Genomic DNA, 55,458 nt, shown 5'->3' with positions numbered 1-55,458 from the left:
CTGACCCGGCTGGTGGCCGCGGAGGCCGCGCCCGTGGGCGTCGAGGTGTTCTCGGTCCAGCCGCTGCGCGTCGAGTACGCCCCCGAGGTCGCCGCCGCGATGCACCGCCGCCGGATCGCCGCGCTGGACGCCCAGCACCGGTCGAGCGTGCTGACGTCGGTCGTGGACTCGGTGGAGGACACGGTGACCCGGCTGACCATGCGGGGCCTGGTGGAGCTGGACGACTACGAACGCAAGGCGCTGGTGAAGGACTTGACGGTGGCGTTCTGCTCGGGGCGTGGAGAGGCGGGTTCGTGACTGGTATGGACATGCTCAAGTAACGGTAATAATCTGAGACTTGGTCTAGACCTGCAAGCTCACTGAACCTCCCCACGTTTCCAGGAGCGGCAGTATGCGCAGAAGGGCCAAGTGGTACGCCACCGCACTCGGACTCACGACCGCGGGCACTCTCGTCCTCTCCACCGGAGGTGCCAGCGGCCACGGGTACACCGACCTCCCCATCAGCAGGCAGAAGCTCTGCCAGAACGGCACCGTGACGAACTGCGGCGACATCCAGTGGGAGCCGCAGAGCGTCGAGGGCCCCAAGGGCTTCCCGGCCGCAGGACCGGCCGACGGCCAGATATGCAACGGCGGCGTGAGCCGCTTCAGCCAGCTCAGCGCACCGAGGACACCGGCGGGCACCGCCTGGCCGGCCACGAAGGTGACGGGCGGTCAGAGCTACACGTTCCGCTGGCAGTTCACCGCCATGCACGCCACGACCGACTTCAAGTACTACGTCACCAAGGCGGGCTGGAACCAGAACCACAACCTGGCCCGTTCCGACCTCAACCTCACCCCGTTCCTGACCGTCCCCTACAACGGTCAGCGACCCCCCTCCACCCTCTCCCACAGCGGCACCCTGCCGTCCGGGCTCAGCGGACGGCACGTCATCGTCGCGGTGTGGACGGTGGCCGACACGACGAACGCGTTCTACGCCTGCTCGGACGTCACGTTCTGAGCATCGCTTGAGACAGTCCAGGCGTCCCCCGGGGTAGGTTCCCCACACGATCAGCACCTGACCTCGGGGGATGCACCATGGACACCTTCCACTTCCTCTTCTACCTCGCTCCCGGCCTGATCATCGCCATGGCCCTGTGGATGGCCTTCACCGTGCTGCGACGCTGGTCCCGGCTGCGTGGCGCCTGGAACAGCGGACTGACCGCCGAGGCGCGCTGTCTGCGCACCTACACGACGACCCGCGGCGGCGGTGGCGACAGCGCGGTGAGCACGACCCTGCACCACGTCTACGAGTTCACCACCCGCGACGGCCAGGTCGTCCGCTTCGAGGAGTCCGGCGGCCCCGGAACCGTCATCGAGGGCGACATCGTCACCGTCCACCACACCGCGGGCCCCGATGTCGTCGCCACCGCCCATGTCCCGGGCCGCGCCAGGGACGTGGTGGGCGCGCTGGGTGTGCTCGCCTTCCTCGGCGTCATCGTGGTGTTCTGCGTCGGCTTCATGGTCTCCGTCGCCGAGGTCTCCTCAGCTCTCCACATCTGACGAGCCGTCAACTACCGTGCGCCTCCATGGACTCCAGGAGGCGTACGGTCGCTGAGCTCGTCGTCGGGCGGTGGGGTGACCACCGGCCCGGGCTGTGGTTCGAGGGGAGCACGCTCACCCATCACGAGGTCGCGGCCGGCGCCGCCGCCCGGGCGGCACTGCTCGCCGAGCTGCTGCCACCCGGTGCCCATATCGGCGTCCTCCTCGACAACACCCCTGAATACCCCTTGTGGTTGAGCGCCGCCGCCCTGGCCCGCTCGGCCGTCGCCGGTATCAACCCCACCCGCCGCGGTCCCGAACTCGCTCGCGACATCCTGCACACCGAGTGCCGCCTGCTGATCACCGAACCGTCCCAACTCCCCTTGCTGCGCGGCCTGGACCTCCCCGGCGTCCGCCTCCTGGTGACCGGCACCGAGGAGTACGACACCCTGCTCGCGCCCTACGCCGGTGCCGAACCGGACGCCTCCCGCGCCACCCCGGACGACCGGCTGCTCCTCTACTTCACCTCCGGCTCGACCGGCGCCCCCAAGGCCGCGCTCTGCTCCCAGGGCCGCCTGGCCGCCGCCGGGCGCTCGCTGGCCGATCAGTTCCGGCTCGGCCCGGACGGGGTGCACTACGTCTGCATGCCGATGTTCCACGGCAACGCGGTCATCGCCGACTGGGCGCCCGCGCTGGCGAGCGGGGCGGGAGTCGCACTCCGGCGCAGGTTCTCGGCGTCGGGGTTCCTGACGGACGTACGGGAGTTCGGGGCGACGTACTTCACCTATGTCGGCCGGGCGATCCAGTACGTCCTCGCCACCGAGCCGCGTGAGGACGACCGGGACAACCCGCTGCGGCTCGGCTTCGGCACCGAGGCCGGTGCCGTGGACGCGGCGGCCTTCGAGCGGCGGTTCGGGGTGCGGCTGGTCGAGGGGTACGGCTCCTCCGAGGGCGGCGCGGCGATCCAGTGGGCGCCCGGGACCCCGGAGGGCGCGGTGGGGCGGGCGGGGCCGGGGCTCGTCGTACTGGATCAGGAGACGTGTTCGGAATGCCCGCCGGCCGTGTTCGACGCGGCCGGGCGGCTGCTGAACGGGGACGAGGCGATAGGGGAGCTGGTGAACAAGGCGGCGAACCCCTTCGAGGGGTACTGGCGGAACGCGGAGGCGGAGGCCGAGCGGCTCCGGGACGGCTGGTACTGGACCGGCGACCTCTTCTACCGGGACACCGACGGCTACCTCTACTTCGCCGGCCGCACCGACGACCGGCTCCGCGTGGACAGCGAGAACCTGGCCGCCGCGATGATCGAGAACATCCTCGCGCGGTACGAGGGTGCGGTGGCAGTCGCGGTGTACGCGGTGCCGGATCCGGTGACCGGGGACCAGGTGATGGCGACGATCGCGGGGAGCTTCTCGCCGGAGGGCTTCGCTGAGTTTCTGCGCCGCCAGCCGGATCTGGGGACGAAGATGGCGCCCCGGTTCGTGCGGGTGGTGTCGCGGATGCCGGTCACGGCGACGAACAAGATCCACCGGGCACGGCTCAGGAAGGAGGGCGTGCGGTGTGCCGACCCGGTGTGGTGGCGGGCGCCGGGGGAGTCGACGTATCGCAGACTGCTCCCGGAAGACGCCGAAGGGCCTCTCGCTCCCACGAGAGACCCTTCACCGGTGCGCCGCCAGGGACTCGAACCCCGGACCCGCTGATGCTGTGTCTTCTGGGGGGTAACCCCCAGACCCCCAGCCGCTCTCAGGGGACGCTGGGAAACGCCGAAGGGCCTCTCGCTCCCACGAGAGGCCCTTCACGGGTGCGCCGCCAGGGACTCGAACCCCGGACCCGCTGATGCTGTGTCTTCTGGGGGGTAACCCCCAGACCCCCAGCCGCTCTCACGGGAGGCTGGGAAACGCCGAAGGGCCTCTCGCTCCCACGAGAGGCCCTTCACGGGTGCGCCGCCAGGGACTCGAACCCCGGACCCGCTGATTAAGAGTCAGCTGCTCTAACCAACTGAGCTAGCGGCGCATGACTCTCGCCGTCCGCCTCTCGGCGGCTGGCGACGAGAAAATACTACCTGGTCCGCAGGGGTGCTCGTGACCACCGTGAGCTGGACCCACCCAGGGGCGCGGGGAACTGCGCGACCGGCCCCCACGGACCCGCAGACGACCGACGACCTCCTGCCCTGCCGCCGGCTGCTAGATCGCCAGGGACAAGAGAACGGGGGCTGCTCCCCTGTTCAGGCGGTCCGTCGCCTGGCGCAGCCGATGTGCCTGGTCGATCGGGAGGGACAGGGCCAGGCAGCCCACCGACGACCCCGCCGTGATCGGCACCGCCGCGCACACCGTGCCCACCGCGTACTCCTGGAGGTCGAGGTGCGGGACCGTCGGCGGCTGGGCCTCCAGGCGGGAGAGCAGCAGCTTGTCGTTGGTGATGGTCCGCGAGGTGAGGCGGGTCATGCGGTGCCGGGAGAGGTGGTCCCGGCGGCCGTTGTGGTCGAGCTGGCTGAGCAGGCTCTTGCCGAGGGCGGTGGCATGGGCGGAGGAGCGGAAGTCCACCCACTCGTTGACCGCCGGGGTCGCGGGGCCGTCGGCGTACTGGGCGATGGTGACCTCGCCGTCGACGTACCGGCTGATGTAGACGGCCGCACCGATGGAGTCGCGCAGTTCGTCGAGGGTGCGCTGGAGCTGCTCGCGCAGGGCCTGGTCGCGGCCGTGGGTGGAGCTCAGCCTGGTCAGGGCCTCTCCCGACACATACGCGCCGTCGCCGACCTGCTCGACGTATCCCTCGCGGCGCAGCATCCTCAGGAGTGTGGTCAGCCGCTCGGGGTCGAGGTTGGTGGTGCGGGCGAGTTCGGTGTCGGTGACTCCGGTGGTGTGCCGCGCCACCGTCTCCAGGACGCGCAACGCGTCCTGGGCCGAGTGGTACGGCGCGGTCGGCTCGTGCTTCAGCGCCACGGTCTTCCCCCTGCGGCTCGCTCGGTGCACTACTACTGGGCAGTAATCCGGAAAGCGATCCCTCCCACGATAACCGTCAAAAGGCTGGTAGTGAGCGGCTGTTGACGAGATTCCGTCCCCGGGCCGGGCCTCTCAGCAGGGCCGCTGACACACTGGCATATGCCAGCGGCACCACCCGAGCCGGGGACCTCGTACATTGAACAGCGTTCGCTTCTTGAAGTCAGAGAACCGCGCTCAGAAATTCCCGGGTGCGGTCCTGCTCGGGGTCGCTGAAGATCTTCTCCGGGGCGCCCGACTCGATGATGCGGCCCGAGTCGAACATCAGGACCTGGTCGGAGATGTCCCGGGCGAAGTTCATCTCGTGGGTCACACAGAGCATCGTGATGTCGGTGGTGCGGGCGATGTCCCGCAGCACGTCGAGGACGCCGGCGACCAGCTCGGGGTCGAGCGCCGAGGTCACCTCGTCGAGCAGCAGCACCCGCGGCCGCATCGCCAGCGCCCGCGCGATGGCCACCCGCTGCTGCTGCCCGCCGGACAGCTGCGCCGGCCGGGCGTCGCACTTGTCGGCGAGCCCCACCAGGTCGAGCAGCTCACGCGCGCGTGCCTCCGCCTCGTCCTTGGACAGGCCGAGCACGGTCACGGGCGCCTCGGTGATGTTCCTGAGCACCGACATGTTCGGGAACAGGTTGAACTGCTGGAAGACCATCCCGATCTTCTTGCGCACCTCACGGAGCTGCTTCTCCGGCGCCGGGAACAGCTTCTCCCCGTCGACGGTGACCGTGCCCTCGTCGGGCTTGGTGAGCGTCATCAGCATCCGCAGGATCGTGGTCTTTCCGGACCCGGAGGGACCGATCAGCGTCACGTGCTTGCCGGAGTCCACGGAGAAGTTCAGCCGGTCCAGGACGGTGTTCGACCCGAAGCGCTTGGTCACGTCGTCGAAGCGGATCAGTTCGCTGCCGTCCACCGGCGGGTTGGCGTTGGAGTCGGGTTCTTTCATCAGAGGCGTGTCAGCGGACAAGGCGTCGCTCCAGGGCTCGTACGAGAAGGGAGGCCGGATAGGCGATGAAGATGAAGGCCACCCCGATCACGGTCAGGGGCTCGGTGAACTGGAAGTGCTCCTGCGCGAACAGCCGCGCCTCGCCGAGCATCTCCATGACGGTGATGGTCATCAGGATCGGCGTGTCCTTGAGCATCGCGATGACGTAGTTGCCGAGGGCCGGCACGACCCGGCGGATCGCCTGCGGCAGGATCACCGCGATCCAGGTGCGTCCCAGCGGCAGGTTCAGCGCGGTCGCCGCCTCCCACTGGCCGACCGGCACCGCCTCGATGCCGGCCCGGTAGACCTGCATCGTGTACGTCGAGTAGTGCAGCCCGATCGCCAGCACACCCGTGGTCAGCGCCGAGAAGGTCACGCCCCACTCGGGCAGCACGTAGTAGAAGAAGAACAGCTGCACCAGCAGCGGGGTGTTGCGGATGAACTCCGTGACCACCCCGACCGGCCAGCGCACCCAGCGGGTCGGCGTGCGCATCAGCAGCGCCCACGCCAGGCCCAGTGCGAACGAGATCAGCGATCCGAGGACGAGGATCTGCAGCGTGAGCAGCAGTCCGTCCCAGAAGCGCGGCATGAAGTCGGCGACAGCGCCCCAGTCCCAGGTCATCCGAGAGCACCTCCCGCGCCCACACCGGTCGTTTCAGGCCGGTGCAGTTCCTGGTCGGGGGTGCGCCCGACCTGCTTGCCCGTTCCGGCCTTGAGTTTGCGTTCCAGGCCCCGCATCAGCCGCGTCAGTGCGAAGGCGATCACGAAGTAGATGAGCAGCAGATACGTGTAGATCCCGGCGCTCTCCTGGAGCGCGAGCCGCACCAGGTTGCCGCTGAACGCCAGGTCGCCCATGCCCATCACCGACACCAGCGCGGTGCCCTTGAGCAGTTCGATCAGCAGGTTGGAGAACGGCGGGATCATCTCCGGCACCGCCTGCGGCAGCAGGATCAGCCGCATCCGCTGCCAGGGCGTGAAGCTCAGCGCGATCCCGCCCTCCTGCTGGGCCGGGTCGACCGCCTTGAGCGCCCCGCGCACGATCTCCGAGCCGTACGCCCCGTAGGTCAGCCCGAGCGCGAGCGTGCCCGCCCACATGGGCACCAGCTGCCAGCCGAAGGCCGGGGGCAGCACGAAGAACACCCAGAAGATCATCACCAGGGCGGAGGTCCCGCGGAACACCTCGGTGTAGAAGCCCGCGAGGAAGCGGACGATCCACAGCCGGTGGGTGCGCGCGACACCGACCACGAAGGAGACGGCGGCGGCCAGCAGCGAGCTGAACACCAGCAGCTGGATCGTCGTCCAGACGCCCTTGAGTACCAGTTCCCAGAGTCCTGACGTCATCCGCCGCACAACTCCTTCGCCGTGAGGTCGGTCATCTCGGCCTGGGTGAAGCCGAAGGGCTTGAGGACGCGGAACAGTTCCCCGCTCTTCTTCAGCTTCCGCAGCTCGACGTTGAAGGCGTCCCGCAGGTTCGTCTCGGTGCGGCGGAACGCGAAGGCCCCGCCGTCGACGTGCGGCTTGCCGCCCACGGTCGGGGTGAAGGCCTTGGTCGCCTCCGCCTTGGCCGACTTCTTCACCACCTCACGGGTGGTGAGCGCGGTCCCGGCGAAGACGTCGACACGGCCCGCCTCCACGGCGTTCAGCCCCGCCACCTGGTCCGGCACGATCAGGATGTCGCTCTCCTTGTACCCCGCCTCGACGGCGTACCCGATCTCGGCATAGCCGGTACCGGTGGCGAACTTCGCCTTCTTCTCGACGACGTCCTTGTAGTTGTGAAGACCTTTTGGATTTCCCTTGCGCACGATGAAGGAATCGAGCATCTGATAGTCGGGATCCGCGAAGATCACCTGCTCGCAGCGTTCCGGGGTGACATACATCCCGGCCGCCACGACATCGAACTGCTGGGAATTCAGCCCCGGAATGAGCGACCCGAACTCGGTCGGCACGGGCTGCACGCGCTCCACCCCGAGCCGCTTGAATATGACCCTCGCGAGTTCCGGCGCCTCGCCGGTCAGGTCGCCGTTCTTGTCGATGTATCCGAAGGGGATCTCACCCGCGATTCCCAGCCGTACGACACCTGCCGCCCTGAGCCGGTCGAGCAGTTCACCGCCGCCCGTGGTCGAGGCGGTGGCCACGCGTGAGCAGCCGGCGGCGCCCAGCGCGCCGAGCGCCGCTACCCCCGCGAGCAGCGACCGGCGAGTGGTCCCGGATATGTGTTCGCCATGTTCCAGTGGTGGAGCCATGGCGGCGCAGCTACCCGACCGGATGCGACTTATGCCGATCGATTTGAGCCCCGTTCCGCACGGAGGCCCTCTTGACCGCCGGGGGACCATGGAACGCATGGCTGACCGCTACATCGAAGTCTCGCTGGTCAAGCGCGGGATCACCGCCACGGCAAAGCTCCTCGACGACCGCGCGCCGATCACCTGCGCGGCCGTGTGGGACGCCCTCCCGCTCGCCGGTGACGTCTATCACGCAAAGTACGCACGCAATGAGATCTACGCCCTTTTCCCGCCTTTCGCGGAAACGGAACCACCCCTGGAAAATCCGACAGTCACCCCCATCCCTGGAGATCTCTGCTATTTCTCCTTCGCGGGCGCGGAGCTCGGCACCAAGTCCTACGGCTACGACCGCGAGGTCCGCGCGGGCACGACGCTGGTCGACCTGGCCCTGTTCTACGAGCGCAACAACCTGCTCCTGAACGGCGACGTGGGCTGGGTGCCGGGGATCGTGTGGGGGCAGGTCGTGGAGGGCCTGGACGCGATGGCGGACGCCTGCAACGATCTCTGGCGATCAGGCGCCCTCGGCGAGAGCCTCAGCTTCCGCCGGGCATAGCAACGGCTCGGCTCGGCCGCAACGGGAGCGGTTCCTTGACTCCTCGGCACCAGTTTCCGTGGCGGCGCGGCCGGTCCGGCAATCGGCGACACCAAGGTCGACCTGCTGCGGCTTGAGTTCAGGCGCCGGGGGCCATTGGCCGACGGCGGCCGTGACGACAGCTCGGCGGTGTTCTTCGGCGGCCGGGACGGTCGTACCGTGGTCGGTCTGGGCGGTTCCGCGACCCATGTCATCGGCTCACCCGCCCTCCGGCAACGCACCGCTCCCCTCGCCCTCGCTCCTGCCGGCGCTGGTGGCCGCACTGCGCCGAACCCCGGCCTCGCCGCCCGGGCTCCATCCCGAGGACCGGACGGCGCTCAGCGCGGCCCGCTACGCCGTGGGCCTGTGAAACCAGGGCCTGTCCGGCGGATCATGCGGGCATCGCGGGACCTGGCACGCGCACACCCACTGCCCTGAAGGTGTGGGCGCGCCCTTACGGCGGCCTAGGCGGGGGGCGCGATCCCCGCGGCCCCCGCCTCGTACAGCGCGTGCGCCGCCCGTAGCACCAGGTCGTCCCGGTGCCGGGCCGCCACGATCTGCAACCCCACCGGCAGGCCCCCGCCGTCGGTCCCCACCGGGACGGAAGCGGCGGGCTGCTGGGTCATGTTGAAGGGGTACGTGAAGGGCGTCCAGCCCGTCCAGCGGTGATGCCCCGACCGCCGGGGGACCTCCGCTCCCGCCTCGAACGCGGTGATCGGGAGGGTCGGGGTGACCAGCAGGTCGTACGAGTCGTGGAAACGGCCCATACGGCGGCCGAGTTCCATCCGGACGTCCACCGCGGCGAGGTAGTCCAGCGCGCTCATCCGCGCCCCCAGACCGCAGATCTCCCGCAGCCCGGGGTCCAGCAACTTCCGCTGGTGCGGCCCGAGATGCTGGGTCACCCGGGCCGCCCCGCTGAACCACAGGGTGTGGAAGGCGTCCACCGGGTCGGCGAAGTCGGGATCGGTCTCGGTGACGTACGCGCCGAGTTCGGCGAGGCGTTCCACGGCACGGCGGACCGCGGCCGCGACCCCGGGCTGTACGGCGACCTGGCCGCCGAGGGACGGCGAGTACGCGACCCTGAGGCCCCGCACCCCGCCCGGCAGAGCCGCCGTGTACGGGCCGGCCGCCGGGCCCAGCGCCGACCAGTCGCGGGAGTCCGGCACCCCGATGACGTCGAGCAGCAGTGCCGCGTCGGCCGCGTCCCGGGTCATCGGGCCCACATGGGCCAGCGTGCCGAACGCGCTCGCCGGGTACAGCGGTACCCGGCCGTACGTCGGCTTCAGCGCGAAGATCCCGCAGAACGCGGCCGGGATACGGACACTGCCCCCGCCGTCGGTGCCGAGCGCGAGCGGCCCCGCGCCGAGGGCCACGGCCGCCGCGGCACCGCCGCTGGAGCCGCCCGCGGTGCGCGTCGGGCCGTACGGATTGCGTGTCACGCCCGACAGCGGGGAGTCCGTCACGCCCTTCCAGCCGAACTCGGGCGTGGTCGTCTTGCCGAGGAACACGGCGCCCTGCTCCCGCAGCCGGGCGACGGACGGGGCGTCCTCGTCCCAACTGCCGGTCTCCGAGATCGTCTTGGAGCCCTTGAGGGTCGGGGCGCCGCGCATCAGCAGGATGTCCTTCACCGTCACCGGTACGCCGTCCACCGCTCCGGTCGGCTCCCCGCGTCGCCACCGGTCGGCCGAGGCGCGGGCCTGCGCCAGGGCCTCCTCGCCGGTCAGGCGCACGAACGCGGTCACCTCCGGCTGGATCCGCTCGGCCTGCTCCAGAGCCGCCCGGGTCGCTTCAACGGGGCTGAACTCGCCCTTGCGGTAGCCCTCGACGAGTTGTACGGCGGTCAGTCCGGTGAGGTTGAGGTTGAGGTCCTGCATGTGGCCCCTCCGATCGACGTTCAGTGCCCTGGGACATACCCGCGTTGCTTGTCGACCACGTTCGTCAGCGATCTGCCCGCCGCCCAGCGGTCGTACAGCTCGATGAACTGCGTGCCGAGTTCATCGCGCCAGCCGACCGTGTCGCCGCTCATGTGCGGGGACACGATCAGACCCGGGACCCGCCACAACGGGCTGTCGGGCGGCAGGGGTTCGGTGTCGAAGACGTCCAGGGCGGCCCCTGCGATCCACCGCTTGGACACCGCCTCCACCAGCGCGTCCTCCACCACCAGCTGTCCCCGGCCGATGTTGATGAACCGGGCGGAGGGCTGCATCATCCCGAAGCGGCGGGCGTCGAACATGCCGTGGGTGTCCGCGGTGAGCGGGGCGGCCGCGATCACCCAGTCCGCGCGGGCCATCAGACGGTCGAGGTCGTCCGGTCCGTGGATCCCCGTGCGGGAGCGGCGGCCGACCAGGGCGGTGGTGATGCCGAGTGCCTTGAGGGTGGTGACGATCGCCCGGCCGATGGGCCCGGAACCGACAACGCACGCGCGCGTGCCGGCCACCCGCTGGGACTCCCGGTGCCGCCACACGCCCTCCCGCTGCAGCTCAAGCGTCCGGGGCAGGTCCTTGGCCATCGTCAGGACCAGCGCGGCGACGTACTCGGCGATCGGCTGGTCGAAGACTCCGCGGGCGTTGGTCACCACCGTGTCGGAGACGGCGAGTTCAGGGCACATCAGGTGGTCCACGCCCGCGCTCGCCGTGTGCACCCAGCGCGGCCTCGGACCCTCGCCCGGCCATGCGTCACGGACCGCGGTGGAGGTGAAGTCCCAGACCAGCAGCACGTCGGCGGACGGCAGCCGCTCGGCGAGCGTGGTCTCGTCCGCGTGCTCGATCCGGGCCCGGCCGGTGAGGCTGCCCAGGCGCGGCAAGGGGTCGGCGTCGAGGACGAGGAGGGTGGGGACGGGCGCGGGGGCGGACATCGAGGCACCGTTTCTGCGGAGAACTTCGCGGGTGTGGTTTCTGCTCGTTTCAGCGGGGTGGCCGACCAATTTCTGCCGGATTCCGGGACGCGGCCGAGTGTCTGACGTGGGAGGAAACACCGGCGGGTACTCCGGTGTGACGTGAGCGTGACATGGGCGGATTGACCACGCTCGCACCCGAACCTACCTTCGTCAACACGGGCGTTGCGCACGTTCCGCTGTCCCCCCGTCTCTCACCGTGAGGCCGGTCCCTGCCATGGACGTTTCCTTTCTAGGTGGTCCGCGCCCGCAGCGCGGTGTCGGTGTCGTCGCCCCCTTCGACTTCGCGCTGGATCGTGAGCTGTGGCGCTGGGTCCCCGACGAGATCTCGCTCCATCTGACCCGCACCCCGTACGTCCCCGTCGAGGTCAGCCTCGACCTGGCCCGCCTGGTCAGCGAGCACGAGACCCTGCACGAGGCGGTGCGCACGCTCAACGCGATCGCCCCGGAGGTCGTCGCCTACGCCTGCACCTCCGGCAGCTTCGTCGGCGGGATCGCCGGGGAACGCGCCATGTGCGAGGCCATGACCAGGGCGGGCGCGGTCCCGTCCCTGACCACGTCAGGAGCCCTCCTGGACGCACTCGCCGAACTCGACGTACGCCGGGTGGCGCTGGTGACGCCGTACACGGTGTCGGTGACCAGGTCGCTGGAGGAGTACGTCGCCGAGGCGGGCGTCGCGGTCACCGGGTGCGCCTACATGGGCCTGACCCGGCACATCTGGAAGGTGCCCTACCGTCAGGTCTCCGAGATGGCCCACAAGGCGGTGCGGGGCGACGCCCAGGCGCTGTTCATCAGCTGCACCAACCTGCCGACGTACGACGTCATCCCTCAGCTGGAGGCGGAACTGCGCATCCCGGTGATCTCGGCCAACCAGGTGACGATGTGGGCGGCGTTGCGCCGACTGGGTACCCGAGCCGTGGGACCGTACCAGGCGCTGATCGACCCGGCGGCGAGGACCGGTCCCTTGCGCCCGGAGATTCCGGGACTGCCGGAAGTCCGGGGCCTGCCGGACGAAGAGCAGCAGCAGGAAGGCTGGACATGACCGCTCTCGGATTCCTCTACCCGGGCCACTCCGCCGAGGACGACTATCCGCGCATCGAACAGCTGCTCGGCAGCGACATCCGCCTGGACGTGGTCCACACCGACATCGGCACGGACGCCCACCGCGTGGACGCCCTCCTGGAGATGGGTTCGGCCGCGCGGCTCGCCGCGGGCGTCGAGGAACTGCGCATGTCGGGAGCCGAGTCCGTCGTCTGGGCCTGCACCAGCGGAAGTTTCGTCCACGGCTGGGAGGGCGCCCACGAGCAGGTCCGCACCCTGGCCCGCGCGGCCGGCATGGCCGCCTCCTCGACGTCCTTCGCCTTCGTGCACGCGGCGAGGGAGATCGGGGCCGGGCGGGTGGCCGTCGCGGCGACCTACCCGGACGACGTGGCGGGCCTGTTCGCGGAGTTCCTGCGGGCAGGCGGGGTCGAGGTCCTCCAGGTCCGCGGCGCCGGGATCATCACCGCCGCGGAGGTCGGCACCTGGGGCGAGGAGGAGATCTTCGCGCTGGCCCGGGCGGCCGACACCCCGGACGCCGACGCGGTCCTCCTCCCGGACACGGCCCTCCACACGGCGACCCACATCCCGGCCCTGGAGAAGGACCTCGGCAAGCCGGTCCTCACGGCGAACCAGGTCACGGTCTGGGAGGCGCTCAGGCTGACGGACCGCCGTGTGAACGCACCGGCACTGGGGGCGCTGTTCACGAAGGAGCCGATCGTCCAGGTGTGAGTCCCGGGAATAACCGGGGAGTGCCTCCTGTTGTGCCTCAGCGCACCGGCGTCGTACATACCAGGAGGCACTCACCGTGGCGGCAGACGAGATCCGGGGAACCGCACAGGGCACCGCCCCCGTACCCCTCTCCGTACTGGACCTGGTCACCGTCGGTGCCGGACGCACGGCCACCGACGCCCTGCGCACCAGCGTCGCCATCGCCGAGCTCGCGGAGTCCCGCGGCTACCACCGCTACTGGGTCGCCGAGCACCACTCCATGCCGGGCGTGGCGTCCTCCTCGCCCGCGGTGATCCTCGCCCACCTCGCCGCCCGCACCAGCCGTATCCGGCTCGGCTCGGGCGGTGTCATGCTCCCCAACCACGCCCCGCTGGTGATCGCGGAGCAGTTCGGCACCCTTGAGGCGATGGCTCCGGGCCGTATCGACCTGGGCCTCGGCCGGGCCCCGGGCACGGACGGCGCAACCGCGGCTGCCCTGCGCCGCAGCGACCGGCTGCACGAGGGCGCCGACGACTTCCCCGAGCAGCTCGCCGAGCTCATCCGCTTCCTGGACGACGACTTCCCGGACGGCCACCGATACCGCCGTATCCACGCCGTGCCCGGCCCCATCCAGGCGACCTCGCCCGGTGGCGTCCAGTCCCCGCACCGCCCGCCGGTGTGGCTGCTCGGCTCCTCCGGCTTCAGCGCCCGCCTGGCAGGCTCCCTCGGTCTGCCGTTCGCCTTCGCGCACCACTTCTCGGCGCAGAACACCGTCCCGGCCCTGGACCTCTACCGCGAGTCCTTCCGGCCCTCCGCGGTCCTCGACGAGCCGTACGCCCTCATCGGTGTCTCCGCCCTCGCCACCGACGACGAGAAGGAGGCCCGCCGCCAGGTCCGCGCCGCAGCGCTCGCCATGATCCGGCTGCGCACCGGCCGCCCCGGACTGGTCCCCACCCCCGAGGAGGCCGAGGCGTACGAGTTCAGCCCCATGGAGGAGGAGTTCGCCACCTCCTGGAACGCCAACGTCGTCCACGGCACCCCGGACGAGGTCCGCTCCGGCCTCGACGACCTCCACAAGCGCACCGGCGCCGACGAACTGATGCTCACGGGCAACGCCCACGGCGGCGACGTGCGTCTGCGCTCGTACGAACTCGTCGCGGACGCCTACGGGTTGCCCACCGCGTAGGTCGGGGTCTCCATCAGCCCGGAGATACGATCCGGCGACACCGGCCGTGAGTACAGCCACCCCTGGCCGGTGTCGCAGCCGATGCGGCGCAACCGGGTGGCCTGGGCCGAGGTCTCCACGCACTCCGCGGTGACGGTGAGGCCGAGGCGGTGGGCGAGCTGGATCATCGCCTCGACGACGACCTCGTCGGCCGGGTTGGGCGCGACGCCCTCACCCTCGTACTGGAAACCCCGTACGAAGGACCCGTCCAGTTTCAGGACGGACACCGGCAGGCGGCTCAGGTAGGCGAGGTTCGAGTAACCCGTGCCGAAGTCGTCGATCGCGATCCCGACGCCCATGTCGCTCAGCGCCTGCAGGGCCTGCAGCGGGCGGCCCGCCGAGCCCATCACCGCCGACTCGGTGAGTTCGAGCTGGAGCAGGTGCGGGGCCAGGCCGGTCTCCGCGAGGGTCTTGGCCACGTCCGCGACCAGGTCGGAGTCCCAGACCTGGCGGACCGCCACATTGACGCTGACGAAGATCGGCGGCTCGTCGGGGTGGTCCAGCTGCCACTGACGGGCCTGCCGGCAGGCGGTGGCGAGAATCCAGCGGCCGAGCGGAACGATCGAGCCGTCCTCCTCGGCCAGTGCGATGAACCGATTCGGCGTCAGCATTCCGAACTGCGGGTGGTTCCATCGCACCAGCGCCTCGACCCCGCGCAGCCGGCCGTCCTCCATGCCCACCAGCGGCTGGTACTCCAGCTGGAACTCGCCGCGCTCGATGGCCGGGCGGAGCGTGGAGGCGAGGGCCTGGCGGGTCACGCGATGGGCGTTGCGCTCGGGGTCGAAGAGGGTCCAGCGGTCCCGGCCGTCGGCCTTGGCCCAGTACAGCGTGGTGTCGGCGGCCTGCATCAGACCCGTGGCCGAGGTGCCCTCCGCCTGCCGTTCCACGACCCCGATCGACGCGGAGACCGACAGCCGCCGGGCGGAGATGTCGAAGGGCGCCTGGAGCGCCTTCAGCAGCGACTCGGCGAGGTCGGCGAGCTGTTCGGTGCCCGTGGAGTCCTCGACGAGCAGGGCGAACTCGTCGCCGCCCAGCCGCGCCACCAGGGGAGCGGTCGCCCGGCTGCGGCCCGCCTCGTCCGCGCAGTGCGTCAGTCGCTCGGCGACGGCGGCGAGCAGCCGGTCGCCGACCCGGTGGCCGAGGGTGTCGTTGACGGCCTGGAAGCCGTCCAGGTCCAGATAGCACAGGCCGATCCGGCCCGTGCCACCCTGCAGGTACGACTCCGGCTCCAGCGCGGCCGTCAGCCGCTCGAAGAACAGGGTGCGATTGGGCAGCCGGGTCACCGGGTCGTGCATCTGCAAGTGCCGCAGCCGCTCCTGGAGTTCATGCCGGGCGGTGATGTCGGCGACGGACAGCAGCACTGCCGGCGTCCCGTCGGCCAGCGGCGTGATCGTGATCTGCGCCCACATGGAGTGCCCGTCGGCATGCTTGAGCCGACGCTTGCAACGCAGCTTCGCCTGCCGGCCGCGCAGCACCTCGCGATAGGTGTGCCAGATGCGGGCGTCCGAGGTCAGATCCACCAGCTCGGCGGCGACGGCCCCGGCCAACTCCTCCGGTGCGGCGCCGAGCAGCTCGCCGAAGGCGGGGTTGGCGTCGACGACCGTGCCCTCGCGGTCCACCACCGCCATGGCCAGCGGCGCCGCCGCGAACGCGGCACGGTGCGCCGGAGCCTCCGTACGAGCAGGTGTCGTGATGTCACTCTCTGTTACGGCCGACCCGTCGAGGTCTGCCGCGGGCGCCGGCCCTTCGGGCGTTCCGTTCACCGCTAGCTCCCGCAGTGCACTCGATCGCTGTCCGCGCAGGAAAGTGTGCCGATCATAGAGGCTGCCCGCCAGCCCTTCCAGCCATTGCCCAGTCTCGTGGACCGGCAACCCCATCTGGCAGATCGTTTCTGCCCGCAGCTGGACGGGTTCTTCGGGCCCAGGACCGCTTGTGACGTTCCGTGAGTGATTCGGGGGTGTCGGCCGGTTTGGCAGGTCACGCCAACTCACTCGTCCGGTGCAGATAAACAGGGCGTATCCCCGCAAACTCACACAGGCTGGGTGCGGTGTCCCGTGAACCGCTCCCGGAGGTCCCGTTGTCGCGCACGTTTCCGCGCACTCTTCCGCGCTCCAGACTGCGCAGCACCGCGGCCGTGTTCACCATCATGGCGGCCCTCGCCGCCACCTCCCTCGTCACCGGCCCCTCGGTCGCCGAACCCTTCTCCTCGGCGCCCTGCACCCTGGAGCGCACCGAGGCCCACCACTCGGAGGGTGTCGACACCTGGAACGCCGCCTATCCGCGCCCGGCCCGCTCCCTCGACGCGGTCATGGTCTTCCTGTCCTTCCCGGACACCCCGCCGATGACCACCCCCGCCCAGCTGACCGCCGATCACTTCCCGGCCACCACCCGCTTCTTCGAGCGCGCGTCCTACGGCCGCTTCGCCCTGCGCCCGCATCCGCTGCGGCACTGGATCCGGATGCCGCGCGCGTCGACGTCGTACGCCATACAGCGCGACTGGAAGCCCGCGAACCGGGCCGCCTACCTGCGCGACGCGCTCGCCGCGGCCGACGGGCAGGTGGACTTCTCGCGCTATGACGTCGTCTACTTCGTCGCCGACCCGGACGCGCCCGGCGTGGACTCGGACGCCACGAAGGTCGTCAACCTGGACGTGCCGCTGCGGGCCGACGGCACGGACATCCGGCGGGTCGTCACCGTCTTCGAGAAGCACCCGCCGGACCGCCTCGTCCTGGCCCACGAGACGGGGCATGTCTTCGACCTGCCGGACCTCTACCACCGGCCCATGGACGGCAAGGGCGACTGGGACACGTATGTCGGTGACTGGGACCTGATGGGCAGCCAGTTCGGGCTCGCCCCCGACCTGTTCGCCTGGCACAAGTGGAAGCTGGGCTGGCTGGAGCGGCGGCAGGTGGCGTGCGTGCGGGGGCGGGGGGTGACGCGGCTGACACTGGATCCGCTGGAGGCCGGTCCTGGCAACGCCGGGATCTTCGGGCTCGGGCGCGGCACCAGGCTCGCGGTCGTGCGCACCGGGGACGACAGCGCGCTCGCCTTCGAGGCGCGCGGGGCCCTGGGTGACGACGCGGGAGTGTGCCGACAGGGTGTGCTCGTCTACTGCGTCCACAGCGGAGCCACGTCCGGCGGTGGCCCCGTCCAGGTCATCGACGCCCACCCGCACACCGAGGCCTGCTGGGAGAACTCGGTCTACCCGCCCCTCGCGGACGCCCCCGTCGACATCGGCGAGAGCTTCACGGTGCCGGGGGAGAACGTACGGGTGAAGGTGACGGGCCGGACGACCTCGGGGGCATGGAACGTGGAGATCGCGGTCGGGTGACTTCCTGGCCGACGGCTCGGTGGCCGAGGGGGTGTGGGTGGCGAAGCCCCCACAACGCGCGCCGCAGCCGCGCAGAAACGACGATGGCGAGACCGGCTCGCGCTTTCCGCGAACACGCCTCGCCATCGACATCGTGCGCAAGCCGGGGACTCGAACCCCGGACCCGCTGATGCCGCACCTCCCGGGGCGATGACATCAGCGGCTCCGCCCCGGGCCCCCGGCCGCTTTGGAGTGCCGGCAACAGCGAAGGCCCCTCGCGCTTGCGAGAGGCCTTCCGTGTCTGTGCGCCGCCAGGGACTCGAACCCCGGACCCGCTGATTAAGAGTCAGCTGCTCTAACCAACTGAGCTAGCGGCGCTTGCTGACGTCGTAGACCTTAGCATCCTGATCGGCCGGGGGAAAAATCGAAATCCGTACGGTGGTCCGGGCCGCCCGTACGGCCGCCCACACCAGGATTTCCGGGGTCGGCAGCCAGGGGTGACGGGTGTCGGGGGCGACCAGCCAGCGGGATGCCCCTCCGGAGCTCGCCGCGCTCAGCGGGGCCGGGACGGTCACCGCGTCGCCGGTGCCGTGGCACAGCAGCGGGGGGATCGCGCCCGTGCGGCCGAACTCCTCCCACCGCAGCAGGGACGGCAGCCGCTGGGCCGTGCCCGGCGCCGCGAACAGCAGCATCCGGCCCCGGAGCGTCGCCACCGGCCCCGAGCCCGGCCCCTCGTCCCACAGTCGGTCGAGCATCCGGCGCCCGAAGATCGCGGGGGCGCTGACCACGTCGAAGGCGGTGCCGCAGGGCAGCACGACCGGGGCGGCGGGCCGCTCCTCCCAGAACGACAGGGTGCTACGCGGATATGTTCCTGCCGAGGCGAGCCAGGCCGCTCCGTCCGTGGTGACACCCGAGACGTCGAAGCGGTCGGAGAACGGTTCCTCGCGTGTGCTCATGTCACTTACATTTACCGGGTGTGAGCAGTTGATTCCTGAGGGTTGCGGGAAACCGGGACAAGGGGGAGGTGGGAGGGGTATCTTGCCCGCCTGGCATATGCCAATGATTTTTTACGACGGGTTACGACGGCTGCAGCTCACACCGGGTCGGCGTGCCCCACTCCACCCTCCGCGCCGCGCAGCAGGTCCCGGCCGAACTCGACCATCTTCTTCGCGTAGTCCTCGGTCCACTCGGCGCGCTCGGCGATGTCCGCCGTCGTGAGCCGGTCGAAGCGCCGGGGGTCGGCCAGCTGGGCCGCCGCCATCGCCTGGAACTCCACGGCACGGTCCGCCGCCGCGCGGAACGCGAGCGCCAGCTCGGTGGACCGGGCCAGCAGCGCGCGGGGGTCGTCGATCGACTCCAGGTCGAAGAAGTGCTCCGGGTCGTCGGCCACCTGGGTGGGTTCGAACAGCAGGGGCGCGGGGCGTAGCCGCGGTTCGTGCCGACGCGGCGTGGGCTCCGCCATGTCTTCATCCTCCTCGTACGTCGTCCGTACCGGCGGCCCGTCGATGCATGGGCCACCGTCCATTGTCCCGCGCCCGTGCAAGAGGGCCGGGCGCCTCCGGCGGTACCAAGGTCTACGGCCCCCGGGATGTTCCCGCTCACGCCTTTCCGGCGACGCGTCGGCGAACCTCGGTCAGGGTCGCCACGGCACCCGGTGTTCGGCCGGGCGGGCCAGTACCGCGTGGTTCGCCTCCCAGCCGTCCGGGCTGTTTCCGTCGGCCGTCTCCGGCGGCGTGCCGGACTCCGTCCGGCGAGGGGGGCGGTGCTGGGCCGGATGCCTGCCGACCAGTGCATGGTGCGTTGATCACGGTCGCCACGGCACCCGGTGTTCGGCCAGGCGGGCCAGTACCGCGTGGTTCGCCTCCCAGCCGTCCGGGAACTTCACCAACGTCCCCAGCTGGACCGGTTCCGTCGACGGGTAGTCGTCCAGGAGGTCGGTCACTCCGGCCCGGCACACCACGATGCACGCGTGGCGGTGGCGGGAGGCCAGGACGCACAGGCGGCCCGTCTCCAGGTGGAAGGCGGTGGCGTCGGGGCGGCCGGAGAGGGGGTGCAGGACGACCGTGACGTCGTACTCGCGGCCCTGGAGACGGTTCGCGGTGTCGACGGTGACGTCCGTGACGCCGAGGTCGGCCAGCGCCGCGCGGACCGCCGCCGCCTGGTCCCGGTGGGCCGTGCCGACGGCGATCCTGTCGGCGGTCAGCGGTGCGGGATCCGGTGAGCGCTCCGACGTGGCCGCCCCGCCCCGGTCCAGCAGCCGCCGTACGACGGTCGCCACCGCCCGTACCGCCTCCGGGTCCGTGCGCGGAGTGTGCCGCGCGGGCAGTTCCAGCAGGCCCCAGCCGGACTCCGCCGCCGCGTCGATGACCCGGTCGGGCCCGGAGCCGTCCGAGGGGACCGCGAAGGCGAGCCGACGGTCCTCGTGGCCGGTGCCGCTGCGGAAGGGTGTGTACGGGTAGAAGGCGTCCGAGATCAGCGGCGCGGCGGAGGCGGGCAGGCGCCAGGACACCGGCAGGCGGTGTTGCGGCAGGTCGGGGTTGTGCGCGAGCAGGGTTGTCACCGCCGAGGCCGAGGGGTCGTACGACAGTCCCGCCCACTGTTCGCTGCCCACGATCGCGAACGGGTCCAGCTGCCCCGGGTCGCCCACGAACAGCGCCCGCTCGAAAAGGCCGGCCACGGCCAGCAGCGAGTCCGAGCGCATCTGGTACGCCTCGTCCACGATCGCGTGCGTCCACGGTTCGTCGGCCTTCACATGCCCCCACTTGGCGGCCGTGGAGATCACCACGGGCAGCCCGGTCAGGTCGCCGGCCTTCGCCGACTTACGGACCTGGGGCAGGTCGTCCAGCGCCTTGTCGTACGGGTCCGCGTCACTGCTGTGCAGCCGCCCGACAGGCAGCTCGGGGTTCTTCTCGGCGAGCCTGACGACGAGGTCGTCGACCTGGGCGTTGGTCTGCGCGACGACCATCAACGGGCGCCCGGCGTCGGCCAGTTCCAGCGCCGCCCGGACGACGAGCGTGGACTTGCCGGCCCCGGGCGGGGAGTCCACGACGACACCGCGATGGGTGCCGTGCAGGGTGTCCCGGAGGATCGCGTCGGTGGCCCGCGCGGCCTCGGCACCGGGGTCGAAGGCCTCGCGGGCCTTGGTCGTCACAGCACGTCCTCCGCGGTCAGGGGATCGGCGGCCTCCTGCACGGCCTCACCGGGCGGCCCGCCGTGCGTCCACGGTGTGGCCTCCGGGTCGGGCAGCTTCACGCCGCCCCGCTGCTCGTGCTCGAAGAGCGTGAAGCAGATCCGGTCGCCCTTCTCGGGGACGGACCCGGCCTCGGGCTCCTTGCCGCGGCCCATCTTGTCGAGGACCTTGAGCACGATCAGCGCGCCGTCCTCCTCGGACCCCACGAACTCGGCCGACTGCGGCTTCCCGCCCAGTGAGCGGTACACCTTGGCCCGCTCACCCAGATGCGGCCGGTCGTCGGTCCGCACGGTGACCAGCGGGCGCGGGCTCGGCCGCTTGCCCTCGCTGTACGTCATGACGACGTCCGTGACCTCCCCGGCGAACGCCTCCCCGGCCAGCCGCCGCCCGGCCATCACCAGCGGGTCGTCGAGCGCTTCCTGCGCCTCAAGGCGGGCCTGTTCGCGCTCGCGCGAGGCGAGCTTGTTGGCCGCGGTGACCGCGTCGTCGCGGCGCGGCTGCGGGGGCTCGCCGGCGGTGATCCGGTCGCGGTGGCTCGTGAACGACCAGCGGTCGCGCGTCCACCGCTCCTCCGCGTGGGCGCCTTCCGGCAGTGCCCGCAGCAGGTCGAGGCCCCGCCACACCGCGTCCCAGGTGGGGCGGGTGTGGCCGGCGACCAGAGCGCGGATCTCCCGCTCGGCGGCGGTGAGCACACCGAGCCGGTCGTCGGCCTCCAGCCCGTCCTCGGCCGCGGCGAGAGCGGTACGCGCGCGGTCGTAGCGCTCCAAGGCGGGGGCGAGCACCTTGTTGTCGAACGCCGGGTCGGTGGCGGGACCGGCGGGCGGATGCAGCAGCTGGCCGCGGTCGTCCCTGGCGAGCTCGGCCTCCCGTGCGGCCTCGGCGCCGGAGCGGCCCTGCGGGGGGTCGATCCACGCCAGCAGCGCGCCCAGGTGCTGGTCCTCCAGAGTGGACTGGCCGGTGGACCAGTGCCGGGCCAGCACGTCCGTCATCGCCAGCAGCAGCGAGGAGCCCGGCACCCTGGCCCGCTCCCCGAAGTGGGTCAGCCACCGGCCCAGCAGCGGCACCCGGGGCGGGGCGGGATACGGGGTTTCCGGGTCCTGCTCCGCCGTACGCCGGAAGCGCATGGAGCGCCCCAGCAGCCGTACGAAGTCGACACCCGCGCGACTCGGCACGATCAGCTGTGGGGCGTCCGCGCACAGTTCGACCTCGACCTTGACCCGCTTGCCGGTCTCCGGATCGGTTTCGTTGCGCTCGGCCGCCTCCACGGCCTCGGCGTATCCGTCGACATACGGCAGGACGACATCTGCAAGCTCGGCCAGGAACGCGAACCTGAGGTCCCGGTCGCGCGGCTGCGGTACGACCAGGAGGTGCGGGGCGTCCCGGTCGGTGCCGACGAGCGCGCCGAGCGGGGCACCGGCCTCGCCCGCGGTGGTGAGCGGCACCAGGACGAGGGGGTGGTCGGAGAAGTGCCGGTGGCGGACGATGGCTGCGGGCTGGGCGCGGCCGGTGCTGACGGCTTCCAGCCGGCCGAGCGTCGTGATCAGTGACACATGGGCTCCAGGGGGCGCGGGACCGGGGCGAGGTCGCGCGGGCACGCGGGGTGGTTCGACGTCGTCGCGGCCGGGGAAAGGGCCGGCGTCACCACGCGGCACCTCCCACGGTCACGCCCGCCGCGGTCGTGGCTCCGTGGCCCTCCAGTGCCTCGGCGCGCAGCCGCGCCGCTCTCCGCAGGGCCGCCACCGCCGGATCGTCCGGGTCCCCGGCCGCTCCGCGGGCCGCTGCCAGGACGTCCTCGACGGTTGTCAGGCCGCCCAACTCCGCGCGGACCGAGCGGCCCAGGGAGGTCACCGCGCCCGCCTCGCGGGAGCGGCTTCGGCAGTGGAAGGCCAGTTCGCAGGCGGAGAGGCACTCGGGGGCGTAGGTCGCCGGGACCGACTCGACCGCCGCGGTCAGTTCGTCGGCGGGCAGGTCGGGGGCGAAACAGGTGCCCTCGGGGAGGGTGTCGGCGATGTCCTGGATACGGGTGAGGCGGGTCAGCTGGCGGGCGGTGACCGCGCGCTGCTTGCGGATGTCGACGGCGGAGGCGGTGGGCAGGTTGGAGAAGTCCTTCGGGCAGACCAGGAGGACCCGGTGGCGGACCTTCGGGACCGACTCCATGCGGGCCGCGACCTCCTCCAGCGCCAGGACGTACACCGCGGCCTGGCGGGCGGCCGCGCCCACCTTCGACGGGTCCGCCGAACCGTCCAGCATCGGGAAGGACTTGATCTCCACGACCGTCCAGCCGCCGTCCGGGTGCACGACCACCGCGTCCGGCTCCAGGAAGGCGGGGGACCCGGCGACGTCGAGCGCGAGCATGGGGTGGTCGAGGAGGGTCCAGGTGCCCGATGCCTCTGTGGCCTCGTGCAACGCCAGGGCCGTACGCGCGGTACGGCCTTCGGGGCCGATCGCGGTGAGGTCGGGGACCCGGGCGTCGGTGGGCGGCTCGGCGGAGCGGTCCAGCCGCTCGTGGACCAGCCGCAGCAGCTCCGCACCGCCGTCCGCCTTGACCTTCGCCTCGAAGGCGTTGCCGCGCGTCAGGGCGAACTGCGACTGTCCGAAGGCGGACGGCGAACCCAGCGCGCTCGCCAGCGTCGTCTTGTTCACCCCCGCGCCGTCGAGGATCGCGCGCCGCTTGCAGCCGGGGTTCGCGGCGAGGGCCGCGAGGGCGCGCGCGTCCAGTGCCTTGGCCGGTACCTCGGGCCCGCGCAGCTCAGCGAGCCGCTGCCGGAGCGCCGTCCCCCGCGTCCGTGGGAGCGGCACTCGGCTCGGCTCCGTCGGGGAACCGTGACTCGCGCTGCCGTGGAATGTGCTCACCCGCGGAAGTCTGGCATCCGCCACTGACAATTGAGGGTTCTGCGTCCCGAGAGGCGACGGAGACGGTGGCCATCCGGGCCCGGACGCCCACCGCGGCCCGCTCCGCGGCCCGGGTGACGTACGGGGCGAGCAGGAACCCGGCCCCCATCACGGCCGCGCCCGCGACCGCGTCGAGGAAGTAGTGGTTGGCGGTGCCCATGACCACGATCGTGGTGATCAGCGGGTAGGCGACGGCAGCGACCTTCGTCGTACGCGTCCTGCCGTACCGCCACAGGAGCACACCGCACCACAGGGCCCAGCCGACGTGCAGGCTCGGCATGGCCGCGTACTGGTTGGTCATGCCGCCCATGCCCCGGGGCGCGCTGGCCTCGCCGCCCCACCAGCCGTACGAGCTGTACTGGGCCATGGTGTCGACGAAGCCGTGGCTCGCCGAGAGGAGGCGGGGCGGGCAGGTGGGCAGCAGGGTGAAGCCGATCAGACCGATGAAGGTGGACGTCATCAGCCAGGTGCGGGCCGCGCGGTACCGCACCGCGTGCGAGCGGAACAGCCAGATCAGGACGGCGGGCGTGACCACGTAGTGCAGCGAGGCGTACCAGAAGTCGGCCGGTACGCCGATCCAGGCCTCGCTGGTGAACAGCCGGTTCAGCGGGTGCTCGGCGTTGATGCGCAGGAACTTCTCGACCTTGAGGAGCGCCAGGCCGTGGTCGACGGCGCCGGAGACATCGCCCCGGGCGAGCAGCCGCCCCGCGCTGTAGCAGGCGTACACCAGCAGGATCAGGGGCAGCTCGGTCCACCAGCGCAGCCGCGTCCGTGGGGCTGCCTCGGTGCCTGGTGTCTCGGTCTGCGGCATCCGATCCTTTCCCCCTTCGTGTTGCGCGGCGTCCGGCGGTCCTTGTCCGGTCGTGCCACTTTACGGCGTTTGCGCGGGCCACTGTGGAGTGCCCCCACGCAGCGCCTTCGGCCCTCAAAGACGTCGAGATCGCCCGCCGGGTTGCCCCTGCACAGCGTGCGCGATGATGGAGGGGTTCTGCCTCCGCTTTTCCCCGGAAAGGTTTTTTCATGGCACCGCGCATCCTGCTGGCCCGGCATGGACAGACCGAGTGGTCGCTGTCCGGCAAGCACACGGGCAGGACCGACGTGCCGCTTCTTGAGGAGGGCCGGCGGGGGGCCAAGCTGCTCGGGGAGCGGCTGCACCGGGCGCCGTACGACGGTCTTCCCGGCCTGGAGATCCGCACGAGCCCGCTGGCACGCGCGCGTGAGACGTGCGGACTCGCCGGGTTCGGGGAGCGGGCGACCAGCTGGGACACGCTCATGGAGTGGGACTACGGCGCGTACGAGGGCATGACCCCGGAGGAGATCCAGACCGTCCGACCCGGGTGGCTGATCTGGCGGGACGGGGTTCCTGAGGGCGAGTCGCTGGCGGAGATCACGTCCCGCGCGGACGAGGTCGTCGCGTGGGCGCGCGCCGCGGACCGGGATGTGCTGGTGTTCGCACACGGGCACATCCTGCGGTCCATCGGGGCGCGGTGGCTGGGGTTGCCGATCGATTTCGCTGCGCGGGTGCGGCTCAATCCGACGTCCTTGTCCGTGCTGGGTTGGGCTTATGGGGAACCGGCGATCGAGAGCTGGAACGACCTGGGGCATCTGGGGTAGTCGGTCGGCTGCGGTCCGGTGGGGGCTTGTCGCGCAGTTCCCCGCGCCTTTCAAGAAGGTGGGTGCAGCCGACCTGGGGGCGCGCACCCGCAGCCGAGCAAACACCCCGTCACGCCGTCCTCGGCATCGACGCATGGCGTTCCAGGAACTCCGACACCCCCGAAGCCCGTCGATGCGGCAGCAACACCCTCGCCGTCCCCGCCAGCATCGACTGGATCCTGGACGACTGGACCTCACCCAACAGCTCCAGCACCCGCAGCCCCGCCGCCGCGCCCTCGTCGGGACAGCCGCCGCGGGCCAGGTCGTCGGCCAGTTCGGTGGTGTACAGCGCGATGTTGCGAGTGAAGTGCGGATCCTGGAGATCCGCCGCGCGGCGCGCGTGCCGGGCGGCCCGGGGCCAGTCGCCCAGCGTCGACCAGCACTGCGCCTCCAGGCCCTCCAGTTCGGCCTCGCCGTAGAAGCTCATCCACTCGGGGTCCGCGTCGCAGGGGCCCCGTTCGAAGAAGGCCTGCGCCCGGGCGAGGGCCCGCTCGCAGCCGGTGCGGTCGGCGAGCCCCGCCCAGCCGCCCGCCTCGCGCAGCGCGAGCAGCGACAGCAGACGGGCCGAGCCCAGGGGCCGCGAGACCCGCTGTGCGGCCTGCGCCGCGCGCACCGCCTCCCGTGGCCGCCCCGCGTCGCGCGCAAGGAAGGCGGTGTTGCAGAAGGCGTGCGCCTCCAGGGCGTCGTCACCGGTCATCCGGGCCGTCGCGAGCGCCTCCGCGTAGTGCGAGCGGGCGTCGTCGAACCGCCCCGAGTCGTGCGCCAGCCAGCCCACCGAGATGGCGAGTTCACCGGCGCCCGAGTGCAGCCGGTCGGCGGTCGTCTGCCGGGTCGCGCCCGCGTCGAGCAGTGCGTAGGCGGCGCGTAGCGGAGCCGCTGCGCGCCGGTACAGTCCGTCCGCGCCGTGCCGGTCGTCGAGCAACCGGATTCTGCGGACGGCCTCTTCCAGAGCACCCGCCTGGCTCGCCCCTGCGCGGGGTACCGGCCTTTGGGCGGCGGTGGCGTCGGCGGCGAGCCCGAGGGGGCCCAGCGAGGCGGCGGCCACCGTGGCGCCCCCGCCGGTCATGAATGCGCGACGCAGCACGTCGCTCTCCTCGTAGTTGTCGTACGTCTCTTCAGGGTCCTGCGTGTCATACGGCTCGTACGTCCCCGGCGTCTCATCCGCGCCGCGCGCCCGGCGTCCGCGGACGGACGAGCGCGGCGCGAAGCCCAGGTCGGTGAGCGTGCGGCCGGGGAACATGTGCAGGAACACCCGTTCGTACGCGTAGTTGGGGCAGCGGATCTCGCCCGCCTCGACGCGGCCCACATACCGTGCGTCGCAGCTGACCCGCTCGCCGATCTCGCGCGCGGCCCGTCGTACCGCCGCGGCGAACTCGGCCGGTGAGCGCTGTCCGCGCAGCCGCCGGAACGCGAGGTTCGGCCGCGGTGGCATGGGGGGCTGGGACGAGGTCACCAATGACGACGCCATGGCGGGTCCTCTCGTGCGAACCGTCGAACCATGCCGGAGGCGGGGCGTGTTGACTGGTTTGTCAGTGTGGCGCCCTGTTTCCGGCGGGCAAGAACGTACCTGCTGTGTCCGGGCCGCCACGCGGGGTTTGGCTACAAACCGGATATCTCATCCGAGATCTGCCATGAACTGCCATCCTTTGCGGCGTACTTCCGCCGTAGCCGTTGACGCGGGCGCGCGTTGAACTTCTCGGAGTCGGACGAGGGTTCCTTGGTGGAGGCCGCGATGGAGATGAGCCAGAGCGTCGATCCCTGTACGCCGGTGTCCTGTGACGTGGTCACGGTGCCGACGCGACACGGCCTGGAGGCCGTCGACATCCTGCGGCGGGGGGTGGGGGAGGGGGTGGGACCTGTGCTGCACGACGACGGTGGTCAGACATTGGGGTTCCTGGTGCCGCCGGGGACAGCGGCCGCGTGGGATGTACCGGGCAGTACATGTACGGAGACGAACGGACGGGGCCTGCGGCTGACCCCGGAGCCGGAGCCGCCGGTCGAGGGCTCGGACTGGCTGCTGCCACCAGGAGACACCGACCTGTCCACGGACCCGGCGGTGCTACGGGCAGCACTGGGCGAGGCCGCAAGACTGATCGAGGCCGCGGACAATTGCGGGTGATGGCACCCACCCCTCTTGGGGGCGCGGGGCTGTATCGACAAGCGGCTCCGCCGCGTGGGCGTGACCAGCCCCCACCGACCCGCAGACGCGCGACTACCCGCTGCCGCGGATAATGGCGAAGTGGGAAAGTCCAGGAAGTCCGCGGAAGCCGTCGTAGTACCAGTCGACGGCGGCCTCGCCGAACTCATCCCCGACCGCGAGCGCACACAGGCGTGGACGCTCCTCATCGACGGCGCCCCCCAGTCCCACGTGGACCTCGACGACCCGCGACACCTCTCCTTCGAGTACCAGCGCCGCCTCGGCCACGTCATCGACCTGGTCGCGCCCCCCAACAAGCCCGTGCACGCCGTGCACCTCGGCGGAGGCGCCCTCACTCTCGCCCGGTATCTCGCCGCCACCCGCCCCCGCTCCACCCAGCAGGTGATCGAGCGGGACGCCGCCCTCGTACAACTGGTCCGGCAGAAGCTCCCGTTGGAGCCCACCGCCCGGATACGCGTCAGGTCCGTCGACGCGCGCGAAGGCCTCGCCAAGGTCGCCGACGGATGGGCGGACCTCGTGATCGCCGACGTGTTCAGCGGTGCCCGCACCCCCGCGCACCTCACCTCCACCGAGTTCCTCGACGAGGTCCGCAGGGCCCTCAAGCCGGGCGGTCTCTACGCCGCCAACCTCGCCGACGGACCGCCGCTGGCCCACCTCCGCGGCCAGATCGCCACCGCAGCCGCCCGCTTCCCCGAACTCGCCCTCGTCGCCGACCCGACGGTCCTGCGCGGCAAACGCTTCGGCAACGCCGTCCTGGTCGCCTCCGACACCCCCCTGCCGGTCGCGGAGCTGACCCGCCGCGCCGCCTCGGACCCGCACCCGGGCCGCCTGGAACACGGCAAGGCGCTGCTCGACTTCACCGGCGGGGCCGTACCCGTGACGGACGCGCGGGCCGTGGCCTCTCCGGCCCCGCCCGCCTCGGTCTTCCGCTAGACGCCAGGTCAGTACGTCCCGATCTCCACGCGCGGCGGACCGTCGTGCCAGGTGCAGAACACCGAGACCCGGTCCGCGCCCGAGGAGAACTCCACCCTGATCCACGACTCCGTCTTCCACACCTGCATCGACCAGCCCGTGCCCGGCGTCGCGGAGACGAGGGTCGCCGAGGTCTCGCCGAGGTCGAAGACCGCGCGGCCGCCATCGGTGTCGTAGCTCTTGACCTGGCCGGAGGCGGTGGGGGACGGGCTCTTCCAGGGGGTCGGTCTCGCGGTCGTGGCGCTCGGCTTCGGTGACGGGGTCCTCGACGGGGCCGCCCGCTTCGTCGGGGTCGGCGAGGCCAGCGGTTTCGACTCCTGCGTGGTCGCGTGGGCCGCCGTGATGGGCAGGGCGCGGGGCGGGTCGTAGGCCGTGCCCGCCATGACCGTGTGGACACCCCACCACGACAGAGTGACCGCCGCGCCCGTGGCGAGCAGCCAGGCCAGTACGTGAACGAGTCCTCTGCGCATCGCGGGCCATACTGCCCCACCCGCCCCACAGCTGTCCCGTCTCCTGTCCACCGGTCTTGTCGGGCAGGGTGCCTGGTCCTTTAGGGGCGGGGGGAGTGCCCGCTCCGGCGTAGCGGGGCGGGAGTGGCCGGGGCGCCGCCGGGGCGATCCGGCGTACCGCCCGAGTCGATAGCGCGGCGTACCACGGAGATCAGCCATGAGTTCAGGGAGCGGTCGTCGGCCGCTGCGGCGGTGACGGCCATCGCGTGTACGTCGTCCGGGAGGCGCAGGTTCACATGCTTGGTCATAGGACCATTTTGGCACTGGCATTAGAGTGGAGCTATTATGGGACCATGAGCCGTTTCCGGATGTACCCGACGTGTGAGCAGGAGCAGCAGATGCTGCTGCACTGCGCGCACGCCCGGTACGTCTGGAACCTCGCCGTCGAGCAGCACGCGCACTGGAACCCGGGCCGCAAGTCCGTTCCCGGGTTCGCCGAGCAGTGCCGCCAGCTCACCGAAGCGCGCGCGGTCAGCGAGTGGCTGAGGGCCGGGAACGCGGACGTGCAGCAGCAGGCCCTCAAGGACTTCGCGAAGGCGAAGAACGCCCGCTTCAACTCCGGGTTCGGCGAGCCGACCTGGCGCAAGAAGTTCACGCACGAGGGTTTCCGTGTCATCGGCACGGACCGTGTGCCCGAGTGCAACGCCGACGGCTCGGCGAAGCTGAACGAGAAGACCGGCAAGCAGGTCATGGGCCGCTTGGTCGTGGTGCAGAAGCTGAACCGCCGCTGGGCGCAGGTGAAGGTGCCCGGCTGCGGATGGGTCCGCTTCCGCCTCAGCGCCAGGGGAAAGGGCGCGGAACTGCCCGACGCGAAGACCTTCCGCGTCACCCTCAAGAACGGCCGGTGGCACGCCGCGTTTGCCGTCATCCCGGACCCGGTCGACGCACCTGGCACGGGCGAGGTCATCGGCATCGACAGGGGCGTGAAGATCACCGCCGCGCTGTCGGACGGCCGCACCCTCAACTGCCCGCAGCTCACCGTCAAGGAACGCGCCAAGGTCCGCAAGCATCAACGCCGGGCAGCGCGTGCCCCCAAAGGCAGCCCAAAGAAGACGGCCGAGTACGCGAAGGCCGCGAAGCTCAAGGCCCGCGAAGCCGACCGACGTAAGGACTGGTGTGAGAAGGCCTCAACGATGCTCGCCTGCACCTACGACCTGGTGCGGTTCGAGAAGCTGAACATCAAGACGATGACCGCCAGGACCAAGGTGAAGCCCGACCCGGACCGGCCCGGCCAGTACCTCACGAACGGCCGGGCGGCCAAGGCCGGACTGAACCGGGCGATCCTCGCCCAAGGGTGGGGACTGCTGCGGCAGCGCACCGAGCACAAAGCCCCCGGCCGGGTCGAGGACGTGCCCGCCCCGTACACCAGTCTGCGGTGCAGCGCCTGCGGATGGATCGACAAGAACTCGCGCAAGAGCCAAGCCGAGTTCTGCTGTTCCTCCTGCGGCTTCACCTGCAACGCGGACGCCAACGCAGCAGTCAACGTCGCGGCAGGACAGGGCGGGATTCCGCGCCCCCGGCGAACAGCCGGTGCCGGAGGGGTGACAACGGCCGCCAGCCGTTCGAGCACCCGTGAACCTCGGCCTGAATGGGTTGGAATCCCCCTCTTTTAAGAGGGGGAGGATGTCAAAGGAACGGAGTTGTCCACAGGCCCGGCCCGTGCTCGCCCGAATCGCGTACGGTGCGGCGCATGGCAAGTGTGCTCGTGGTCGAGGACGACCAGTTCGTTCGCTCGGCGCTCATCCGGCACCTGACCGACGCGGCACATACCGTGCGCAGTGTCGGTACGGCGCTGGAGGCGCTGCGCGAGGTCGCCCATTTCCGTTTCGACGTGGTGATCCTGGACCTCGGTCTGCCCGATCTCGACGGGTCCGAGGCCCTGAAGATGCTGCGCGGGATCACCGACGTCCCGGTGATCATCGCCACCGCGCGGGACGACGAGACGGAAGTCGTCCGCCTGTTGAACGCGGGGGCGGACGACTACCTCACCAAGCCCTTCTCGGTCGAGCACCTCTCGGCCCGGATGGCCGCCGTCCTACGACGGTCGCGGGCCGCCGGAGGTGACGCCCCGCCGGAGACCGTGCTGCGCGTCGGCGGACTGAGCGTCGACCCGCTGCGCCGCCAGGCAGAGCTGGACGGCGCCCGACTCGACCTCACCCGCCGCGAGTTCGACCTCCTCGCCTTCCTGGCCGCCCGGCCCGGTGTGGTCGTCCCCCGCAAGGAGCTCCTGGCCGAGGTCTGGCAGCAGTCCTACGGCGACGACCAGACGATCGACGTCCATCTCTCCTGGCTGCGGCGGAAGTTGGGCGAGACGGCGGCGCAGCCCCGTTATCTGCACACCCTGCGGGGGGTCGGCGTGAAGCTGGAACCACCGGGCGGGGGGCTGCCGCTGTGAGATGGGCCCTGGTCAAGGTCTGCCTGGCGGTCACCACCATGGTCGTGGTCGCCTTCGCCATCCCCCTCGGTCTGGTCGTCAAGGAGATGGCCCGGGACCGCGCGTTCTCCAACGCCGAGCGCGAGGCCGCCGCGGTCGCGCCCGCCCTGTCCATCACCACCGACCGCGACCAGCTGGAGCGGGTCGTCGCCGCGGCGGGCTCCGACTCCGGGATGGCCGTCCACATACCGGTGAGCGGAGGTCAGCGGGCCGTCGACATCGGACGCCTGCGCGCCGCCGCCGAGGACATCGCGACCGTACGCGAACTGGGCCGCGCCTCCACCACCGAGGTGCCCGGCGGCTCCACCCTGCTCCAGCCGGTCGCGCTCAGCTCGGGCGAGATAGCCGTCGTCGAGGTGTACGTCCCCGAGTCCGAGGTGCGCAACGGCGTCGCGACCGCCTGGGCGGTGCTCGCGGGCGTCGGTATCGCGCTCGTCGTCGGGTCGGTCGCGGTCGCCGACCGGCTCGGCGTAAGGATGGTGCAGCCCGCGCAGAAACTCGTCGAGGGCGCCCATGAACTGGGGGAGGGGAAGCTGGGGGCGAGGGTGCCGGAGGAGGGGCCGACCGAACTGCGGCTCGCGGCGGTCGCGTTCAACTCCATGGCCGACCAGGTCGTACAACTGCTCGCGAACGAACGGGAGCTGGCCGCCGATCTGTCCCACCGGCTGCGCACTCCGCTGACCGTGCTGCGGTTGAACGCGGCCTCGCTCGGGGACGGGCCGGCCGCCGAGCAGACCCGGGCCGCGGTGGCGCAGTTGGAGCGCGAGGTCGACACCATCATCCGTACCGCTCGGGAGGCCAAGCCGCAGACCGCGGCGGCCGGACCCGGTGCAGGGTGCGACGCGGCCGAAGTCGTGCGGGAGCGCATGGGGTTCTGGTCGGCGCTCGCCGAGGACGAGGGCCGCAAGTGGCGGGTGGCCGGCACGGAGCGGCCGGTGCGGATACCCGTGGCCCGGGCGGACCTCGCGGCCGCCCTCGACGCCCTGCTCGGCAACGTCTTCCGGCACACCCCCGAGGGCACGGCCTTCGCGGTCGACGTGCACAACGGCGACGACGCGGTGATCATGCTCGTCTCCGACGCGGGGTCCGGGATCCGGGACCCCGAGGCCGCGATGGCGCGTGGCCGGGGGTCGGGCAGCGCCGGGTCGACCGGGCTCGGCCTCGACATCGTGCGGCGGCTCGCGGAGTCGACCGGCGGGGACGTGCGGATCGGGTCGTCGGTGCTGGGCGGCACCGAGGTGCGGATCTGGATCCAGCTCGACGGTCGGGAACCGGAGCGCAGGGGGCACCGGGTGCGCAGACGCCGAACGGGCAAATTGGTCTCGACCTTTAACCGACCCCGATCCCTTCCTTAAGTGCGCCCTAAGGTCCTCAACGGCCGTCCTGATCAGGTCATTTGCCCGATTTCCGGTCGCTAGCGTGCCACGCCATGAGCATTCATCGGCGCAGAGTGAACGGCAGAAACAAGGTGATCGGCGGGCTGGTCGCCGCCGCCGTGGTGGGAACCGGAGCGATCCTGCTGAGCGGTACCGCCCAGGCGGCCGGGATCGGCGCCGCGTACACCAGGACCAGTGACTGGTCGACGGGGTACACCGCGCAGTACGTCGTGACCAACAACAGCGGGGCGGCGGACCGGGCCTGGAAGCTGGAGTTCGACCTGCCGTCGGGCTCGAAGCTGAGCTCCCTGTGGAACGCCGAGTCCGCGGTGAGCGGACAGCACGTCACGGTGACATCGGCGAAGTGGGACTCGGACGGACTGGCGCCCGGCGAGTCGGTCACCGTCGGCTTCGTGGTCAACGGCACCGCCGATCCGACCGGTTGTCTCATCGGCGGCGCCAAGTGCTCCGCGGACGACACCGCGACCCCGGAACCGAGCGGCCGCCCGACGGAGTCCGCGACACCGACCCCCACGCAGACACCCACCAAGACGCCCACCTCCACACCGACCCCCACGCAGGGCACCGGCACCGACGCCACCGCCGGCTTCGCCCCCTACGTCGACACCTCCCTCTACCCCGCCTTCGACCTCCTGGCCGCCGCCGACGCGACCGGCGTCAAGAACTACAACCTCGCCTTCGTCACCGACGGCGGCGGCTGCACCCCCAAGTGGGGCGGGGTGAGCGATCTCGCGAGCGACGCCGTGGCCGCGCAGATCGGCGCGCTGCGGGCGAAGGGCGGCGACGTCCGGGTCTCCTTCGGCGGCGCCTCCGGCTCCGAGCTGGCCACGACCTGCTCCTCGGCGGACACGCTGGCGGCGGCGTACGGGAAGGTCGTGGACGCGTACGGCCTGACCAAGGTCGACTTCGACGTGGAGGGCGGCGCGCTGCCGAACGCGGCCGCGAACACCCGGCGCGCGCAGGCGATCGCGCGGCTCCAGGCGCAGCACCCCGGCCTGGACGTCTCCTACACGCTTCCGGTCATGCCCGAGGGCCTCACCCAGGACGGCGTGAACCTGCTCGCGAACGCCACGTCCAACGGCGTGAAGATCGACACCGTCAACATCATGGCGATGGACTACGGGGCCTCGTACAGCGGTGACATGGGCAGCTATGCCGAGCAGGCGGCCACCGCCACCCAGGCACAGATCAAGGGTGTCCTCGGGCTGTCCGACAGCGCGGCCTGGAATGCGGTCGCCGTCACACCGATGATCGGTGTCAACGACGTGGCCTCGGAGATCTTCAAGGTCGAGGACGCCACGCAGCTGGTCGCTTTCGCCAAGGCGAAGGGCCTCGGGTGGCTGTCGATGTGGTCGGCGACCCGCGACAAGCAGTGCGCGGGCGGGGCGAAGAATTCCGCGGACGCCACCTGCAGCTCGATCGTCCAGGACGACGCCGCCTTCTCGAAGGCGTTCGGCACCTACAACTGAGAAGCACCGAAACTGAGAACGTTCCCAGTGCGGCTCCTGTGTCATCAGGGGGGACAGGGATGTCGGTCACGTTTCGACAAACGGGCTCGAAAGCTATTGACGCATGACCTGACATAAGGCTGTCATTACGCCACCGCGTGTTCGGTCAAGTTGATTTCTGGTTGATTAAGACCGGCTTTCGAACCCTCCAGACCGAACCTTGCCCCTCAGGAGCCGTTCATGCGTGATCCCCTGTCCTCCCTGCCCGCTCCCAGCCGCCGAGGCGTACTCAAAGGCGTCGGTGGCGCCGCCCTGCTCGGTGCGGGCATACCCCTGCTGAGCGCCTGCGGCAGCAGCGGTTCGTCCTCCGACCCGAAGACGGTCACGCTGGGCTCGAACCAGTCCGACGCCGTGCCGAAGAAGGCCTACGGGGAGATCTACACGGCCTTCACGAAGCAGTCCGGGATCACGGTCAAGGTCAACACCAAGGACCACAACACCTTCCAGGAGCAGATCAACTCCTACCTCCAGGGCACGCCGGACGACGTGTTCAACTGGTTCGCCGGCTACCGCATGCAGTTCTTCGCGGCCAAGGGTCTCGCCTCCCCGATCGACGACGTGTGGGACAAGATCGGCGGCAACTTCCCCGACGCCATGAAGAAGCTCAGCAAGGGCGCGGACGGCAAGTACTACTTCGTGCCGCTGGTGACGTACCCGTGGGCGATCTTCTACCGCAAGAGCGTCTTCAAGCAGTACGGCTACGAGGTCCCCACGACGTGGGACGCCTTCGTCGCCCTGTGCAAGCAGATGAAGAAGGACAACCTGGTCCCGATCGCCTTCGGCGACAAGGACGCCTGGCCGGCGATGGGCACCTTCGACCAGCTCAACTTCCGCACCAACGGCTACGACTTCCACGTCGACCTGATGGCGGGCAAGGCCTCCTGGACCGACGCCAAGGTCAAGAACGTCTTCGACCACTGGACCGAGATCCTGCCCTACCACCAGGAAGGCTTCATGGGCCGCACCTGGCAGGACGCCGCCCAGACCCTGGTGTCGAAGAAGGCGGGCATGTACGTGCTGGGCACCTTCGTGGCGCAGCAGTTCACCAACAAGGCCGACCTGGACGACCTCGACTTCTTCGCCTTCCCGGAGATCAACTCCGCCTACGGCCAGGACACCGTCGAGGCGCCCACCGACGGCTTCATGGTCTCCAAGTCGCCGAAGAACAAGGCGGGCGCCGCCAAGCTCATGGAGTACCTGGGAACGCCGGACGCCGAGCAGATCTACCTCAAGGCCGACACCAGCGTGGTGGCCGCCTCCACCAAGGCCGACACCTCCTCGTACACCGCCCTGCAGAAGAAGGCGTTCGAGATGATCTCCGGCGCGAAGAGCCTGACCCAGTTCATGGACCGCGACTCGCGCCCGGACTTCACCTCGACGGTGATGCAGCCGTCGCTGCAGAAGTTCCTCCAGAACCCCAAGGGCGTCGACAGTCTGCTGTCATCGATCGAGCGCCAGAAGAAGACGATCTTCGCGTCCTCCTGAGCTGAGCGGCTGAATGACTACCGACATCAACACGAAGAGCCCGGAGGCGGCCGCCGAGCCGCCTTCGGGCCGTGCGCCCGAGAACAAGCGGGTCTCGCAGGGCCACAAGCGCCTGCTGACCCGCCGTGACCGCATCACGCTCGGCTTCATGGCCGGCGTGCCCACCATCCTGCACGTGGTCCTGGTCTGGGTCACCGCCCTCGCCTCGATCGCCCTGGCCTTCACCAGCTGGGACGGCATCGGCTTCGACTCCATCAAGTGGGTGGGGCTGGACAACTTCAAGCAGTTGTTCACCGACAACCCGCAGTTCTGGCCCGCCGTCGAGCACAACGTCATCTGGTTCGTCGTGCTCATCCTGATCCCGACGCCGTTCGGCCTGTTCCTGGCCGTGCAGCTGGACAAGCAGATCCGCTTCTCCCGCGTCTACCAGACCGCGTTCTTCCTGCCGGTCGTGGTCTCGCTGGCGGTGACGGGCTTCGTCTGGCAGCTGGTCTACAACCCGGACACGGGCCTGATCAACAGCCTCATCGGGGCCAACAAGCCGGGCCACTACATCGACTGGATCGGCGATCCCAAGCTCAACCTGTGGGCCGTGCTGATCGCCGCCTCCTGGCGGCACACCGGCTACATGATGATCCTCTACCTGGCCGGCCTCAAGGGCGTCGACCCGTCCCTGCGCGAGGCCTCCTCGCTGGACGGCGCCAACGAGTGGCAGACGTTCAAGAACGTCATCTTCCCGACCCTGCGCCCGACCAACACGGTCGTCCTGGTCGTCACCATCATCGAGGCGCTGCGCGCCTTCGACCTGGTGTTCGTCTTCAACAAGGGCGCCCAGGGCACCGAGCTGCTGTCGATCCTGATCACCAACAACATCATCGGTGAGTCCAGCCGGATCGGTTACGGATCCGCGATCGCCGTGGTCCTGCTGGTCATCTCCCTCGTGGTCATCATCCCGTACCTGATCGCGACCTTCCGGAAGGAGCGGCGCGCATGAGCACCACCGTCGCCACCGGTGCGCCGGCCAAACAGCGCACGCCCGTCCGCCCGGCCCGCGTCCTGCTGCACGTGTTCCTCGCCGGCACCGCGCTGGCCTGGCTCGCCCCGCTGCTGTGGGCGGTCTTCGCGGCCCTGCGCCCGTACTCGGAGACCAGCACCAAGGGCTATGTCTCCTGGCCGGACACGCTGAACTTCGACAACTTCAAGAACGCGTTCCAGCAGTCCGACATGCTGCACTACTTCGGCAACACACTGATCATCGCGGTTCCCGCCGTGCTGGTCACGCTGCTGCTGTCGTCGATGGTCGCGTTCTACGTCAGCCGCTTCGACTTCCGGCTCAACATCTTCCTGCTCCTGGTGTTCACGGCGGGCAACCTGCTGCCGCAGCAGGTCATCATCACCCCGCTGTACCGGCTGTACCTGCTCATCGACCTGCCCGGCATCACGATGAGCGGCAAGCTGTACGACTCCGCGCTCGGCCTGGTCCTGATCCATGTGGCGTTCCAGTCCGGCTTCTGCGCCTTCGTGCTCAGCAACTACATGCGGATGCTGCCGCACGAGCTCACCGAGGCCGCCCTCGTCGACGGCGCCTCGGTGTGGCGGATGTACTGGCAGATCGTGCTGCCGCTGTGCAAGCCGGCCATGGCGGCCCTGGGGACGTTGCTGTCCATCTGGATCTACAACGACTTCTTCTGGGCCATCGTGCTGATCTCCACCGGCGAGAACATGCCGATCACCTCGGCGCTCAACAACCTCTCCGGCCAGTACTTCACCGACCCCAACCTGGTCGCCGCGGGCGCCCTGCTCACCGCGATCCCCACGCTGATCGTGTACTTCGTGCTCCAGCGCCAGTTCGTCAGCGGACTGACCCTCGGCGCCAACAAGGGCTGACACCCTTTCTTCCGAAAGAGAAGCACCGTGCCCCACCCCTTCACCCCGGTCGCCTCCGTGCCCGTGGACGCACGCACCGCCCGCGTCCACGAGGAGGGCTGGCAGTCCTGGAGCCCCAGCGGCGCCTACGCCCTCGGCGACAAGCCGTACCGCCCGACGAACGACAACTGGGCGACGGTCTGCTACCGGCCGGGCGTCACCGTCCCCGAAGGCACCTTCCAGGGTGAGGGGCTGCTGGCGCTCGACCCGGGCGACGGATCGCCGGTACGGCTGTGGGCGGCGCCGGAACCCACGCGTGAGGTCCCGTCGATCCGCCTGACCGTCGACGGCGGCACCGCCACGGTCACCGCCGACGGCCCGGTGAAGGAGTTCACGGGCCCGGACCTCCAGGCGACGCTCGCCGAGTGGGCCACCGGTCTCGGGGTCGAGGCCCCGCGCCCGGCACCCACCGTCTGGTGCTCCTGGTACGAGTACTTCACCGCCGTCACCGAGGACGACATCCACGAGAACCTCCGTGCGATGGACACCCTCGACCTGCCCGTCGACGTGGTCCAGATCGACGACGGCTACCAGAAGGCCCTCGGCGACTGGCTCACCCTCTCCGGCCGCTTCCGCTCCCGCGCGGGCATCGCCGACGCGATCCGGGCGAGGGGCAGGAGGGCCGGCATCTGGACGGCCCCCTTCCTGGTCGACCCGGCCAGCGACCTCGCCGCCGAGCACCCCGACTGGCTCGTCAAGGACCCTGGCGGGTCGGGGGAAGCAGGGGCACATCCCCACGCCGCCCGGCACGACGGCGGCTTCCTGCACGCCGGCCGCAACTGGGGCCACGACCTGAGCGTCCTGGACACCACCCACCCCGAGGCGGCGGCGTACCTGACCGAGGTCTTCCGGACCCTGCGCGCGGAGGGCTACGACTACTTCAAGGTCGACTTCCTGTACGCGGGCGCCCTGGAAGGCGTACGGCACGGCTCCGTGGACGCGCTCACGGCGTACCGCGCGGGCATCGAGCTGATCCGCGAGGCCATCGGCGAGGACGCCTACCTGCTCGGCTGCGGCGCGCCGATCCTCCCCTCCATCGGCCTGTTCGACGCGATGCGGGTCAGCCCCGACACGGCCCCGCACCGCCGCCCCGAGGCCGACGACTACAGCCAGCCCGGCCAGGACCCGGCCGAGTTCACCGGCGTGGGCCGCCAGTGGCAGCACGGGCGGTTCTGGGTCAACGACCCCGACTGCCTGATGGCCCGCCCGGCCGTGGAGACCCGCGAGCGCTGGGCCGCCCATGTGGAGGCGACCGGCGGCCTGATGGCGTCCAGCGACCGCCTGCTGTCCCTGGACCAGTGGGGCGTGGAGACGACCCGCCGTCTGCTCGGCGGAGGCGCCCGATGATCGCGGAGGGCATCGCCTACGGCGGCGACTACAACCCCGAGCAGTGGCCCGAGGAGGTCTGGGCCGAGGACGTACGCCTCATGCGCGAGGCGGGCGTGAACATGGTCAGCGTCAACATCTTCGCGTGGGCGCTCCTTGAGCCCAGCGAGGGCGAGTACGACTTCGCCCGCCTCGACAGGATCCTCGCGCTGCTCCACGACAACGGCATCGCCGCCGACCTGGCGACCCCCACGGCCGCCCCGCCGGCCTGGTTCTTCCGCAAGCACCCGCAAGCGCTGCCGGTCGACAAGGACGGCCGGGGACTGTCGTACGGCAGCCGCCAGACGTTCTGCCCGTCGAGCCCCGCCTACCGGGAGGCGGCCCTGCGGATCGCCCGGGTGCTCGGAGAGCGGTACGCCGACCACCCGGCGGTCGTGATGTGGCACATCCACAACGAGTACGGCTGCCACAACGCGGAGTGCTACTGCGACGTGAGCGCGGAGGCCTTCCGGGGGTGGCTGCGCGACAAGTACGAGGACCTGGCGGCCCTCAACGACGCCTGGGGCACGACCTTCTGGAGCCAGTGGTACTACGACTGGGACGAGATCATCCCGCCCCGCGCCACCGGCGCCGTCCCCAACCCGGCCCACCAGCTCGACTGGCGCCGCTTCTGCAGTGACGAGTTGCTGTCGCTGTACAAGGCGGAGCGGGAGGCGCTGCGGGAAGCCGCCCCCTCGGTGCCGGCCACCACCAACTTCATGGTGATGTACAACTTCGACGCCCTGGACTACTGGCGCTGGGCACCGGAGTTGGACCTCGTCTCCAACGACCACTACCTGCGCTCCACCGACCCCGAGTCGGAGATCGACATCGCGCTCAGCGGCGACCTCGTGCGCTCGCTGGCCGGCGGCCCGTGGCTGCTGATGGAGCACTCGACGGGCGCGGTGAACTGGCAGCCCGTCAACAGGGCGAAGACGTCCGGTGAGTTGCGCCGCAACGCGCTCGCCCATGTCGCCCGTGGCGCCGACGGCATCGCCTACTTCCAGTGGCGGGCCGCGAAGGCGGGCGCCGAACAGTGGCACTCGGCGATGCTGCCGCACGCGGGCACGGACAGCCGGATCTGGCGTGACGTGGTGGCATTGGGCGCGGACCTGAAGGCGCTCGCGGAGGTACGGGGCAGCACGAGCCCCGCCTCGGTCGCCGTCGTCTGGGACTGGAACGCCCGCTGGGCCCTGGAACTCCCCTCCCAGCCCAGCGAGTCGGTCCGCTACCTGGACGTGGTCCGCTCCTGGTACGAGCCGTTGTGGCGGTCCGGCGTGGCGGTGGACTTCGTCCACCCGTCGGCGGACCTGTCGCAGTACCGCCTCGTCCTCGCTCCCGCCCTCTACCTGGTCGACGACGACGGTGCGGAGAACCTGACGGGCTTCGCTTCGGGCGGCGGCACCCTGGTCGTCGGCTTCCACAGCGGAGCGGTCGACGCCAACTGCCATGTCCGACTGGGCGGTTACCCGGGAGCCTTCCGCGAGGCGCTCGGCGTCAGCACGGACGAACTGTTCCCGCTGCTGCCCGGCGAGACGGTCGCCCTCGACAGCGGCGGTACGGCGTCCCTGTGGACGGAGCGGGTCCGCCTGGCGGGCGCCGAGGCGGTGACGTCGTACACCTCGGGGCCGTTGACCGGGGTCCCCGCGGTGACCCGGCATCCGCACGGCGAGGGCACGGCCTGGTACCTGGCCACCCACCCCGACCCGGAGACCCTCGCCGCACTCCTGGACCGCATCCGCGCGGAGGCGGGCGTGGAGCCGGTACGGGAGACGGCGGAGGGCGTGGAGGCGGTGCTGCGACGGGGCGGGGACGCGGACTACCTCTTCCTGATCAACCACGGTGAGCGGGAGGCGGAGGTACGAGTGACCACGCGCGCGACCGAGTTGCTGAGCGGCAGGGGCATCGACGGCGGCCGGGTGACCGTGGCGCCGGGCGATGTGGTGGTCGTACGCGAAGCACACTGACACACCCTTGATGGCCGTGCGTGCCGCTCCTACCCTGATCGTCCGACCGTCCGGTCGTCGACAGGGGGAGCGGCCATGGCCGGAAGACCGTTGGACGCGGAGATACTTCAGGCGGTCGAGGTGTACGCCGGCCGGCGCGGGGTCGCCGCCCATCTGACCGACCCCGGCGCCGCCGACCTGACCTGGCAGAACCTGCTGGACTTCCACATCGTCCGCTCGGTCGAGACGCGCGGCGAGCGGCCCATGCGGGAGCCGGGCGGCCGGGACGACATCGCGACCCGGCCCACCTACACCGACATCGGCTCCCACCCGGTCCCCCCGCCCTCCGACCCGGAGAAGTCCGACGCATGGCTGCTGGTACGCCGTGGCTCACTCGACGAGGAGCGGTGCGGGGACTGCGACGGCGGTACGACCAAATGCGGGGACTGCGACGGGCGCGGTGTCCGTGACTGCCCCCGCTTCGTCGACTGCCCCGTCTGCCAGGGCGGCCCTGACGCCTGCTGGGAGTGCGAGGGCACCGGACGCCGGCGTGCCGGCAGACCCGCGCACCTGCGCTCCGGCACCCCCTCGGCCCACCGTGCCCTCTGCGCACGCTGCCGGGCCTCGAACGCGGCCTGTCCGAAGTGCACCGGCCGCCGCCAACTCGACTGCCCCGACTGCAAGAAGAAGGGCTATGTGCGGTGCGGGGCCTGCGAGGGCACCAAACGCGTCACCCACCAGGAGTGCCGGGGCACCGGCCGCTTCACGGTGTGGACCGAGGGCTGGATCCACCAGAACCCGCACCGGGAGAAGGAACGCCGGCTCGGCCGACTGGACCTCAGACGCACGACCGGCGGCGCGGGCCAGTGGCACAAGACCGTCCTGCGCAGGGCCACCGACGAACTCCCGGACGACCTGGACGAGGCCGACGAGAGCCTGATCGCGCCCCACCTCGCCCCGCGCAAGGACGAGGTGGCCCGCCTGGCGACCCTGCGCCGCCTCCCCCTGGCCCACGTCCGGGTCCACGCCGACCCGCACCGCGACTACTTCGCCTTCCCCTCCCACACCGGCATCGAGGTGACCTCCCGCCCCACGACGGACCGCGTGCGTTACTTCGCCGCGATCGCCACGGCCTCGGTGGCCCTGGTGGCTCTGGTCGCGGTGCTGGGGGTGGTGGTGCTGCGGTGAGACCCGGAGGGGCGCGGCACCCCCCTCGGCTGCCGCGCCCCGTCCCCCGGTCCCCCTTCTCGGTGATGGCTACTGAATGCTCTGCACCTCCGGAAGCGTGCCCGTGCGTGCCGCCCGGCCGTACCAGAGGGCGCTCGACTTGGGTGTCCGTTCCAGCGTCGTGTAGTCCACGTACACCGCGCCGAATCGCTTCTCGTAGCCGTAGGCCCACTCGAAGTTGTCCAGCAGGGACCACAGGTAATAGCCGCGGACGTCCGCGCCTTCGGTGATCGCACCGCGAACCGCGGCGAGGTGGCCGTGCAGGTAGGCGATCCGCTCGGGGTCGTGGACACGGCCGTCGGGGTCGGGCTTGTCGTCGTAGGCCGCGCCGTTCTCCGTGATGTAGAGCGGCAGACCGGGGGCCTCGCGTGTGTAGCGCATGATCAGGTCGTGCAGGCCCGTCGGGTCGATCGTCCAGCCCATCTCCGTACGCTCGCCCGGTGTCTGGTGGAACGTGACGTCGTCCGCACCCGGCCAGGGGGAGTGGTCGCTGGAGCCGTGGCCGTCCGCCCGCGGCCCGCTGACCTCCGTGTCCGCCGCCGAGACCAGCGCGGGCGTGTAGTAGTTGAGACCCAGCGCGTCCAACGGCTGGTTGATCAGGGCGAGATCGCCGTCCACGACGAACGACCAGTCCGTGATCAGCTCCGTCGCCGTGAACAGCGTCTGCGGATACGCCCCGTGCAGGATCGGCCCGTGGAAGACACCGTTGGCGAGGTCGTCGATCTTCTGCGCCGCCGCCAGATCCGCCGCGTCCTGCGAGAAGGGGCGCACCACCGAGGAGTTGAGGCTGAGCGCCACCGCATTGCGGGCCGGCATCGACGCCCGCAGGGCCGAAGTGCCGAGCCCGTGCGCCAGGTTCAGTGTGTGCGCGGCCTTCAGCGAGGCCGCCGGGTCGGTGCGGCCAGGCGCGTGCACCCCGGAGGCATAGCCCAGGAAGGCGGCGCACCAGGGCTCGTTGAGGGTGATCCACTGCTCCACCCGGTCGCCGAGCGCCTCCCCGACGATCTGCGCGTACTCCGCGAAACGGTACGCCGTGTCGCGCTCCGGCCAGCCGCCCGCGTCCTCCAGCTCCTGGGGCAGGTCCCAGTGGTAGAGCGTCACGGCCGGCTTGATGCCGTGCGCGAGCAGCTCGTCCACCAGCCGGCGGTAGAAGTCCAGACCCCGCTGCACCGCGGGGCCGCGGCCGGTCGGCTGCACCCGGGACCAGGAGACCGAGAAGCGGTACGCCGTCAGGCCCAGGTCGGCCATGAGCGCCACGTCGTCGCGGTAGCGGTGGTAGTGGTCGACAGCGATGTCACCGTGCTCGCCGCCCGCCGTCTTGCCGGGGGTGTGGCTGAAGGTGTCCCAGATGGAGGGCGTACGGCCGTCCTCCCGCACCGCCCCCTCGATCTGGTAGGCGGAGGTCGCGGCTCCCCACAGGAAGGCGGGGGGAAAGGTCACCGGGGTCGCCGGCGATTCGGACTCAGGCATGGAAGCGCTCCCATTGGAGGTCGTAAGACCGACTGATAGGGGGGAGGGGGAGTGACGGGGCCGAAGCGGCGGTGACCCGGCCCCTGGAAAGCCGAGGTCAGCCCTTTACGGCACCCTGCATGATGCCGCCCACGATCTGCTTGCCGAAGATCGCGAAGACGACCAGCAGCGGCAGCGTGCCGAGCAGCGCGCCCGCCATGATCAGGGACTGGTCGGGCGTGTAACCGCGGCCCAGACCCGCGACCGCGACCTGCACGGTCGGGTTGCCGTTCTGCGTCAGCACCAGGAACGGCCACAGGAAGTCGTTCCAGGTCTGCACGAACATCAGCATTCCGAGCACGGCCATCGCGGGACGCGCCGCCGGGAACACCACGTGCCAGATGATCCGCCAGCTGTTCGCGCCGTCCACCCGGGCCGCCTCGATCAGCTCGTCCGGCAGCGCCTGGATCAGGTACTGCCGCATGAAGAACACCCCGAACGCGCTGACCAGCGAGGGCAGGATCACCGCCTGCAACTGGTCGGACCAGTCGAGCTTGGCGACCATCATGTACAGCGGGATCACGCTCAGCTGCGGCGGCACCATCATCGTGCCGATCACGATCAGCATCAGGGCGTTACGGCCCTTGAAGCGCAGCTTGGCGAAGGCGAACCCGGCGATCGTCGACAGGATGACGATGGTGATCGCCGAAACCCCCGCCACGAACGTGGTGTTGATGAACGCCTCGCCCAGGTTGGCGTCGTTCCAGGCGATCTCCAGCTTGTCGAACAGCCCCGAGCCGAACCAGAACGGCGGCGGGGTCTCGGCGAGCCGCTGGTTGTCGCGGGAGGCCGCGATCGCGGTCCACACCAGCGGGAACAGCGAGCCGACGGTGAACAGGATCAGGATGAGGTACGCGATCGGCCCGGCGTGCAGGGTGCCGCCGGCGCGGGCGGCCTTGGGACGCCGGGGGCGCTTCGTCTCCTCGGCGGGCGGCTTCGTCAGTGTCGTCGTCACGGCCGGTTCTCCTAACTGCTGGCGCGCAGCCGGCGCGAGATGACGTAGTTGACGATCCCGACGATGATGAGGATCAGGAACATCGTCCAGGCGATCGCGGAGGCGCGGCCCAGGTGCTGGTTGACCCAGCCCTGCTCGTACAGATACAGGCCGAGCGTCTGGAACTGGTGCTGACTGCCGCCGGAGGCACCCTTGTTCGCGTCGAACAGCAGGGGCTCACCGAAGAGTTGCGAGGCACCGATGGTCGACACGACGACGGTGAACAGGATCGTCGGCCGCAGCGACGGCAGCGTCACATGGAAGAACTGCTGCCACCGGTTGGCCCCGTCGAGGGCCGCCGACTCGTACAGGTCCTGCGGGATCGCCTGCATCGCCGCCAGGTAGATCAGCGCGTTGTAGCCGGTCCAGCGCCAGACGACGATCGAGGAGACCGCGATCTGGGAGGCCCACTTGTCGTTCTGCCAGTCGATGTGGCCGATGCCGACCTGGCCGAGCACCCAGTTGATCATGCCGTAGTCACGGCCGAACAGCAGGACGAAGACCAGCGAGGCGGCGGCGATCGACGTGGCGTACGGGGCGAGCATCGCGACCCGGTAGAACGTCGAGGCACGCAGCTTGTAGTTGAGGATGTGCGCGAGGCCCATCGCCATCAGCAGCTGCGGGACCGTCGAGATGATCCCGATGGTCAGCGTGTTGCGCGCCGCGTTCCAGAAGAACTCGTCGTCGAAGATCCGCGTGTAGTTCCTCATCCCCACCCAGTTCATGTCGGTGGGGGCGGTCAGTTCCACCTGGTGCAGCGAGGCCCACCCGGTGTAGATCAGCGGGAACAGGCCGAACGCGAGGAACAGCAGGAAGAACGGCGAGACGAAGGCGTACGGGCTCCAGCGCACGTCCCGCTGCCAGCGGCGGGAGAGCCGGGTCCGGCGGCGCTGCTCCGCCGCGGGCTCTGCGGGCGGGCGGGCCGGGGCCGCGCCCCCCTCCTTCGCGGGGGGTGCGGCAGCGGTTTCGTGCCCAGTGGTCATACGGGTCACTGGTCCAGTGCGTTGTCGATGGTCTTCTCGGCGTTCTTCCATGCCTCGGCGGCCGACTTGCCCTGGGTCACCAGGACCACGCCATTGTCCGTCAGACCCTGCTGGATGATCTGGTCCTTCGGGCCGATCGTCTGGACGGGGATGTTCTTGGCGGCCTCGGCGAAGATCGGGCCGATCGGCGCGTCACCGGTCATGTCGTTCTTCGCGTTCTTGACCTCGGTCGAGTCGTACGCGGCCGGGGTGGACGGGAAGCTGCCCTGCACGCCGAACAGCTTGGCCTGCTGCGCGGGCGCGGTCAGCCACGCGGCGAGCTTCGCGGCCTCCTCGGTGTTCTTGCCGGACTTGGGCACGGTCAGGAAGGAGCCGCCCCAGTTGCCGGACTTCGGCGCCTGGGCGATGTCCCACTTGCCGGCCGCGTCCGCCTTCGACTTGCCCTTGATGTAGCCGAGCATCCACGGCGGGCAGGACATCGCGGCGAACTTGCTGTTGGCGATGGTCGTGTCCCAGGCGGGCTGGAACTGGGTCTGGTTGCCGATCAGCCCGGCCTCGGCGGCCTCGGAGGTGAGGTCGAACGCGGACTTCACGGCCGGGTTGGTCTTGTAGATGACCTTGCCCGAGGCGTCGTAGAACCGGTCCTTCTCACTGCTGAGGATGGCCTGGAGCAGACCGCCGGGGGAGTCCAGGAAGGTGGTGCTCGTGCCGGCCTTCGCCTTGTACTGCTTGCCGACGTCGACGAACTTGTCCCAGCTGCCGGCCCACAGCTTGCCGACTTCCTCGCGGTCGGTGGGCAGACCGGCCTTCTGGAAGAGGTCCTTGCGGTAGCAGATGGCCATCGGGCCGACGTCGGTGCCGACACCGACGGTCTGGCCGTCCGCCGTGGTGGCCTGCTTCCACTTCCAGTCCAGGTAGTCGCTCTCCTTGCCGTACTTCGACAGATCGAGGAGCTTGGAGGACTGGGTCTGGACGATCTCGGCGATGTTGCCGACCTCGACCATCTGGATGTCCTGGAGGCCGCTGTTGGTGGTGAGATGGTTCAGGAGAGCGGGGTAGTAGTTCTCGTTCCGCTCCACCACCGTCTGCTTGATGGTGATGTCCGGGTGGAGCTTCTCGTACTCCTTGTACAGGCCGGACTCCTGGAAACCGGCGGTGCCGAAGAGCCCGAGCGTGATGGTGGTCTTGCCGCCGCCACCGCCGGACGACGAGCCGGAGTCGTCGTCCTTGCCGTCGTCGGCACAGCCGGCCAGCAGCCCGATCCCGAGCGACGCGACCGCCGCCAGGATCACCGCCTTGCGGGCGGGTCGGGTACGTGCTCGCATTGCGTCCTCCTGTTGCCCTGACGTGCCGACCCCCCGGCCAACTGCGGTGTTGGGCCCGTTCGTTCATGCTGCGGCTCGGGCGGGGAACGTGCGGGATGTTTATGTGTCAGGTACCGTGGGAGCGCTCCCACTTGTGATGTGTTGAAGGTTCGCGGGTTGGAGCGAGGGTGTCAAGGGAGTCGGCGAAGGGAGATGCGTTCAGTTATCAGCCCGTTAACTGGACCCACTGTCCGCCCTTCCGGAGTCCGCGGAGGAGGCGGTGGGGCATGGGGGCGGCAGCCCGCGACAGCCACTGGAAGTGGCGGGACTGTTAAATTCCAGGCCAGCGTCAAGACAACGGCGGGAAGGCGGAGCCCATGGCAAGCCACGGAGCGCGGAGCCGGAGCGGTGGGCGGCCCACCCTCGAAGAGGTCGCCGCGCGCGCCGGCGTCGGCCGGGGGACCGTGTCCCGGGTGATCAACGGCTCGCCCCGGGTCAGCGACGCCACCCGCGCGGCGGTCGAGGCGGCGGTGGCGGAACTCGGGTACGTCCCGAACACGGCCGCGCGCGCCCTGGCCGCCAACCGCACCGACGCCATCGCGCTGGTCGTGCCCGAACCGGAGACGCGGTTCTTCGCGGAGCCGTACTTCTCGGACATGCTCAAGGGCGTCGGCGCGGAGATCTCGGACACCGAGATGCAGCTCCTGCTGATCTTCGCGGGCAGCGACCGCGAACGCCGCCGGCTGGCCCAGTACCTGGCCGCGCACCGGGTCGACGGCGTCCTGCTGGTCTCGGTCCACGCCGACGACCCGCTCCCCGACCTGCTGGCCCAGCTGGAGATCCCGTCGGTGATCAGCGGCCCGCGCTCGGCCGCGGAAACGCTTCCCTCGGTGGACTCCGACAACTACGGCGGCGGCCGCTCGGCCGTGGAGCACCTGCTGGCCGGCGGCCGCCGCACGATCGCCCACATCACCGGCCGCCTCGACGTGTACGGCGCCCAGCGTCGCGTGGACGGCTACCGTGACGCCCTGCTCGACGCGGGCCACGATGTGGACGAGCGCCTGATCGAGCCCGGTGACTTCACGGAGGAGGGCGGCCGCCGCGCGATGACCAAGCTGCTGGCCCGCCGCCCCGACCTGGACGCGGTCTTCGCCGGTTCGGACGTGATGGCGGCCGGCGCCCGCCAGGTCCTGCGCGAGGAGGGCCGAGGCATCCCCGCGGACGTGGCCCTGGTCGGCTACGACGACTCGGCCATAGCCCGTCACATGGACCCGCCCCTCACCAGCGTCCGCCAGCCCATCGAGGAGATGGGCCGCCGCATGATCGACCTCCTCCTCTCGGAGATCGCCGATCGCCGCCCGGCGGTCTCCCGGGGCCTGGAACGCCGACAGGTGGTGCTGGCCACGGAACTGGTGGAGCGGGCGTCGTCCTGACCATCACGAGGCGGAACGCGAGGATGAGGGCCATGACTGCCCATCCTCTGCTGGACGTTGACGATATCCCCGGGACCGAGCCGTACCTCCGGACCGTCGGCGAGGTGTTCCGTATCTTCCGCGAACAGGACTCCGGCTGCTTCGCGTACGGAGTCCGGCTCCCCGATGGCGCCCGCTGGTTCGTGAAGGAGGCGACGACCGACCGCGCCCAACGCTCGCTCGACCGCGCCTGGGCCTTCCACCGCGCGGTCCGGCATCCGGCGATCGTGCCCCAGCTGCACCGGATCACCGCAGGAGACGGCCGTACGGCCGTCGTCATGCCGTGGCACGACGGCGAGATCCTCTACGACCCCACGGCCCGGGCCCGCTTCCGCGCCCTGCCCCTCGCCCGCGTCCACCACGCCCTGGACCGCGTCCTGGACGCCCACCTCGCCGTCGAGGCCGCCGGGCAGGTCGCCGTCGACCTCTACGACGGCGCCTTCCTCTACGACTTCGACGCCCACGCACTCCACTTGACAGACCTCGACGAGTACCGCCGGGGCCCCTTCGTGGTGACCGAGGACCGCCTCCCCGGCTCCAGCCGCTTCATGTCCCCCGAGGAGTGGCGGCGCGGCGCCACCATCGACACCCGCACCACCGTCCACGTCCTCGGCCGCACCGCCCGCCTCCTCCTGGACGCCGGCCCTGGCGAGGATGCCTTCCGGGGTACGGCGGCACAGCTCGCGGTCGTGGAGCGAGCCACGCGCCCCGACCCGCGCGAACGGTTCGGCGGAGTACGGGAGTTGGTGGAGACGTGGCGGGCGGTGGCGTAACGGAGCGGCTCAGGCCGTCCTGAAGTAGTGCCCCGCCTCCAGGTCCGGGAGCAGCGCGGGCTGCTCCGGCCGCCAGCCCAGCAGCTTCTCGGTGAGCGCGCCGGAGGCCCGCATGTCGACGGTGGCGAAGCGGCCGAGCCAGCCGAAGTGGTCCGTCGCCTGCTCGGGTGGCACGCTCACGACCGGCACCTCCAGGCCCCGTCCGATGGTCTCGGCGATCTCCCGGAACGGCACCCCCTCGTCTCCGATGGCATGCAGCCGTACGCCCGCCGGTGCCGTTTCCAGGGCGAGCCGGTACAGCCGGGCCGCGTCGAGCCGGTGGACGGCGGCCCAGTGGTTGCCGCCGTCGCCCACCATGGCCGAGACGCCCTTGGCGCGCGCGGCGTCGATGAACATGGGCACGAAACCGATGTCGCCCTCGCCGTGCACGCTCGGGGGAAGCCTCAGCACCGACGCGCGCACCCCGCGCTCGGCCAGCGCGAGCGTGGCGAACTCCGAGGCGTGCCGGTGTTTGCCAGGGGAGTCCGGGTCGGCCGGGTCCTCCTCGGTGCCGAGGCGTCCCGGCGCGGTCAGCAGCCCCGAGGTGACGACGAGGGGCTTGCCGGTGCCGTCGAGCACCTCGCCGATGGCCTCGATCGCCCGCAGGTCGGCCTCGCCGGAGGCGGGCAGGTTGGTGAAGTCGTGGATGAACGCCAGATGGGCGACGCCGTCGGTCGCCTCGGCACCCCGGCGCAGACTGTCGAGGTCGTTCAGGTCGCCGCGGTGCACCTCCGCTCCGGCGGCCTTGACGGCCTCGGCGGACCGGTCCGAACGGGCCAGGCCGAGGACCTCGTGCCCGGCGTCGAGGAGCTCACGGGTGACGGCGGAACCGATGAATCCGGTGGCGCCGGTGACGAATACACGCATGGTGGTCCTTCGCTGTGACGAGTGAGGGTCCCAGCGTGCGAAGGAGAGCCCGGTCCAGTCCAAAGCCTGTTTCGCATCACGCAATGCGGATCAGGCATCACACCAGGTGGAAGGGGCTTTTCCGGGAAGCTCGCGATCGAGCCCGGCGTACGCTTCAGGCATGACCGACCTCGATCTCCGACTGGTCCGGTACTTCACGGCCGTCGCCGAGCACCGCCACTTCGGCCGCGCCGCCGACGCGCTGCACATCACCCAGCCGTCGCTGAGCCGGCAGATCCGGCGCCTTGAGCAGCAGCTGGGCGCGCGGCTGCTGGAGCGGACTCCGCAGGGCAGCCGGCTCACCGAGGCGGGGGAGGTCTTCCTGCCCCGGGCCAAGGCGCTGCTGCGTTCGGCGGCACAGGCGGCGGCGCTGACCCGGGCGGCCGCCGAGCCGAGCCGGATCACCATCGGGTACACGACGGGCATCATCGTCACCTCGGCGGTACGCGAACTGCGCGAGCGCTTCCCGGACGCCGAGGTACGCACCGTGCACCTCGACTGGGGCGACCGCCGCACGGCCCTGTCCGAGCTGAAGGTGGACGTGCTGGTGACCCGGCTGCCCTTTCCCACGGACGAGGCGCAGGTGACGGTCCTCTACGAGGAGACCCGGGTGCTGCTGGTACCGGTCGGCCACCGGCTCGCCGGCAAGGAGTCCGTCACGCTCGACGACATCGCCGAGGAGCCGCTGATCCGGGTGGCCGACCCGGCCTGGAACTCCTACTGGCGCATCGACCCCCGCCCCGACGGCCGCCCGGCCCCCGACGGCCCGTTGGTCGTGGCCGTGGAGGACAAGTTCGAACTCGTGGCCTCCGGCCAGGCCCTGGCCATCATGGCCGCACCCCGCCCGGGCGCGCTCCGCCCCGACCTCATCGCGGTCCCGCTCAAGGGCGTCGACCCGGCCCACGTGGTCCTTGCGACCCGCTCCGAGGACCGGAGTCGCCTGGTCACGGGCTTTCGCCGGGTGGCCAGGGAACACCTCAAAGGCCCCGGCCACGAAAACGACCTCAGCCGGTGACCTTGTCTCCAAGGTCACCGGCTGAGGTGATTGGGGTGAGTGACGGGACTTGAACCCGCGGCCACCTGGACCACAACCAGGTGCTCTACCAACTGAGCTACACCCACCATGTTCGGCTGTTCGGATCTCCCCGACCGGCCGAGAAAAAGTGTACAGGGTCTGAAGGGGTGCTCGCGCCCGGCTTTTACCGCGCGGGCAGGACGTGCTTCGCGGCGATCGACTTCGCGGTGTCGGAGTCGGGACCGGGCTGCGGGACGAAGATCGCCTCGCGGTAGTAGCGGAGTTCCGCGATGGACTCGCGGATGTCGGCGAGGGCGCGGTGGTTGCCGTTCTTCTCCGGGCTGTTGAAGTAGGCCCGTGGGTACCAGCGCCGGGCGAGCTCCTTGACGGAGCTGACGTCCACGATCCGGTAGTGGAGGTAGTCCTCCAGGGTGGGCATGTCCCGGAGCAGGAAACCGCGGTCGGTGCCGACGGAGTTGCCGCACAGGGGAGCCTTGCCGGGTTCCTTGACGTGCTCGCGGACGTAGGCGAGGACCTGTGCCTCGGCGTCGGCGAGGGTCGTGCCGCCGGCCAGTTCGTCGAGCAGTCCGGACGCGGTGTGCATGTGACGCACCACCTCCGGCATCGTCTCCAGCGCCTGGTCCGGCGGGCGGATGACGATGTCCACACCGTCACCGAGCACGTTGAGCTCGGAGTCGGTGACGAGGGCGGCAACCTCGATGAGAGCGTCGTCGGACAGCGAGAGGCCGGTCATCTCGCAGTCGATCCACACCATGCGATCGTTCATGCGACCACCCTAAGCTGACGTCCGCTTTTGGGGTGCCCCGCGTCGGTGCCGGCCACCGGGGAACGCCGAGCGGGCGGTGGCCCACCCGGCGTCACGAGGTCATGCTCCGCTGCGCTGCCCCGGCACACTGGCCCGGCCGGTGGCGTACAGCTCGCGGCCGTTGTCCGAGGGCGGACCCACGGGGGCCGGGGCGCGGCGCGTCTGGAGTGGCACCGGGCCGCTCTCCGGGTGCAGAGGTACGGGCGCGCTGGGCGCGGGACCGGGAGGGCCTCCCATCGGCCCGTCGCTGTCCACCGGCCGCTCGCTCTGCGGGCGGCGGGCCCGGTACGCGGCCCGGTAGGCGGCCGGGGACGAGCCCAGCTGCCGCCGGAAGTGCCCGCGCAGCGCCACCGGTGAACGGAAGCCGCAACGGCCCGCGACCTCGTCCACCGAGTAGTCCGACGTCTCCAGCAACCGCTGCGCCTGCAGCACCCGCTGGGTGATCAGCCACTGGAGCGGGGCCGAACCAGTCAGCGAGCGGAACCGGCGGTCGAACGTACGACGGCTCATGTACGCCCGCGCCGCCAGCGTCTCCACGTCGAACTGTTCGTGGAGGTGCTCCAGCGCCCAGGCGACGACCTCGGCGAGCGGGTCGGCGCCGATCTCCTCTGGTAAAGACCTGTCGAGGTAGCGCTCCTGACCGCCCGAGCGGCGCGGCGGGACCACCAGACGGCGGGCCAGGGCACCGGCCGCCTCGTTGCCGTGGTCCGTCCGCACGATGTGGAGACAGAGGTCGATTCCGGCCGCGGTACCGGCCGAGGTCAGTACGTCGCCGTCGTCCACGAAGAGTTCTCGTGGATCCACGTGCACCGACGGATAGCGCTTGGCCAGCGTCGGCGCGTACATCCAGTGGGTCGTCGCGGGGCGGCCGTCCAGCAGGCCCGCTGCGGCCAGCACGAAGGCGCCGGTGCACAGTCCTACGATGCGAGCGCCCTCTTCGTGCGCCCGGCGCAGTGCGTCGAGCGCCTCCTCCGGCGGCGGTGAAGTGATCGAGCGCCAGGCCGGCACGACGACCGTGCCCGCGCGTGAGATCGCTTCCAGGCCATGCGGCGCGGTGAGTTCCAGGCCCCCCGTGGTCCGCAGTGGGCCTTCTTCGCCGCCGCACACCAGCAAGCGGTAGCGCGGCACGCCGGCGTCCTGGCGGTCGATCCCGAACACCGACAGCGGTATGGAACTCTCGAAGATGGGGCCGCCGCCGAACAGCAGCACCGCGACGATCTCCTTGCGGCGTCGCCCGGAAAGCTTCCGGGCCGCGGCTTCCGGCGCGGCAGTGGAGTCGTGGCTCATACTGCTAAGCCCCCCTCGGTGGTCGCGGCGCCCCTAACTTGTCGGGCATGTCGCTCCAGCACGTTTCCCCTCGGTCCTGCACGAGTCCCCCGCCGTAAGACGTCAAGATCGAATCTACTGTGTCCCGTGGTGTCGGCGTGACCAGTTCGTCATCCGGCACATTGTCGACTTGGCAACTTGGCGTAAAGCATTCGATCACGAAGCGTTGCACTCGTGGGCCGTGCAGGGAAGTGCGCCTTGTGGCAGTGGCTAATCCACGTAGGGTGCGCAGGGCCCCCGAGACCCTATCCGTGCAGGTGGAACGGGGGTTGAGGGGTGGTCAGGTCAAGGGACGCGCGGAACGCGGAAGTTGGCTGAAAAGAGTCGGCCCGGTGTATGGAAACCGGTCAGCCGACCGGTGTATTTCCCCCGGTGTGACGACCGCCTCGACGGCCCCCGGTTCCGGTCCAGTGGTGATGGCCCCGATGGGGCGCCCGTTCCTCCGCGTGCGGGCGGGCCGCGCCGCGCTCCGACTGGCGCAGGAGGATACGGCAGACGGCCGTCACGGCGGCGAGGCCGAGGGCGGTGCCCGTCGCGCCGGCGAGCGAGCTGCCGTACCAGAGGAGGACCACGGGGACCAGGACGCAGCTGAAGGCCGCCCAGCGGACCACGTCCGTGGCGGAGTCCTCGGAGGGCGGTCGGTGTCCGGTCATCGCATGCTCCCTGTGGCGTCTCCCTGCGGCGTGGCTCTCCGGGTCCAACGACCGACGTCAAGATCGGGTGCGTGAATCCTGTGCAAACCGCCTGTACAGCGCAGCAACCATTGCGTGACGGGCGCCCCCTCGTGCATGCTCCCTGGAACCCCCACCGACCGTGGGCGGGATCTGGGCTAAGGAGGCGTGCCGCCGTACCCTTGAGGGTATGGGGTTGGGAAGATGATTCCCGGACACAGCTCCGCCGCACACTGTCGTCCCTCCCGTATAAGGATCACAACGCCGAGACAGCCATGGCCGGTCACGAATTCTTCGAACCAGCGGACCGCAAGCGGCCCGTCGCCGACCCCACGGCGGCCGAGCCCCTGGCGGCGGAAGAGTCACGCCATTCCTGCGACCCCGCCTTCAAGCATGGCGTCGTCGTCGGTTTCGACGGCTCCACATCCAGCGAGCGCGCCCTCGCGTACGCGATCGGCATGGCCCATCGCTCCGGCTCGGGCCTGATCATCGTCCACGTCGCCAACCGGCTGCCCACCACCGTGTGGGCCGGTTGCGAGCCACCGGTCTTCGTCGACGTGCCGGACCATCGCACCGAGGTGCTCGGTCTGGAGCTCGCCTGCGCGGAGTATCTGGCCGAGGTGCCCTGGATACTCGTCGAGCGCGGCGGGGACATCTGCCATGAACTCGAAGAGGTCGGGCGGGAGTACGAGGCGGACGCGATCGTCGTCGGCTCCACCCACGGCATCGTCGGACGCATCTTCGGCTCCGTCGCGGGGCGGCTCGCCAAGCGGGCGAAGCGGCCCGTCATCGTGATCCCGTAACTCGCCCTTCTCCCAGGTGAGATGTGCGAATCTACTCGCGCGTAGAGGTGTTTGCGCCCTTGTGAAGGGCATATACCGGTCACCGCGCGGGGACTCCGTCGGGCATGACGGGGTTCTCGGCGTGCTGCCGGTCGGGGCGTGACGGCCACGGGCCAAGTGGCAGCCGGCGTCGGGGTATTGGGCGGCCCCGACGCGTTTGAACGGACCCTCCGTGAATGGTGGCATTACGTGAGGGTCCGTTCCGTTGGGCGGTCTCCTCTACTCGACCGTCACCGACTTGGCGAGGTTCCGCGGCTTGTCGATGTCCCGGCCCAGGGCCAAGGCCGTGTGATACGCGAGGAGTTGGAGGGGGATGCCCATCAGGATGGGGTCCAGCTCGTCCTCGTTCTTGGGGACCACGATCGTCTCGTCGGCCTTTTCCTGGTGCTGGTGGGCCACCGCCAGGATCCTGCCGCTGCGGGCCTTGATCTCCTCCAGGGCGGCGCGGTTCTTCTCCAGGAGGTCGTCGTCGGGGACGATCGCGACCGTGGGGAGGGCGGGCTCGATGAGGGCCAGGGGGCCGTGCTTGAGCTCGGAGGCGGGGTAGGCCTCGGCGTGGATGTAGGAGACCTCCTTGAGCTTCAGGGAGGCCTCGCGGGCCACCGGGTAGCCC

Annotated in this window: 53 protein-coding genes and 3 tRNA genes (1 of these 56 only partly in view); 27 read left to right on the top strand and 29 right to left on the bottom strand. The window is 70.6% G+C overall.

The genetic code is table 11. From position 1 onward, the window contains the following. The 4 genes from ACI2L1_RS31315 to ACI2L1_RS31300 all read left to right on the top strand — a co-directional run. Nucleotides 1-297: the 3' portion of an SPFH domain-containing protein gene (locus tag ACI2L1_RS31315; protein WP_404742769.1), read on the top strand. Its footprint begins 813 nt before the window's first position; only the last 297 of its 1,110 coding nucleotides appear in the window; the start codon falls outside the window, past its left edge; the stop codon is at nt 295-297. A 94-nt stretch (nt 298-391) separates the two neighbouring features. Further along, on the top strand, nt 392-997 hold the full coding sequence (locus ACI2L1_RS31310; RefSeq protein WP_404742768.1) for a lytic polysaccharide monooxygenase: 606 nt from the start codon (nt 392-394) through the stop codon (nt 995-997). A 77-nt stretch (nt 998-1,074) separates the two neighbouring features. Then, nucleotides 1,075-1,539 carry a hypothetical protein gene (locus ACI2L1_RS31305; protein ID WP_404742767.1) on the top strand — a complete coding sequence of 155 codons (465 nt, stop codon included), beginning with the start codon at nt 1,075-1,077 and terminating at the stop codon, nt 1,537-1,539. A 26-nt stretch (nt 1,540-1,565) separates the two neighbouring features. Next, the gene (locus ACI2L1_RS31300; protein ID WP_404742766.1) at nt 1,566-3,215 is read left to right on the top strand and encodes a long-chain-fatty-acid--CoA ligase; all 1,650 of its coding nucleotides are present in this window, start codon (nt 1,566-1,568) and stop codon (nt 3,213-3,215) included. A gap of 239 nt (nt 3,216-3,454) precedes the next feature. On the opposite strand, the gene ACI2L1_RS31295 is transcribed toward ACI2L1_RS31300, so the two are convergent. The 6 genes from ACI2L1_RS31295 to ehuB all read right to left on the bottom strand — a co-directional run bounded on the left by ACI2L1_RS31295 (nt 3,455) and on the right by ehuB (nt 7,736). Continuing rightward, nucleotides 3,455-3,528: transfer RNA gene (locus ACI2L1_RS31295), tRNA-Lys, on the bottom strand. 170 nt (nt 3,529-3,698) lie between these two features. Beyond that, nucleotides 3,699-4,457 (bottom strand): IclR family transcriptional regulator, encoded by a 759-nt coding sequence (locus tag ACI2L1_RS31290; protein WP_404742765.1) that lies wholly within the window; start codon nt 4,455-4,457, stop codon nt 3,699-3,701. Nucleotides 4,458-4,677: 220 nt separating this feature from the next. Continuing rightward, on the bottom strand, nt 4,678-5,454 hold the full coding sequence (gene ehuA, locus ACI2L1_RS31285) for an ectoine/hydroxyectoine ABC transporter ATP-binding protein EhuA (protein WP_404742764.1): 777 nt from the start codon (nt 5,452-5,454) through the stop codon (nt 4,678-4,680). A 10-nt stretch (nt 5,455-5,464) separates the two neighbouring features. Further along, a complete protein-coding gene (gene ehuD, locus ACI2L1_RS31280) occupies nt 5,465-6,115 on the bottom strand; it encodes an ectoine/hydroxyectoine ABC transporter permease subunit EhuD (protein ID WP_404742763.1) in 651 nt (216 codons plus the stop codon). Then, on the bottom strand, nt 6,112-6,834 hold the full coding sequence (gene ehuC / locus ACI2L1_RS31275) for an ectoine/hydroxyectoine ABC transporter permease subunit EhuC (RefSeq protein ID WP_404742762.1): 723 nt from the start codon (nt 6,832-6,834) through the stop codon (nt 6,112-6,114). Before ehuC ends, ehuD begins: the two co-directional genes overlap by 4 nt. Further along, nucleotides 6,831-7,736 carry an ectoine/hydroxyectoine ABC transporter substrate-binding protein EhuB gene (gene ehuB, locus ACI2L1_RS31270; RefSeq protein WP_404742761.1) on the bottom strand — a complete coding sequence of 302 codons (906 nt, stop codon included), beginning with the start codon at nt 7,734-7,736 and terminating at the stop codon, nt 6,831-6,833. Before ehuB ends, ehuC begins: the two co-directional genes overlap by 4 nt. 97 nt (nt 7,737-7,833) lie before the next feature. On the opposite strand from ehuB, the gene ACI2L1_RS31265 reads away from it, so the two are divergent. Next, nucleotides 7,834-8,328 (top strand): DUF3830 family protein, encoded by a 495-nt coding sequence (locus ACI2L1_RS31265; protein ID WP_404742760.1) that lies wholly within the window; start codon nt 7,834-7,836, stop codon nt 8,326-8,328. A 226-nt stretch (nt 8,329-8,554) separates the two neighbouring features. Then, entirely contained in the window at nt 8,555-8,716 is a 162-nt protein-coding gene (locus tag ACI2L1_RS31260) for a hypothetical protein (RefSeq protein ID WP_404742821.1), read from the top strand. Nucleotides 8,717-8,810: 94 nt separating this feature from the next. Here ACI2L1_RS31260 and ACI2L1_RS31255 read toward each other — a convergent pair whose 3' ends face one another. Continuing rightward, nucleotides 8,811-10,220 carry an amidase gene (locus ACI2L1_RS31255; RefSeq protein ID WP_404742759.1) on the bottom strand — a complete coding sequence of 470 codons (1,410 nt, stop codon included), beginning with the start codon at nt 10,218-10,220 and terminating at the stop codon, nt 8,811-8,813. Between the two features lie 20 nt (nt 10,221-10,240). After that, nucleotides 10,241-11,200, bottom strand: a complete 960-nt coding sequence (locus ACI2L1_RS31250) for a D-2-hydroxyacid dehydrogenase (RefSeq protein ID WP_404742758.1) — start codon at nt 11,198-11,200, stop codon at nt 10,241-10,243. Between the two features lie 256 nt (nt 11,201-11,456). On the opposite strand from ACI2L1_RS31250, the gene ACI2L1_RS31245 reads away from it, so the two are divergent. The 3 genes from ACI2L1_RS31245 to ACI2L1_RS31235 all read left to right on the top strand — a co-directional run bounded on the left by ACI2L1_RS31245 (nt 11,457) and on the right by ACI2L1_RS31235 (nt 14,174). Next, a complete protein-coding gene (locus ACI2L1_RS31245; RefSeq protein ID WP_404742757.1) occupies nt 11,457-12,281 on the top strand; it encodes an aspartate/glutamate racemase family protein in 825 nt (274 codons plus the stop codon). Beyond that, complete coding sequence (locus ACI2L1_RS31240; RefSeq protein WP_404742756.1) at nt 12,278-13,009, top strand: decarboxylase; 732 nt, start codon at nt 12,278-12,280, stop codon at nt 13,007-13,009. Before ACI2L1_RS31245 ends, ACI2L1_RS31240 begins: the two co-directional genes overlap by 4 nt. 76 nt (nt 13,010-13,085) lie before the next feature. Further along, complete coding sequence (locus ACI2L1_RS31235; RefSeq protein WP_404742755.1) at nt 13,086-14,174, top strand: LLM class flavin-dependent oxidoreductase; 1,089 nt, start codon at nt 13,086-13,088, stop codon at nt 14,172-14,174. Here ACI2L1_RS31235 and ACI2L1_RS31230 read toward each other — a convergent pair. After that, entirely contained in the window at nt 14,153-15,976 is a 1,824-nt protein-coding gene (locus ACI2L1_RS31230; protein WP_404742754.1) for a putative bifunctional diguanylate cyclase/phosphodiesterase, read from the bottom strand. The two genes, ACI2L1_RS31235 and ACI2L1_RS31230, sit on opposite strands and share 22 nt — an antisense overlap. A gap of 284 nt (nt 15,977-16,260) precedes the next feature. Between ACI2L1_RS31230 and ACI2L1_RS31225 the strand changes: the two genes are divergently transcribed. Further along, complete coding sequence (locus ACI2L1_RS31225) at nt 16,261-17,544, top strand: M6 family metalloprotease domain-containing protein (RefSeq protein WP_404742753.1); 1,284 nt, start codon at nt 16,261-16,263, stop codon at nt 17,542-17,544. A 283-nt stretch (nt 17,545-17,827) separates the two neighbouring features. Here the strand turns inward: ACI2L1_RS31225 and ACI2L1_RS31220 are convergent. The 7 genes from ACI2L1_RS31220 to ACI2L1_RS31190 form a co-directional block, all read right to left on the bottom strand. Further along, nucleotides 17,828-17,901 (bottom strand) — tRNA-Lys (locus ACI2L1_RS31220). Then, on the bottom strand, nt 17,892-18,479 hold the full coding sequence (locus tag ACI2L1_RS31215) for a bifunctional DNA primase/polymerase (RefSeq protein ID WP_404742752.1): 588 nt from the start codon (nt 18,477-18,479) through the stop codon (nt 17,892-17,894). Before ACI2L1_RS31215 ends, ACI2L1_RS31220 begins: the two co-directional genes overlap by 10 nt. 137 nt (nt 18,480-18,616) lie before the next feature. Further along, nucleotides 18,617-18,985: a hypothetical protein gene (locus ACI2L1_RS31210; RefSeq protein ID WP_404742751.1), complete on the bottom strand. Its 369-nt coding sequence runs from the start codon at nt 18,983-18,985 to the stop codon at nt 18,617-18,619. A gap of 342 nt (nt 18,986-19,327) precedes the next feature. Beyond that, nucleotides 19,328-20,674 carry an AAA domain-containing protein gene (locus ACI2L1_RS31205; RefSeq protein ID WP_404742750.1) on the bottom strand — a complete coding sequence of 449 codons (1,347 nt, stop codon included), beginning with the start codon at nt 20,672-20,674 and terminating at the stop codon, nt 19,328-19,330. Then, a complete protein-coding gene (locus ACI2L1_RS31200) occupies nt 20,671-22,263 on the bottom strand; it encodes a hypothetical protein (protein WP_404742749.1) in 1,593 nt (530 codons plus the stop codon). The genes ACI2L1_RS31205 and ACI2L1_RS31200 overlap by 4 nt, the downstream gene beginning before the upstream one ends. 88 nt (nt 22,264-22,351) lie before the next feature. Continuing rightward, the gene (locus tag ACI2L1_RS31195; protein ID WP_404742748.1) at nt 22,352-23,512 is read right to left on the bottom strand and encodes a hypothetical protein; all 1,161 of its coding nucleotides are present in this window, start codon (nt 23,510-23,512) and stop codon (nt 22,352-22,354) included. Next, nucleotides 23,463-24,416 carry a phosphatase PAP2 family protein gene (locus ACI2L1_RS31190; protein ID WP_404742747.1) on the bottom strand — a complete coding sequence of 318 codons (954 nt, stop codon included), beginning with the start codon at nt 24,414-24,416 and terminating at the stop codon, nt 23,463-23,465. The genes ACI2L1_RS31195 and ACI2L1_RS31190 overlap by 50 nt, the downstream gene beginning before the upstream one ends. A gap of 209 nt (nt 24,417-24,625) precedes the next feature. Here ACI2L1_RS31190 and ACI2L1_RS31185 point away from each other — a divergent pair, with 209 nt between their 5' ends. Then, nucleotides 24,626-25,219: a histidine phosphatase family protein gene (locus ACI2L1_RS31185; RefSeq protein WP_404742746.1), complete on the top strand. Its 594-nt coding sequence runs from the start codon at nt 24,626-24,628 to the stop codon at nt 25,217-25,219. Between the two features lie 109 nt (nt 25,220-25,328). Here ACI2L1_RS31185 and ACI2L1_RS31180 read toward each other — a convergent pair whose 3' ends face one another. After that, nucleotides 25,329-26,726, bottom strand: coding sequence for a tetratricopeptide repeat protein (locus ACI2L1_RS31180; RefSeq protein WP_404742745.1), 1,398 nt, complete (start codon nt 26,724-26,726; stop codon nt 25,329-25,331). Nucleotides 26,727-26,990: 264 nt separating this feature from the next. Between ACI2L1_RS31180 and ACI2L1_RS31175 the strand changes: the two genes are divergently transcribed. Then, nucleotides 26,991-27,377 carry a hypothetical protein gene (locus ACI2L1_RS31175; protein WP_404742744.1) on the top strand — a complete coding sequence of 129 codons (387 nt, stop codon included), beginning with the start codon at nt 26,991-26,993 and terminating at the stop codon, nt 27,375-27,377. Nucleotides 27,378-27,497: 120 nt separating this feature from the next. Beyond that, on the top strand, nt 27,498-28,349 hold the full coding sequence (locus ACI2L1_RS31170; RefSeq protein WP_404742743.1) for a spermidine synthase: 852 nt from the start codon (nt 27,498-27,500) through the stop codon (nt 28,347-28,349). Nucleotides 28,350-28,357: 8 nt separating this feature from the next. Here ACI2L1_RS31170 and ACI2L1_RS31165 read toward each other — a convergent pair whose 3' ends face one another. Both ACI2L1_RS31165 and ACI2L1_RS31160 read right to left on the bottom strand, forming a co-directional pair. After that, on the bottom strand, nt 28,358-28,858 hold the full coding sequence (locus ACI2L1_RS31165) for a hypothetical protein (protein WP_404742742.1): 501 nt from the start codon (nt 28,856-28,858) through the stop codon (nt 28,358-28,360). Between the two features lie 80 nt (nt 28,859-28,938). Beyond that, nucleotides 28,939-29,145, bottom strand: a complete 207-nt coding sequence (locus ACI2L1_RS31160; protein ID WP_404742741.1) for a toxin-antitoxin system HicB family antitoxin — start codon at nt 29,143-29,145, stop codon at nt 28,939-28,941. A 45-nt stretch (nt 29,146-29,190) separates the two neighbouring features. On the opposite strand from ACI2L1_RS31160, the gene ACI2L1_RS31155 reads away from it, so the two are divergent. From ACI2L1_RS31155 to ACI2L1_RS31110, 10 genes are all read left to right on the top strand, one after another. After that, nucleotides 29,191-30,510 (top strand): RNA-guided endonuclease InsQ/TnpB family protein, encoded by a 1,320-nt coding sequence (locus ACI2L1_RS31155; protein ID WP_404742740.1) that lies wholly within the window; start codon nt 29,191-29,193, stop codon nt 30,508-30,510. Between the two features lie 77 nt (nt 30,511-30,587). Beyond that, a complete protein-coding gene (locus ACI2L1_RS31150) occupies nt 30,588-31,292 on the top strand; it encodes a response regulator transcription factor (RefSeq protein WP_404742739.1) in 705 nt (234 codons plus the stop codon). Next, the gene (locus ACI2L1_RS31145; RefSeq protein ID WP_404742738.1) at nt 31,289-32,686 is read left to right on the top strand and encodes a sensor histidine kinase; all 1,398 of its coding nucleotides are present in this window, start codon (nt 31,289-31,291) and stop codon (nt 32,684-32,686) included. Before ACI2L1_RS31150 ends, ACI2L1_RS31145 begins: the two co-directional genes overlap by 4 nt. Nucleotides 32,687-32,760: 74 nt before the next feature. Then, entirely contained in the window at nt 32,761-34,197 is a 1,437-nt protein-coding gene (locus ACI2L1_RS31140) for a cellulose binding domain-containing protein (protein WP_404742737.1), read from the top strand. A gap of 219 nt (nt 34,198-34,416) precedes the next feature. Next, nucleotides 34,417-35,721 carry an ABC transporter substrate-binding protein gene (locus tag ACI2L1_RS31135; protein WP_404742736.1) on the top strand — a complete coding sequence of 435 codons (1,305 nt, stop codon included), beginning with the start codon at nt 34,417-34,419 and terminating at the stop codon, nt 35,719-35,721. 13 nt (nt 35,722-35,734) lie between these two features. Beyond that, on the top strand, nt 35,735-36,715 hold the full coding sequence (locus tag ACI2L1_RS31130; protein ID WP_404742735.1) for a carbohydrate ABC transporter permease: 981 nt from the start codon (nt 35,735-35,737) through the stop codon (nt 36,713-36,715). Then, nucleotides 36,712-37,608, top strand: coding sequence for a carbohydrate ABC transporter permease (locus ACI2L1_RS31125; protein WP_404742734.1), 897 nt, complete (start codon nt 36,712-36,714; stop codon nt 37,606-37,608). Before ACI2L1_RS31130 ends, ACI2L1_RS31125 begins: the two co-directional genes overlap by 4 nt. 27 nt (nt 37,609-37,635) lie before the next feature. After that, nucleotides 37,636-38,994 (top strand): glycoside hydrolase family 36 protein, encoded by a 1,359-nt coding sequence (locus ACI2L1_RS31120; protein ID WP_404742733.1) that lies wholly within the window; start codon nt 37,636-37,638, stop codon nt 38,992-38,994. Then, nucleotides 38,991-40,979, top strand: coding sequence for a beta-galactosidase (locus ACI2L1_RS31115; protein ID WP_404742732.1), 1,989 nt, complete (start codon nt 38,991-38,993; stop codon nt 40,977-40,979). Before ACI2L1_RS31120 ends, ACI2L1_RS31115 begins: the two co-directional genes overlap by 4 nt. A gap of 75 nt (nt 40,980-41,054) precedes the next feature. Continuing rightward, nucleotides 41,055-42,146, top strand: a complete 1,092-nt coding sequence (locus ACI2L1_RS31110) for a hypothetical protein (RefSeq protein ID WP_404742731.1) — start codon at nt 41,055-41,057, stop codon at nt 42,144-42,146. A gap of 69 nt (nt 42,147-42,215) precedes the next feature. Here ACI2L1_RS31110 and ACI2L1_RS31105 read toward each other — a convergent pair whose 3' ends face one another. From ACI2L1_RS31105 to ACI2L1_RS31090, 4 genes are all read right to left on the bottom strand, one after another. Further along, on the bottom strand, nt 42,216-43,655 hold the full coding sequence (locus ACI2L1_RS31105; protein ID WP_404742730.1) for a GH1 family beta-glucosidase: 1,440 nt from the start codon (nt 43,653-43,655) through the stop codon (nt 42,216-42,218). A gap of 97 nt (nt 43,656-43,752) precedes the next feature. Beyond that, nucleotides 43,753-44,649, bottom strand: a complete 897-nt coding sequence (locus ACI2L1_RS31100; protein WP_404742729.1) for a carbohydrate ABC transporter permease — start codon at nt 44,647-44,649, stop codon at nt 43,753-43,755. A gap of 11 nt (nt 44,650-44,660) precedes the next feature. Next, nucleotides 44,661-45,671: a carbohydrate ABC transporter permease gene (locus ACI2L1_RS31095; RefSeq protein WP_404742728.1), complete on the bottom strand. Its 1,011-nt coding sequence runs from the start codon at nt 45,669-45,671 to the stop codon at nt 44,661-44,663. 5 nt (nt 45,672-45,676) lie between these two features. Then, nucleotides 45,677-46,996, bottom strand: a complete 1,320-nt coding sequence (locus ACI2L1_RS31090) for an ABC transporter substrate-binding protein (protein WP_404742727.1) — start codon at nt 46,994-46,996, stop codon at nt 45,677-45,679. 356 nt (nt 46,997-47,352) lie between these two features. On the opposite strand from ACI2L1_RS31090, the gene ACI2L1_RS31085 reads away from it, so the two are divergent. Beyond that, on the top strand, nt 47,353-48,408 hold the full coding sequence (locus tag ACI2L1_RS31085; RefSeq protein ID WP_404742726.1) for a LacI family DNA-binding transcriptional regulator: 1,056 nt from the start codon (nt 47,353-47,355) through the stop codon (nt 48,406-48,408). 32 nt (nt 48,409-48,440) lie between these two features. After that, nucleotides 48,441-49,220 (top strand): serine/threonine protein kinase, encoded by a 780-nt coding sequence (locus ACI2L1_RS31080; RefSeq protein ID WP_404742725.1) that lies wholly within the window; start codon nt 48,441-48,443, stop codon nt 49,218-49,220. A 9-nt stretch (nt 49,221-49,229) separates the two neighbouring features. Here ACI2L1_RS31080 and ACI2L1_RS31075 read toward each other — a convergent pair whose 3' ends face one another. Next, nucleotides 49,230-50,126 (bottom strand): SDR family oxidoreductase, encoded by an 897-nt coding sequence (locus tag ACI2L1_RS31075; RefSeq protein WP_404742724.1) that lies wholly within the window; start codon nt 50,124-50,126, stop codon nt 49,230-49,232. A gap of 160 nt (nt 50,127-50,286) precedes the next feature. Here ACI2L1_RS31075 and ACI2L1_RS31070 point away from each other — a divergent pair, with 160 nt between their 5' ends. Continuing rightward, on the top strand, nt 50,287-51,180 hold the full coding sequence (locus tag ACI2L1_RS31070) for a LysR family transcriptional regulator (RefSeq protein ID WP_404742723.1): 894 nt from the start codon (nt 50,287-50,289) through the stop codon (nt 51,178-51,180). Nucleotides 51,181-51,211: 31 nt separating this feature from the next. Here the strand turns inward: ACI2L1_RS31070 and ACI2L1_RS31065 are convergent. The 4 genes from ACI2L1_RS31065 to ACI2L1_RS31050 form a co-directional block, all read right to left on the bottom strand. Further along, nucleotides 51,212-51,287: transfer RNA gene (locus tag ACI2L1_RS31065), tRNA-His, on the bottom strand. 77 nt (nt 51,288-51,364) lie between these two features. Then, nucleotides 51,365-51,967, bottom strand: coding sequence for an oligoribonuclease (orn, locus tag ACI2L1_RS31060; protein WP_404742722.1), 603 nt, complete (start codon nt 51,965-51,967; stop codon nt 51,365-51,367). A 99-nt stretch (nt 51,968-52,066) separates the two neighbouring features. Further along, nucleotides 52,067-53,293 (bottom strand): helix-turn-helix domain-containing protein, encoded by a 1,227-nt coding sequence (locus ACI2L1_RS31055; RefSeq protein WP_404742721.1) that lies wholly within the window; start codon nt 53,291-53,293, stop codon nt 52,067-52,069. 386 nt (nt 53,294-53,679) lie between these two features. Beyond that, nucleotides 53,680-53,985: a hypothetical protein gene (locus ACI2L1_RS31050; protein WP_404742720.1), complete on the bottom strand. Its 306-nt coding sequence runs from the start codon at nt 53,983-53,985 to the stop codon at nt 53,680-53,682. A 293-nt stretch (nt 53,986-54,278) separates the two neighbouring features. On the opposite strand from ACI2L1_RS31050, the gene ACI2L1_RS31045 reads away from it, so the two are divergent. Beyond that, nucleotides 54,279-54,806: a universal stress protein gene (locus ACI2L1_RS31045; RefSeq protein WP_404742719.1), complete on the top strand. Its 528-nt coding sequence runs from the start codon at nt 54,279-54,281 to the stop codon at nt 54,804-54,806. A 258-nt stretch (nt 54,807-55,064) separates the two neighbouring features. Here the strand turns inward: ACI2L1_RS31045 and ACI2L1_RS31040 are convergent. Beyond that, a partial coding sequence (locus ACI2L1_RS31040; protein ID WP_404742718.1) for an SIS domain-containing protein occupies nt 55,065-55,458 on the bottom strand: 394 nt, incomplete at its 5' end.

Origin of the sequence: Streptomyces sp. NPDC019531, assembly GCF_044903305.1 — a bacterium.
GTDB lineage: Bacteria > Actinomycetota > Actinomycetes > Streptomycetales > Streptomycetaceae > Streptomyces.
The sequence above is the reverse complement of the archived record's forward strand: the minus strand, read 5'-3'. Positions and strand labels throughout refer to the sequence as shown.

Coding starts and splice junctions, on each gene's coding strand:
- ACI2L1_RS31090 (WP_404742727.1), bottom strand. CDS start 46,996: ATGCGAGCACGTACCCGACCCGCCCGCAAGGCGGTGATCCTGGCGGCG.
- ACI2L1_RS31165 (WP_404742742.1), bottom strand. CDS start 28,858: ATGCGCAGAGGACTCGTTCACGTACTGGCCTGGCTGCTCGCCACGGGC.
- ACI2L1_RS31175 (WP_404742744.1), top strand. CDS start 26,991: ATGGAGATGAGCCAGAGCGTCGATCCCTGTACGCCGGTGTCCTGTGAC.
- ehuC (WP_404742762.1), bottom strand. CDS start 6,834: ATGACGTCAGGACTCTGGGAACTGGTACTCAAGGGCGTCTGGACGACG.
- ACI2L1_RS31080 (WP_404742725.1), top strand. CDS start 48,441: ATGACTGCCCATCCTCTGCTGGACGTTGACGATATCCCCGGGACCGAG.
- ACI2L1_RS31180 (WP_404742745.1), bottom strand. CDS start 26,726: ATGGCGTCGTCATTGGTGACCTCGTCCCAGCCCCCCATGCCACCGCGG.
- ACI2L1_RS31215 (WP_404742752.1), bottom strand. CDS start 18,479: ATGAGCACACGCGAGGAACCGTTCTCCGACCGCTTCGACGTCTCGGGT.
- ACI2L1_RS31185 (WP_404742746.1), top strand. CDS start 24,626: ATGGCACCGCGCATCCTGCTGGCCCGGCATGGACAGACCGAGTGGTCG.
- ACI2L1_RS31085 (WP_404742726.1), top strand. CDS start 47,353: ATGGCAAGCCACGGAGCGCGGAGCCGGAGCGGTGGGCGGCCCACCCTC.
- ehuB (WP_404742761.1), bottom strand. CDS start 7,736: ATGGCTCCACCACTGGAACATGGCGAACACATATCCGGGACCACTCGC.
- ehuD (WP_404742763.1), bottom strand. CDS start 6,115: ATGACCTGGGACTGGGGCGCTGTCGCCGACTTCATGCCGCGCTTCTGG.
- ACI2L1_RS31305 (WP_404742767.1), top strand. CDS start 1,075: ATGGACACCTTCCACTTCCTCTTCTACCTCGCTCCCGGCCTGATCATC.
- ACI2L1_RS31310 (WP_404742768.1), top strand. CDS start 392: ATGCGCAGAAGGGCCAAGTGGTACGCCACCGCACTCGGACTCACGACC.
- ACI2L1_RS31075 (WP_404742724.1), bottom strand. CDS start 50,126: ATGCGTGTATTCGTCACCGGCGCCACCGGATTCATCGGTTCCGCCGTC.
- ACI2L1_RS31210 (WP_404742751.1), bottom strand. CDS start 18,985: ATGGCGGAGCCCACGCCGCGTCGGCACGAACCGCGGCTACGCCCCGCG.
- ACI2L1_RS31260 (WP_404742821.1), top strand. CDS start 8,555: ATGTCATCGGCTCACCCGCCCTCCGGCAACGCACCGCTCCCCTCGCCC.
- ACI2L1_RS31240 (WP_404742756.1), top strand. CDS start 12,278: ATGACCGCTCTCGGATTCCTCTACCCGGGCCACTCCGCCGAGGACGAC.
- ACI2L1_RS31135 (WP_404742736.1), top strand. CDS start 34,417: ATGCGTGATCCCCTGTCCTCCCTGCCCGCTCCCAGCCGCCGAGGCGTA.
- ACI2L1_RS31050 (WP_404742720.1), bottom strand. CDS start 53,985: ATGACCGGACACCGACCGCCCTCCGAGGACTCCGCCACGGACGTGGTC.
- ACI2L1_RS31250 (WP_404742758.1), bottom strand. CDS start 11,200: ATGTCCGCCCCCGCGCCCGTCCCCACCCTCCTCGTCCTCGACGCCGAC.
- ACI2L1_RS31150 (WP_404742739.1), top strand. CDS start 30,588: ATGGCAAGTGTGCTCGTGGTCGAGGACGACCAGTTCGTTCGCTCGGCG.
- ACI2L1_RS31125 (WP_404742734.1), top strand. CDS start 36,712: ATGAGCACCACCGTCGCCACCGGTGCGCCGGCCAAACAGCGCACGCCC.
- ACI2L1_RS31190 (WP_404742747.1), bottom strand. CDS start 24,416: ATGCCGCAGACCGAGACACCAGGCACCGAGGCAGCCCCACGGACGCGG.
- ACI2L1_RS31055 (WP_404742721.1), bottom strand. CDS start 53,293: ATGAGCCACGACTCCACTGCCGCGCCGGAAGCCGCGGCCCGGAAGCTT.
- ACI2L1_RS31155 (WP_404742740.1), top strand. CDS start 29,191: ATGAGCCGTTTCCGGATGTACCCGACGTGTGAGCAGGAGCAGCAGATG.
- orn (WP_404742722.1), bottom strand. CDS start 51,967: ATGAACGATCGCATGGTGTGGATCGACTGCGAGATGACCGGCCTCTCG.
- ACI2L1_RS31045 (WP_404742719.1), top strand. CDS start 54,279: ATGGCCGGTCACGAATTCTTCGAACCAGCGGACCGCAAGCGGCCCGTC.
- ACI2L1_RS31110 (WP_404742731.1), top strand. CDS start 41,055: ATGGCCGGAAGACCGTTGGACGCGGAGATACTTCAGGCGGTCGAGGTG.
- ACI2L1_RS31095 (WP_404742728.1), bottom strand. CDS start 45,671: ATGACCACTGGGCACGAAACCGCTGCCGCACCCCCCGCGAAGGAGGGG.
- ACI2L1_RS31140 (WP_404742737.1), top strand. CDS start 32,761: ATGAGCATTCATCGGCGCAGAGTGAACGGCAGAAACAAGGTGATCGGC.
- ACI2L1_RS31105 (WP_404742730.1), bottom strand. CDS start 43,655: ATGCCTGAGTCCGAATCGCCGGCGACCCCGGTGACCTTTCCCCCCGCC.
- ACI2L1_RS31245 (WP_404742757.1), top strand. CDS start 11,457: ATGGACGTTTCCTTTCTAGGTGGTCCGCGCCCGCAGCGCGGTGTCGGT.
- ACI2L1_RS31070 (WP_404742723.1), top strand. CDS start 50,287: ATGACCGACCTCGATCTCCGACTGGTCCGGTACTTCACGGCCGTCGCC.
- ACI2L1_RS31115 (WP_404742732.1), top strand. CDS start 38,991: ATGATCGCGGAGGGCATCGCCTACGGCGGCGACTACAACCCCGAGCAG.
- ACI2L1_RS31265 (WP_404742760.1), top strand. CDS start 7,834: ATGGCTGACCGCTACATCGAAGTCTCGCTGGTCAAGCGCGGGATCACC.
- ACI2L1_RS31160 (WP_404742741.1), bottom strand. CDS start 29,145: ATGACCAAGCATGTGAACCTGCGCCTCCCGGACGACGTACACGCGATG.
- ACI2L1_RS31130 (WP_404742735.1), top strand. CDS start 35,735: ATGACTACCGACATCAACACGAAGAGCCCGGAGGCGGCCGCCGAGCCG.
- ehuA (WP_404742764.1), bottom strand. CDS start 5,454: ATGAAAGAACCCGACTCCAACGCCAACCCGCCGGTGGACGGCAGCGAA.
- ACI2L1_RS31255 (WP_404742759.1), bottom strand. CDS start 10,220: ATGCAGGACCTCAACCTCAACCTCACCGGACTGACCGCCGTACAACTC.
- ACI2L1_RS31300 (WP_404742766.1), top strand. CDS start 1,566: ATGGACTCCAGGAGGCGTACGGTCGCTGAGCTCGTCGTCGGGCGGTGG.